General features: G+C 63.4%; 48 protein-coding genes, 1 other RNA gene and 4 pseudogenes (2 of these 53 cut by a window edge). 26 read left to right on the plus strand and 27 right to left on the minus strand.

Annotated features, from left to right (window positions below; all coding sequences use genetic code 11):
• Window positions 1-153, minus strand: partial view of an NAD(P)H-quinone oxidoreductase gene (locus IVB45_RS03995; protein WP_247807589.1) — the beginning only. 846 nt of this gene lie to the left of the window's left edge; 153 of the gene's 999 nt are visible here — the first part of the coding sequence; it begins with the start codon at window positions 151-153; its stop codon lies off the left edge, out of view.
• Window positions 154-264: 111 nt separating this feature from the next.
• On the opposite strand from IVB45_RS03995, the gene IVB45_RS04000 reads away from it, so the two are divergent.
• Both IVB45_RS04000 and IVB45_RS04005 read left to right on the plus strand, forming a co-directional pair.
• The gene (locus IVB45_RS04000) at window positions 265-456 is read left to right on the plus strand and encodes a DUF1192 domain-containing protein (RefSeq protein ID WP_027570253.1); all 192 of its coding nucleotides are present in this window, start codon (window positions 265-267) and stop codon (window positions 454-456) included.
• Between the two features lie 538 nt (window positions 457-994).
• Complete coding sequence (locus IVB45_RS04005) at window positions 995-1504, plus strand: DUF1465 family protein (RefSeq protein ID WP_007599893.1); 510 nt, start codon at window positions 995-997, stop codon at window positions 1502-1504.
• Window positions 1505-1594: 90 nt separating this feature from the next.
• On the opposite strand, the gene rpmE is transcribed toward IVB45_RS04005, so the two are convergent.
• A complete protein-coding gene (gene rpmE / locus IVB45_RS04010; protein ID WP_007599895.1) occupies window positions 1595-1822 on the minus strand; it encodes a 50S ribosomal protein L31 in 228 nt (75 codons plus the stop codon).
• A 218-nt stretch (window positions 1823-2040) separates the two neighbouring features.
• Between rpmE and IVB45_RS04015 the strand changes: the two genes are divergently transcribed.
• Window positions 2041-3867, plus strand: coding sequence for an ABC transporter ATP-binding protein/permease (locus tag IVB45_RS04015; protein ID WP_247359538.1), 1827 nt, complete (start codon window positions 2041-2043; stop codon window positions 3865-3867).
• A 489-nt stretch (window positions 3868-4356) separates the two neighbouring features.
• Here IVB45_RS04015 and IVB45_RS04020 read toward each other — a convergent pair whose 3' ends face one another.
• The 4 genes from IVB45_RS04020 to IVB45_RS04035 form a co-directional block, all read right to left on the minus strand.
• Window positions 4357-4578, minus strand: coding sequence for a hypothetical protein (locus IVB45_RS04020; RefSeq protein WP_247359539.1), 222 nt, complete (start codon window positions 4576-4578; stop codon window positions 4357-4359).
• A gap of 96 nt (window positions 4579-4674) precedes the next feature.
• The gene (locus tag IVB45_RS04025) at window positions 4675-5121 is read right to left on the minus strand and encodes a GNAT family N-acetyltransferase (RefSeq protein WP_247359540.1); all 447 of its coding nucleotides are present in this window, start codon (window positions 5119-5121) and stop codon (window positions 4675-4677) included.
• Window positions 5121-6149: a peptidoglycan -binding protein gene (locus IVB45_RS04030; protein WP_247359541.1), complete on the minus strand. Its 1029-nt coding sequence runs from the start codon at window positions 6147-6149 to the stop codon at window positions 5121-5123. Before IVB45_RS04030 ends, IVB45_RS04025 begins: the two co-directional genes overlap by 1 nt.
• Before the next feature lie 4 nt (window positions 6150-6153).
• On the minus strand, window positions 6154-7179 hold the full coding sequence (locus tag IVB45_RS04035; RefSeq protein WP_247359542.1) for a flagellar motor protein MotA: 1026 nt from the start codon (window positions 7177-7179) through the stop codon (window positions 6154-6156).
• Between the two features lie 219 nt (window positions 7180-7398).
• On the opposite strand from IVB45_RS04035, the gene IVB45_RS04040 reads away from it, so the two are divergent.
• The 5 genes from IVB45_RS04040 (at window position 7399) to IVB45_RS04060 (ending at window position 17345) form a co-directional block, all read left to right on the plus strand.
• Entirely contained in the window at window positions 7399-8418 is a 1020-nt protein-coding gene (locus IVB45_RS04040) for a cyclopropane-fatty-acyl-phospholipid synthase family protein (RefSeq protein ID WP_247359543.1), read from the plus strand.
• Between the two features lie 296 nt (window positions 8419-8714).
• The gene (locus IVB45_RS04045; RefSeq protein WP_247359544.1) at window positions 8715-11318 is read left to right on the plus strand and encodes an autotransporter outer membrane beta-barrel domain-containing protein; all 2604 of its coding nucleotides are present in this window, start codon (window positions 8715-8717) and stop codon (window positions 11316-11318) included.
• Between the two features lie 265 nt (window positions 11319-11583).
• The gene (locus IVB45_RS04050; RefSeq protein WP_247283864.1) at window positions 11584-12777 is read left to right on the plus strand and encodes an efflux RND transporter periplasmic adaptor subunit; all 1194 of its coding nucleotides are present in this window, start codon (window positions 11584-11586) and stop codon (window positions 12775-12777) included.
• Between the two features lie 6 nt (window positions 12778-12783).
• Window positions 12784-15927, plus strand: coding sequence for a multidrug efflux RND transporter permease subunit (locus IVB45_RS04055; protein WP_247359545.1), 3144 nt, complete (start codon window positions 12784-12786; stop codon window positions 15925-15927).
• A gap of 281 nt (window positions 15928-16208) precedes the next feature.
• Window positions 16209-17345 carry an AAA family ATPase gene (locus IVB45_RS04060; protein WP_247359546.1) on the plus strand — a complete coding sequence of 379 codons (1137 nt, stop codon included), beginning with the start codon at window positions 16209-16211 and terminating at the stop codon, window positions 17343-17345.
• Window positions 17346-17371: 26 nt separating this feature from the next.
• Here the strand turns inward: IVB45_RS04060 and IVB45_RS04065 are convergent, their stop codons facing one another.
• The 9 genes from IVB45_RS04065 to tkt all read right to left on the minus strand — a co-directional run bounded on the left by IVB45_RS04065 (window position 17372) and on the right by tkt (window position 26895).
• Window positions 17372-18163, minus strand: a complete 792-nt coding sequence (locus IVB45_RS04065; protein ID WP_247359547.1) for an inositol monophosphatase family protein — start codon at window positions 18161-18163, stop codon at window positions 17372-17374.
• 85 nt (window positions 18164-18248) lie between these two features.
• The gene (locus IVB45_RS04070) at window positions 18249-19343 is read right to left on the minus strand and encodes a tetratricopeptide repeat protein (RefSeq protein WP_027570266.1); all 1095 of its coding nucleotides are present in this window, start codon (window positions 19341-19343) and stop codon (window positions 18249-18251) included.
• An 8-nt stretch (window positions 19344-19351) separates the two neighbouring features.
• Complete coding sequence (locus IVB45_RS04075; RefSeq protein WP_027570267.1) at window positions 19352-20026, minus strand: thiamine phosphate synthase; 675 nt, start codon at window positions 20024-20026, stop codon at window positions 19352-19354.
• A gap of 3 nt (window positions 20027-20029) precedes the next feature.
• Entirely contained in the window at window positions 20030-21070 is a 1041-nt protein-coding gene (locus tag IVB45_RS04080; protein WP_247359548.1) for a class I fructose-bisphosphate aldolase, read from the minus strand.
• A 167-nt stretch (window positions 21071-21237) separates the two neighbouring features.
• Window positions 21238-22305 carry a class II fructose-bisphosphate aldolase gene (gene fba, locus IVB45_RS04085; RefSeq protein WP_027570269.1) on the minus strand — a complete coding sequence of 356 codons (1068 nt, stop codon included), beginning with the start codon at window positions 22303-22305 and terminating at the stop codon, window positions 21238-21240.
• 65 nt (window positions 22306-22370) lie between these two features.
• Complete coding sequence (locus tag IVB45_RS04090; RefSeq protein ID WP_247283905.1) at window positions 22371-23567, minus strand: phosphoglycerate kinase; 1197 nt, start codon at window positions 23565-23567, stop codon at window positions 22371-22373.
• Window positions 23564-23722, minus strand: a complete 159-nt coding sequence (locus IVB45_RS04095; RefSeq protein ID WP_247359550.1) for a hypothetical protein — start codon at window positions 23720-23722, stop codon at window positions 23564-23566. The genes IVB45_RS04090 and IVB45_RS04095 overlap by 4 nt, the downstream gene beginning before the upstream one ends.
• A gap of 33 nt (window positions 23723-23755) precedes the next feature.
• On the minus strand, window positions 23756-24763 hold the full coding sequence (gene gap, locus IVB45_RS04100; protein ID WP_247283909.1) for a type I glyceraldehyde-3-phosphate dehydrogenase: 1008 nt from the start codon (window positions 24761-24763) through the stop codon (window positions 23756-23758).
• A gap of 146 nt (window positions 24764-24909) precedes the next feature.
• The gene (gene tkt / locus IVB45_RS04105; RefSeq protein WP_247359551.1) at window positions 24910-26895 is read right to left on the minus strand and encodes a transketolase; all 1986 of its coding nucleotides are present in this window, start codon (window positions 26893-26895) and stop codon (window positions 24910-24912) included.
• A 454-nt stretch (window positions 26896-27349) separates the two neighbouring features.
• Here tkt and IVB45_RS04110 point away from each other — a divergent pair, with 454 nt between their 5' ends.
• The 5 genes from IVB45_RS04110 (at window position 27350) to IVB45_RS04130 (ending at window position 29838) form a co-directional block, all read left to right on the plus strand.
• Window positions 27350-27640: a DUF4164 domain-containing protein gene (locus IVB45_RS04110; protein WP_007599949.1), complete on the plus strand. Its 291-nt coding sequence runs from the start codon at window positions 27350-27352 to the stop codon at window positions 27638-27640.
• Entirely contained in the window at window positions 27637-28020 is a 384-nt protein-coding gene (locus tag IVB45_RS04115) for a cell division protein ZapA (RefSeq protein WP_007599950.1), read from the plus strand. The genes IVB45_RS04110 and IVB45_RS04115 overlap by 4 nt, the downstream gene beginning before the upstream one ends.
• Window positions 28021-28068: 48 nt before the next feature.
• Window positions 28069-28228: non-coding RNA, 6S RNA (gene ssrS, locus IVB45_RS04120), on the plus strand.
• Between the two features lie 211 nt (window positions 28229-28439).
• Window positions 28440-29036 (plus strand): 5-formyltetrahydrofolate cyclo-ligase, encoded by a 597-nt coding sequence (locus tag IVB45_RS04125; protein WP_247359552.1) that lies wholly within the window; start codon window positions 28440-28442, stop codon window positions 29034-29036.
• Window positions 29014-29838: a TIGR00282 family metallophosphoesterase gene (locus IVB45_RS04130; protein WP_247359553.1), complete on the plus strand. Its 825-nt coding sequence runs from the start codon at window positions 29014-29016 to the stop codon at window positions 29836-29838. The genes IVB45_RS04125 and IVB45_RS04130 overlap by 23 nt, the downstream gene beginning before the upstream one ends.
• Window positions 29839-30009: 171 nt before the next feature.
• On the opposite strand, the gene IVB45_RS04135 is transcribed toward IVB45_RS04130, so the two are convergent.
• The 5 genes from IVB45_RS04135 to IVB45_RS04155 all read right to left on the minus strand — a co-directional run bounded on the left by IVB45_RS04135 (window position 30010) and on the right by IVB45_RS04155 (window position 34987).
• Window positions 30010-31353 carry a cytochrome c gene (locus tag IVB45_RS04135; RefSeq protein ID WP_247359554.1) on the minus strand — a complete coding sequence of 448 codons (1344 nt, stop codon included), beginning with the start codon at window positions 31351-31353 and terminating at the stop codon, window positions 30010-30012.
• Window positions 31350-33527, minus strand: coding sequence for a molybdopterin cofactor-binding domain-containing protein (locus tag IVB45_RS04140; protein WP_247359555.1), 2178 nt, complete (start codon window positions 33525-33527; stop codon window positions 31350-31352). The genes IVB45_RS04135 and IVB45_RS04140 overlap by 4 nt, the downstream gene beginning before the upstream one ends.
• An 8-nt stretch (window positions 33528-33535) precedes the next feature.
• Window positions 33536-34000, minus strand: coding sequence for a (2Fe-2S)-binding protein (locus tag IVB45_RS04145; RefSeq protein WP_247359557.1), 465 nt, complete (start codon window positions 33998-34000; stop codon window positions 33536-33538).
• A gap of 448 nt (window positions 34001-34448) precedes the next feature.
• The gene (locus IVB45_RS04150) at window positions 34449-34607 is read right to left on the minus strand and encodes an ATP-binding protein (protein WP_256469500.1); all 159 of its coding nucleotides are present in this window, start codon (window positions 34605-34607) and stop codon (window positions 34449-34451) included.
• A 59-nt stretch (window positions 34608-34666) separates the two neighbouring features.
• Window positions 34667-34987, minus strand: coding sequence for a hypothetical protein (locus IVB45_RS04155; protein WP_247359558.1), 321 nt, complete (start codon window positions 34985-34987; stop codon window positions 34667-34669).
• 178 nt (window positions 34988-35165) lie between these two features.
• On the opposite strand from IVB45_RS04155, the gene IVB45_RS04160 reads away from it, so the two are divergent.
• Entirely contained in the window at window positions 35166-35429 is a 264-nt protein-coding gene (locus IVB45_RS04160) for a hypothetical protein (protein ID WP_007599963.1), read from the plus strand.
• Window positions 35430-35707: 278 nt separating this feature from the next.
• Here the strand turns inward: IVB45_RS04160 and IVB45_RS04165 are convergent, their stop codons facing one another.
• A complete protein-coding gene (locus IVB45_RS04165) occupies window positions 35708-37132 on the minus strand; it encodes a methyl-accepting chemotaxis protein (protein ID WP_247283958.1) in 1425 nt (474 codons plus the stop codon).
• A 109-nt stretch (window positions 37133-37241) separates the two neighbouring features.
• Complete coding sequence (locus tag IVB45_RS04170; protein ID WP_247359559.1) at window positions 37242-38990, minus strand: methyl-accepting chemotaxis protein; 1749 nt, start codon at window positions 38988-38990, stop codon at window positions 37242-37244.
• Window positions 38991-39196: 206 nt separating this feature from the next.
• Here IVB45_RS04170 and IVB45_RS04175 point away from each other — a divergent pair, with 206 nt between their 5' ends.
• From IVB45_RS04175 to IVB45_RS04200, 6 genes and pseudogenes are all read left to right on the plus strand, one after another.
• On the plus strand, window positions 39197-39943 hold the full coding sequence (locus IVB45_RS04175; RefSeq protein ID WP_027570279.1) for a YebC/PmpR family DNA-binding transcriptional regulator: 747 nt from the start codon (window positions 39197-39199) through the stop codon (window positions 39941-39943).
• 71 nt (window positions 39944-40014) lie between these two features.
• Entirely contained in the window at window positions 40015-40542 is a 528-nt protein-coding gene (ruvC, locus tag IVB45_RS04180) for a crossover junction endodeoxyribonuclease RuvC (RefSeq protein WP_007599969.1), read from the plus strand.
• Window positions 40539-41156 (plus strand): Holliday junction branch migration protein RuvA, encoded by a 618-nt coding sequence (ruvA, locus tag IVB45_RS04185; protein WP_027570280.1) that lies wholly within the window; start codon window positions 40539-40541, stop codon window positions 41154-41156. Before ruvC ends, ruvA begins: the two co-directional genes overlap by 4 nt.
• Window positions 41157-41311: 155 nt before the next feature.
• Window positions 41312-42346 carry a Holliday junction branch migration DNA helicase RuvB gene (gene ruvB, locus IVB45_RS04190; RefSeq protein WP_197031222.1) on the plus strand — a complete coding sequence of 345 codons (1035 nt, stop codon included), beginning with the start codon at window positions 41312-41314 and terminating at the stop codon, window positions 42344-42346.
• Window positions 42347-42474: 128 nt separating this feature from the next.
• On the plus strand, window positions 42475-43392 hold the full coding sequence (locus IVB45_RS04195) for a metallophosphoesterase (protein ID WP_247359560.1): 918 nt from the start codon (window positions 42475-42477) through the stop codon (window positions 43390-43392).
• 38 nt (window positions 43393-43430) lie between these two features.
• A pseudogene (locus tag IVB45_RS04200) lies at window positions 43431-43541 on the plus strand (acyl-CoA thioester hydrolase); the annotation flags it as partial.
• On the opposite strand, the gene IVB45_RS04205 reads toward IVB45_RS04200, so the two are convergent.
• From IVB45_RS04205 to queD, 3 genes are all read right to left on the minus strand, one after another.
• Window positions 43523-45226: a recombinase family protein gene (locus tag IVB45_RS04205; RefSeq protein ID WP_247359561.1), complete on the minus strand. Its 1704-nt coding sequence runs from the start codon at window positions 45224-45226 to the stop codon at window positions 43523-43525. The pseudogene IVB45_RS04200 and the gene IVB45_RS04205 sit on opposite strands and share 19 nt — an antisense overlap.
• Before the next feature lie 1164 nt (window positions 45227-46390).
• The gene (locus tag IVB45_RS04210) at window positions 46391-46534 is read right to left on the minus strand and encodes a hypothetical protein (protein WP_247359562.1); all 144 of its coding nucleotides are present in this window, start codon (window positions 46532-46534) and stop codon (window positions 46391-46393) included.
• 484 nt (window positions 46535-47018) lie between these two features.
• Window positions 47019-47381: a 6-carboxytetrahydropterin synthase QueD gene (queD, locus tag IVB45_RS04215; RefSeq protein ID WP_018454585.1), complete on the minus strand. Its 363-nt coding sequence runs from the start codon at window positions 47379-47381 to the stop codon at window positions 47019-47021.
• A 780-nt stretch (window positions 47382-48161) separates the two neighbouring features.
• On the opposite strand from queD, the gene IVB45_RS04220 reads away from it, so the two are divergent.
• Both IVB45_RS04220 and IVB45_RS04225 read left to right on the plus strand, forming a co-directional pair.
• Window positions 48162-49589, plus strand: coding sequence for an MATE family efflux transporter (locus tag IVB45_RS04220; protein ID WP_247359563.1), 1428 nt, complete (start codon window positions 48162-48164; stop codon window positions 49587-49589).
• A 722-nt stretch (window positions 49590-50311) separates the two neighbouring features.
• A pseudogene (locus IVB45_RS04225) lies at window positions 50312-50851 on the plus strand (glutamate dehydrogenase); the annotation flags it as partial.
• A gap of 446 nt (window positions 50852-51297) precedes the next feature.
• On the opposite strand, the gene IVB45_RS04230 reads toward IVB45_RS04225, so the two are convergent.
• The gene (locus IVB45_RS04230) at window positions 51298-53004 is read right to left on the minus strand and encodes an outer membrane beta-barrel protein (RefSeq protein ID WP_247359565.1); all 1707 of its coding nucleotides are present in this window, start codon (window positions 53002-53004) and stop codon (window positions 51298-51300) included.
• Between the two features lie 1320 nt (window positions 53005-54324).
• Between IVB45_RS04230 and IVB45_RS04235 the strand changes: the two are divergent.
• Window positions 54325-54676: pseudogene (locus IVB45_RS04235) on the plus strand (helix-turn-helix domain-containing protein); the annotation flags it as partial.
• Between the two features lie 54 nt (window positions 54677-54730).
• Window positions 54731-54990: pseudogene (locus tag IVB45_RS04240) on the plus strand (hypothetical protein); the annotation flags it as partial.
• Window positions 54991-55629: 639 nt separating this feature from the next.
• Here the strand turns inward: IVB45_RS04240 and IVB45_RS04245 are convergent.
• Window positions 55630-56319: an IclR family transcriptional regulator gene (locus tag IVB45_RS04245; RefSeq protein WP_026232770.1), complete on the minus strand. Its 690-nt coding sequence runs from the start codon at window positions 56317-56319 to the stop codon at window positions 55630-55632.
• A gap of 163 nt (window positions 56320-56482) precedes the next feature.
• Here IVB45_RS04245 and IVB45_RS04250 point away from each other — a divergent pair, with 163 nt between their 5' ends.
• Together IVB45_RS04250 and IVB45_RS04255 are read left to right on the plus strand one after the other, a co-directional pair.
• Window positions 56483-57271: an ABC transporter ATP-binding protein gene (locus IVB45_RS04250; protein ID WP_247299133.1), complete on the plus strand. Its 789-nt coding sequence runs from the start codon at window positions 56483-56485 to the stop codon at window positions 57269-57271.
• A protein-coding gene (locus IVB45_RS04255) for an ABC transporter permease (protein WP_247299131.1) crosses the window boundary here: on the plus strand, window positions 57255-57671 show its 5' portion. 357 nt of this gene lie beyond the right edge of the window; the window shows 417 of its 774 coding nt (coding positions 1-417); it begins with the start codon at window positions 57255-57257; its stop codon lies off the right edge, out of view. Before IVB45_RS04250 ends, IVB45_RS04255 begins: the two co-directional genes overlap by 17 nt.

Genomic DNA, 57671 nt, shown 5'->3' on the forward strand with positions numbered 1-57671 from the left:
GACGTCGGGCCGGTTGACGCCGGCGGCCTGCACCTTGACCAGGATCTCGTCGGGGCCGAGCTGCGGCAGCGCCCGTTGTTCCGGCACCAGCACTTCCGGTCCGCCGGGTTTCGAGATGGCGACCACGGTCATTTGCGCGGGCAGCTTGTCCATGATGTGTCCTTGAGCAAAGGTGCGGGATGGAACGAGGCCATTGCTTAGCCAGCGCGGTGCAGGCTGGCAACCGCCTCAGCCGCTTGTGATGCGAACGCAGGAGGAACCAGGATGGCGATGGAAGACGACGACCGCCCGCGCAAGAAGATCAGCCATGACATCGGACAGGATCTCTCACTCTTGTCGGTGGAGGAACTGACCGAGCGCATCGCGCTGCTCAAGGGCGAGATCACAAGGCTGGAAGAAGCCGCAACGAAGAAGCGCGCCTCGCGCGATGCGGCGAACAGCGTCTTCAAGAAGTAGGCTCGAAACAATAGCTGTCGTCCCGGCGGAGGCCGGGACCCATACGCCGTGCGAGCAGTTTTACGAAGATTCGGAGTTGCCTGTTCGCGCGACGACTTTTCCCTGTGGCTATTGGCCCCGGCCCCCGTGCGCAATTGCGCACTAGGCCGGGCCGACGGAGAGAATTCGTTCCGCGGGCGCACTCGGCCACCGACCGACATGGCTAACGAACCCTCAAAATATTCGCTCGTTTACTCCACATTAAGCTTTCGAGTTTATGACTGGGAACTGTCCTCGTTTGGACACCGAGTGGCTCCTGTCCACTCTGTTTGACGCCTCCCTGTTATCAACTTTCAAAGCCGCCGGTTTTCCGGCGGCTCTTTTTTTGCGCCCAGCTCCGCCTTTTTGCGTCTCGCACCGGTTGAATTCCGAGCAAAGACCCGCGGAAACCATATCCATGCTTGTCACTGGACTCGGCGTCCCGCCCGCGCAATGATTTGTTCATCATAAGCCGGCGCCAAGGCCGGGCAGTCAGACAGTTGCGTAAGGGGCGTTAACCATGGAACGTTTGCAAGCCGAAGGCGCTCTCGTTCAACTCAGCGAGCGGTTCACTAATTCTGCGGCGTTCGGCGTCCTGTTCCGCGAGGGCATGGACCTGGTCGAGGAGACCGCCGCCTATCTCGATGGCGCCGGCCGCACCGAGGCCAAGGCGCTCGATCGCGCCGTCAGCCTCACCTATGCGACCGAGAGCATGCGTCTGACCACCCGCCTGATGCAACTCGCCTCATGGCTGCTGCTGCACCGCGCCGTCAAGGAAGGCGAGATGACGTTGGGCCAGGCCAACCGCGAAAAAACCAAGGTCAAGCTCTCCGCCGCCGATCCCGGCTCCACCGACAGCATCGAGAAGCTGCCGTCGCAGCTCCAGGATCTGATCCATCGCTCGATGAGCCTCCAGACCCGCGTGCGCCGCCTGGACACCACCATCCACACCCCGCCGGTCGATCATTCCTCGATCGGCAACCCGCTGGTGCCGCATCTCAACGCACTGAAGGCGGCATTCGAGCGGTAAGCTCCCGTCATTGCGACGAGCGTCCCCCCAAAACAAAAAACGCCCCCGGCTCTCCGGGGGCGTTTTTCGTCTCCAGCCGCGAGGGCCGGATCAATCCTTTTTGAGAAAGCCCGAAAACTTCTTCTGGAAGCGCGAGACGCGGCCGCCGCGATCCATCAGCTGCGCGTTGCCGCCGGTCCAGGCCGGGTGCGACTTGGGGTCGATGTCGAGGTTCAGCGTGTCGCCTTCCTTGCCCCAGGTGGAGCGGGTCAGGTACTCGGTTCCGTCGGTCATCACGACCTTAATCGTATGATAGTTCGGGTGAATTTCGGCTTTCATGGCAATTCCTCGGCGCCCCGGCGCCTCACTTGAGTGGCTATCGAATGACGGATTTGGCGGGGTCTATACCCCACGGGCCCCTGTAAAACAAGCCATTGCAGAGCCTTTGGGGCCTTAGGGGACCGGGCGGCCCCCTAAGGGACATCCCGGATTTGCCACGCCTGCTCGCGCGGCCTATCTGGAGCAGACTACCTCTCTTTGTCTTTTGGTCGGATCTCATGAGCGCAGTAGAACGGCTTGAAACCGGGCCCGCGGAGGCCCCGTCGATCGAGGCCGACCTGGTCGAGGCGCCGGCGAAGAGCCGCGCGAAGCTGCGGCCGCTGCTGGCGCTTGCGCCCTATGTCGCGCGCTATCGCGGCCGGGCTGCGCTGGCCTTCGTGGCGCTGACGATCGCGGCGCTGACCACCCTGCTGGTGCCAGTCGCGGTGCGCAGGATGATCGACTTCGGCCTGACGCCTGAAGGCATCGAGCTGATCAACAGCTATTTCTCGGTGATGATCGCCGTCGTCGCCGTGCTCGCACTCGCGAGCGCCGCGCGCTACTACCTCGTGATGACGATCGGCGAGCGCATCGTTGCCGATCTCAGGCGCGACGTCTTCGCCCATCTGTTGTCGCTGTCGCCGGCCTTCTTCGATTCCGCGCGCAGCGGCGAGCTGGTGTCGCGCCTGACCGCCGACACCACCCAGATCAAATCCTCTGTCGGCGCCTCGGTCTCGATCGCACTGCGCAACCTGATGATGTTCTTCGGTGCCGCGGCGATGATGGTGATCACCAGCCCGCGGCTATCAGGCTTCGTGCTGCTCGCCATTCCCCTGATCGTGCTGCCGCTGGTCGCCTTCGGGCGCTGGGTGCGGCGGCTGTCGCGCAATGCGCAGGACACGCTGGCCGAGGCCTCCGCCTATGCGAGCGAACTCGTCGGTGCGATCCGTACCGTGCAGGCCTATACCAGCGAGAGCCTCGCCGAGAGGCGCTTCGGCGGCGAGGTCGAGCAGGCCTATGAGGCCGCGCGCACCTCCACGCAGGCGCGCGCCGTGCTCACGGCCATCATCATCTTCATCGTGTTCGCAAGCGTGGTCGCGATCCTCTGGATCGGCTCGCACGACGTGCTGACCGGCACCATCACGCCGGGCCGGCTCGGCCAGTTCGTGCTCTATGCGGCCTTCGCCGCGGCCGGCCTCGGCCAGCTCAGCGAGGTCTGGGGCGAGATATCGGCGGCATCAGGCGCTGCCGAGCGCCTGTTCGAGATCCTGCATGTGCAGCCCGACATCACCGCGCCCACCTCGCCGCGCGCGCTGCCGGTGCCGGCGCGCGGCGAAGTCGGCTTCGACCATGTCAGCTTCGCCTATCCGGCACGGCGCGACGTCAATGTGCTCGATGCCATCTCGTTCACCGTGCGCCCCGGCGAGAAGGTCGCCATCGTCGGTCCGTCCGGCGCCGGCAAGAGCACGATCTTTCATCTGCTGTTGCGCTTCTACGATCCGCGCAGCGGCGCGATCTCGCTCGACGGCGTGCCGGTCAAATCCGCAGATCCCCGCGATTTCCGCTCGCGCGTCGCCCTGGTGCCGCAGGAATCCAACGTGTTTGCCGCAAGCGCCCGCGACAACATCCGCTTCGGCCGGCCCGATGCTACCGACGCCGAGGTCGAGCGTGCCGCCGAGCTCGCGCACGCCGCCGAGTTCATTCGCCGCCTGCCCGAAGGTTTTGACACCCCGCTCGGCGAGCGCGGCGTGACGCTGTCCGGGGGCCAGCGCCAGCGCATCGCGATCGCGCGTGCGATCCTGCGCGATGCGCCGCTTCTCCTGCTCGATGAAGCCACCTCCGCGCTCGATGCCGAAAGCGAGACGCTGGTGCAGACCGCGCTGGAAGAACTGATGCGCCACCGCACCACGCTGGTGATCGCGCACCGCCTCGCCACCGTGCTGTCGTGCGATCGCATCCTGGTGATGGACCAGGGCAGGATCGTCGAGCAGGGCACGCATGCGGAGCTCGTGGCCGCGAACGGACTCTATGCCAGGCTGGCGCGGTTGCAGTTCGAGGGGGCGTGAGGCGAGGGCGGGTTCGGACTGCTGCCCCACTCACAGTGTCATCGCCCGCGAAGGCGGACGATCCAGTACTCCGAGACCGTCGTGATCAATCGAGAAGCCGCGGCGTACTGGATTCCCCGCCTTCGCGGGGAATGACAGCGGAGATTTTGGAAGGCGCGTCGCGCCACATCGTCTTCGTGAGTGCATGCTGCCTTGCAGTTCCCCCGGATGTGGCGCCTAATCAGGTATCGCCGGCCAAAGGCTCGTCCATAGGCGTCGGTGCCTGAGAGATGATTTGCGCTCCCGCCTCAACGGGAGTGCGCATCATGGCCCAGCCATACAGCGAAGAGACCCGCGAACTCCTGGAGCGGGCGCAGCGAACGATCAACGAGTCGATCGAGCTTCGCGAAGAAAGCCGCCACGCGATCCTCAAAGCCAAGAGCTGGCAGTTCGAGCTCGAACTCCGCCTGAGCCGAGAGCGCGTCACGGCGAGTTACGCGACAGCGCCGATCACCGACACTTCGGCGACAGCGCCGGCACATTCGGCCACGGCCAGTTCTTCCAGCTCCCGTCCTCATCAACGCAGGCCGATGGCCCAAGGCCGTTCGTCGGAGCACTCGACGTCTTGACCGGCGTGGCGAGGCGCTGGTCGACATAGCTCGTGGAGACATATCCGGCGACGATGACGCCGAGCAGGACCGAAGATCCCTTGGCCAAATCGCTCAGTTTCATCGGTCATCTCCATCCGCTTGCCGGCGCAACTTCCGGGCACAACGACTAGCTGACGTCCTGGGATCCCGACGTGACGGCCGTCACGCCCGCCAGAATCTAAGGTTGCCAAATCATCTTCAGCACCGGACGTCCCGAGGTCGGATTCACCTCGTCGCCGGCATGCGCGAAGCCGTTGCGCTCATAGAAGCGGATGGCGCGGCTGTTGTCCTTGTTGACGAGCAGTGTCACGCCGGTCGGTGACAGACGCTTGGCCTCGTCCACCAGCAGCCGCGCCGCATCCGAGCCCCAATGCGCGGGATCGACAACGAGCTGGTCGAGATAGCCGTAGCCGTCGATGGTGACGAAGCCCGTGAGTGCGCCGTCCTGCTCCGCCACCACGATCGAAGCCTTCGGCACCAGCTCCTTGCGCCAGCGTTCGCGCCACCAGTCCAGCCGTGCCGCGAAGTCGATCTGCGGATAGGCCTGCTGCCAGGTGCGATGCCAGAGATCGATTGAGGCGGCCTCGTCCGCGGGAAGGTAAGGACGAAGATGGGGGGCGCTCACTACCGCTCCGTCAGCTTCAGCTCGATGCGGCGGTTGCGCTTGTAGGCGTCCTCGGTGTTGGCGGTGTCGAGCGGCTGGAATTCGCCGAAGCCGGCGGCGACAAGGCGCTGGGCGGGCACGCCGAGCGAGATCAGGTACTGCACCACCGAGATCGAACGGGCGGCCGAGAGGTCCCAATTCGACTTGAAATTCGCACCGTTGACCGGACGCACGTCGGTGTGGCCGTCGACGCGCAGCACCCAGGGGATCTCGTTCGGGATCTTCTTGTCGAGATCGATCAGTGCGGCCGCGAGCGTGTCGAGCTCGGCGCGGCCTTCGGGCAGCAACACCGCCTGTCCGGTGTCGAAGAACACTTCGGACTGGAACACGAAGCGGTCGCCGACGATGCGGATGTCGGGGCGGTTACCAAGGATGGCGCGCAGGCGGCCGAAGAATTCCGAGCGGTAGCGCGACAATTCCTGCACCCGCTGCGCCAGGGCGACATTCAGGCGAGACCCCAGATCGGCAATTCGATTCTGCGATTCCTTGTCGCGCTTCTCACTGACGTCGAGCGCTTCTTCCAGCGCCGCTAGCTGCCGCCGCAGCGCGCTGATCTGCTGGTTCAGCACCTCGATCTGCGCCAGCGCACGGGCCGAAACCACCTTCTCGGAGTCCAGCGCCTTGCCGAGCTCGGAGGATTTGCCCTGCGCATCGTTGCCGGCGGCGGCGAGCCCGTCATAGAGGCCCTTGATGCGATCGCGTTCGCTCTCGGCCGAGGCGAGGCCGGCTTTCAGCGACGAAACCTGGTCGTCGAGCGTGAGCTTGCCGAGCTTCTCCAGCGACAGCAGTTCGTTGAGCTGCGCGATCTTGGCGTTGAGCTGCTCCAGCGCCTTGTCCTTGCCGGTGACCTCCTGCGACAGGAAGAACTGCACGACCAGGAACACCGACAGCAGGAACACGATCGACAGCACCAGCGTCGACAGCGCGTCGACGAAGCCGGGCCAGTAGTTGAAGGAGGTATCGCCGCGGCGGCCGCGCGCCAGTGCCATGTCGTTAACCCTTCTCGGGCTGACGCGCGATGCGCTCCAGCAGGCGCCGGATCTCGCGGTTCTGCTCGCCCTGGCCGTCGGCCCATTCACGGATCATCTGCTGTTCGGTCCGCATATGCGAGACCAGCGCCTGGATGGCTTCGGCGAGGCTCGCCATCGCTGCGGTGGTGCCGCGGCTGCCGCTGCCTTCCTCGAGCACCGTGCGCAAGCGCTCGACGACGGCCTGAAGCTCGCCGCTGGCAATGCCACCGCCGCCACCGCCGGAGGCGACCGCCACCTCGCCGTTGCCATATTCGCGCACGGTGGTGGCAAGCCAGTCTTCGAGATCGGTGTAGAAACGGTTCTGCGCCTGGCTCGATTGCAAATCGAGGAAGCCGAGGATGAGCGAGCCGGCAAGGCCGAACAGCGAGCTCGAGAACGAGATGCCCATGCCGCCGAGCGGGGCGGCCAGCCCCTCTTTCAGCGTGTCGAACAGGGCGCCGGAATCGCCCCCGACCTTGAGCCCGTCGATCACCTTGCCGACCGAGCCGACCGTTTCGATCAGGCCCCAGAAGGTGCCGAGGAGGCCGAGGAAGACCAGAAGCCCGGTCATGTAGCGGGAGATGTCGCGGGCCTCGTCGAGGCGGGTCGCGATCGAATCGAGCAGGTGCCGCATGGTGGTCTGGGTGATCGACATCCGCCCGGTGCGCTCGCCGCCGAGGATCATCGCCATCGGAGCCAGCAGCTTGGGGTGGCGGGCGGGCGCAAGGCCGGGATCGGCGATGCGGAAATTGTTGACCCAGGACACTTCGGGGTACAGCCGGATCACCTGGCGGAAGGCCAGGATGATACCGATGAACAGCACTCCGCCGATCAGGGCATTGAGCCCGGGATTGGCGAAGAAGGCCTGGATGATCTGCTTGTAGAGCACCACCCCGACCAGGGCGCAGAGCACCAGGAAGACCAGCATCCGCACCAGGAAGACGCTGGGCGAGGATAGCTTGGTGTATTCGATGTCGAGGGAGGAGCGGGGCGAGGCGCCTGGCGGCATGGCCGGTATCATCCGTTAACTTGCTTGCGGGGCGCACTATGGCACAGCGCCAGCCCAAAAAAAGCGCCGGATGCGCCGATTTCAGGGAGAGCTGGGGAACCCAAAGCTGAAACCGGGCTTTGGTAAGGACGTACTTTACAAATCGTCGGCATTCCACAGGTTCAAGTCGCACTTTTCCCCCTGGCGCCCAAAACCCGCCGCCCAAGACGGAGTCGTCGCATGAGCGTCGTGTCCGCGATCATCGGGACTGCCGAACGGGTGCCGCTGCCTGATGTCGTGATCCGCGCGGCGATCCAGCGCCTGTGCTCGCGCACGGTGACGCGCCTGTCCGCGCTGGGCGGGGCCGACGATGCCACCTTCGCCGGGCGGATGATGCTGCGGCCGATCGCCGAGGACGCGGAGGCCGGGCATGACAAGGTGCCCGCTTCGGTCTTTGCGAAGGTGCTCGGTCCCAACCGCAAATACTCCTGCTGCTTCTACAAGACGGACGCGACCACCTTGCAGGAGGCCGAGGAGGAGGCGTTGCGCCAGACCGCCGAGCATGCCGCTCTCGCCGACGGCCAGACCATCCTCGAGCTCGGCTGCGGCTGGGGCTCGCTGTCGCTGTGGATGGCGCGACAGTTTCCGCACGCCAAGGTGACGGCGGTGTCGAGCTCGCAGGCGCAGCGCGCCCATATCGAGGAAGAGGCACGGCTGCGCGGTCTCCTCAACCTGCGGGTGGTCACGGCGGACATCAACGTGTTCGCGCCTGACGGTCAATTCGACCGCATCGTCTCGGTCGAGATGTTCGAGCACGTGATGAACTGGCGCAAGCTGATGACGCGCCTGCGGTCATGGCTCGCGCCCGAGGGGCGCTTCTTCATGCACATCGTCGCCCATCGCTCCGGCTCTCATTTATTCGACCGGGCCGATCGCGAAGACTGGATCGCGCAGCACGTCTTCACGGGCGGGCTGATGCCGAGCCATCACCTCGTCAGGCAATTCGACGATATCTTCACGGTCGAGAAGGAATGGTGCTGGAGCGGCACGCATTATCAGCGCACCGCCAACGACTGGCTCGCCAATTTCGACGCGCATCGCTGTTCAATCGAAGCGGCCTTGCGCAACATCCATGGCGAGGAGACCGGCCTGCGGATGCGACGCTGGCGCTGGTTCTTTCTCGCGACCTCGGGCCTGTTCGGCTATGCCGATGGAACCGAGTGGGGCGTCAGCCACTACCGGATGAAGGCGGCGGGATAAGGCGCGGACACTCGAAAGAATTTGTTAAGCGTCTTTCGTTGCGCAAACGGCACACGCTGCGCGTTTTCTTTGCAGGAACATGTTGCGATTGTTGTCTGATCATTTCCGCTCGCCTATCGTCGTGGTTGTCCTTCGTGGACGACATAAATCCGCATCCCCGAACGGTGCGGACGCAATTGGAATGACGTATGCGCGAATGCATCGGTGCTGCCTCGATCCGACGACACCACGATGATCCGCTGCGGAGGAGTCTGAAACGGACGCAGCGCTCTCGATCCAGCGACACCCGGACGCGAATGCTTCGCTTGCTTCTGGCAAGCGCCTCGGCAGCGGCACTGATAGCCCTGTCCACAGCATCCGCCTCCGCCCAAAGCTGGACCGGTACGACCAGCAATGACTGGACGGTCGGCAGCAACTGGTCGGGCGGAGTGGTCCCAATCGCGGGCAACGGCGTCAACATCAATACGACCTCGCCAAACCCGACCGTGCTCGGCGCCAGTGGCGCGGCGGTCGGAGCGACCGGAAGCCTCTTCCTTGGCGGATCTTCCAGCAGTCTGACGATTCAGAACGGCAGCACGCTGACGAGCAACGGCGCGTCTCTCGCGATTGGAGTCGCAGGCGGGAACAACGGCACCGTGACTGTCAGCGGCGCCGGATCGCAATGGATCACATCCGGCGACCAGATCGAAATCGGCGCCAGTGGCAATGGCACACTAAACATCCAGAACGGCGCCAGAGTCGTCGCCCAATCAGGGGTTGCGCTCGGAACCTTCGCTGGCGGCGCGGGCACGCTCAATATCAATAGTGGCGGCACACTCGAGACGAACACTCTCGCACGCGTCGCTGTCGGAACCGGACAGGTCAATTTCGATAACGCCATCCTGCGCGCCCGGATAAATACCGCCTTCTTCATCGGTGGATTTTCGGCGGGAACACTCAACATCGCCACAGGCGGGCTGACCGTCGACACCCAGGCTTTCACCGTGAGCGCGAGCTCCGGTTTTTCCGGCGTCGGCGGATTGACCAAGACCGGCACAGGTACCTTCAATCTCCGCGCAGCCAATACCTATACCGGTGCGACGGTGATCCAGGCGGGCACGCTTGCCCTCGCCGTTACTGGCTCGCTAGCCGCGTCAAGCCGGGTCGTGGCAAACGGAACCTTCAGTATCTCGGGCATCACTGCCGCCGGCACGAGCATTCAAAGTCTGGCAGGAACCGGCACCGTCGCGCTGGGTGCGAAGAATCTCACCATCACCAACGCGAACGATCAGTTTGCCGGCGTGATCGGCGGCACCGGCGGCCTGACGCTCACTGGCGGCACCCAGACGCTGGCCGGCACCAATACCTACAACGGCGCGACCAATGTGAACGGCGGCACTTTGCGCGCCGGAGCCGCGAACACCTTCAGCGCGCCCTCGGCCTTTGCGGTAGCCTCCGGCGGCACGCTCGACCTTGCCGGCTTCAATCAAACGCTCGCTTCGCTCGACAATGCCGGCACGGTCACCCTCGGCGGCGCGCCGGGCACCACGCTGAGCGTTGCCGGCAATTATGTCGGCAGTGGCGGCACCGTGCAGCTCAACAGCCGGCTCGGCGGCGATGGCTCTCAGACCGATCTGTTGCGAGTGCAGGGAAGCACGTCCGGTTCGTCGTCGTTGCGCGTCACCAATGTCGGCGGCACCGGCGCGCAGACCGGCGAAGGCATCAAGGTGATCGATGTGGTCGGCGCGTCCAACGGCAGCTTTTCGCTTTTGGGCAGCTATGTCTTTCACGGCGAGCAGGCGGTGGTCGGCGGTGCCTATGCCTATACGTTGCAGAAGAACGGCATTGCCAGCCCGGGCGACGGCGATTGGTATCTGCGCTCAAGCCTGCTCAACCCGCCGCCCGCGACACCTGCCGGTCCACTCTATCAGCCGGGCGTTCCGCTGTACGAAAACTATGCGCAGGTGCTGCTCGGCATGAACGATCTGCCGACGCTGCAGCAGCGCGTCGGCAACCGCTATTGGGGTGGCAGCGATGCGATGGCGCGCGCCGGTGACGCGGCGACGGTGCCAGGCGCGGCGTCATCGGCGCCGACGGCGTTCTGGGGCCGCATCGAAGGCGGGCATTCGGATTTGCAGCCCTCCAACACTGCGGGTTCGACCTACAAGGCCGACCATCTGAAAGTGCAGACCGGGCTCGATGGCCTTGCGTTTGAGAACGAGCGGGGCCGGTTGTTCGTCGGGCTCACGGCACAATACGGCCTGACGACCGCCGATGTCGCGTCGTTCTTCGGCAACGGGCGCATCCGCGTCGAGGGGACGGGCGTCGGCAGCACGCTGACCTGGTATGGCGACAACGGCTTCTATGTCGACGGTCAGGCGCAGTCGATGTTCTATCGCAGCGATCTCAGTTCCGTGCTGGCCGGCAGCCTGATCCACGGCAATGAGGGGTTCGGCTATGCCTTCAGCGCCGAAACCGGCAAGCGGATCGGTTTGGGCAATGGCTGGCTGCTGACGCCGCAGGCGCAGCTTTCCTATGCGAAGGTCGCTTTCGACGGCTTTGCCGATCGGTTCGGCGCGCCGGTCGCGTTGCGTGATGGCGACAGCCTGCTCGGCCGCGCCGGGCTTGCACTCAACCATCAGAGGACCTGGAACGACGGCACGGGCATCGTGCGCTCCGACGTCTACGGCATCGCCAATCTGCGTTACGAGTTTCTCAACGGCAACACCGTCGATGTCGCGGGCACCAGCTTCGCCAATGCGCAAGACCGACTGTGGGGCAGCATCGGCGGCGGCGGCACCTATAGCTGGGCCAACGGGCGCTACGCTGTCTTCGGCGAAGTCTCCTACAATGCGAGCCTCAACAACAGTGCGGACAACCGCAATTACAAGGGCACCGGGGGCTTCCGTCTCACCTGGTGAGTCACGCGCCCGCAGCAGGGTGGGAACACCGCTCGTTGCGATCTTCTGTCGCAGCACGCGGCGGTGGAACCGGACTCACAATCGAGTGAGGCGTAAAAAGCGCCCTGAACTCAGCAGCATAGACCGTGTGACATTGGGCCGCCCGCAAGGTGCGTTGCGTCGCAGCACGTCCCCTCTATTTTGACGGCATCAGCCGCGTGCCATGGCCCAGAACGGGCGCCCGCGGCGCGTGATCAGTTTCAACAATATCGGGGCACTTAACTTCATGTCAGGACTTCGCGCGCGATCGGCATGCGTTGCAATGATGCTCGCGGCCTTTACGCCGCTGTTGGCAGGCTGCGACGAATCCAGCTCCGCCATTTCAGCCGCCCAGCCCAACGACCCCGATGTCAGCATCGTCATCGTCAAGCCGCAACCGCGCGCCGTGGTGCGCGAGCTGCCCGGCCGCATCGCGCCGACGCGCGTCTCGGACGTGCGGCCGCGCGTCTCCGGCATCGTGGTCGAGCGCCTGTTCCGACAGGGCAGCGAGGTGAAGGCTGGCGATCCGCTGTACCGGATCGATCCGCGTCCGTTCGAGGTCGAGGTGATGGCCAACGACGCCGCGGTCGCCAAGGCCGAGGCCGCGCTGATGCAGTCCCAGCAGCAGGCCCGCCGCATCGCCACGCTCACCGCCCAGCGCGCCGCGCCCGAAGCCGAGAACGAGAAGGCGATCGCGGCCGAGCGCCAGGCCCATGCCGAGGTCGAGGGCCGCAAGGCCGACCTCGCACGCGCCAAGCTCAATCTCGATTATGCCACCGTGCGCGCGCCGATCGACGGCGTCGTCGGTGCCGCCCTGGTCAGCGAGGGCGCGCTCGCGGTCCAGAACGAGACCAATCTGGCCACCATTCAGCAGCTCGATCCGATCTATGCGGACTTCACCCAGTCGGTGAACGAGCTCAACCAGCTCCGTCGCGCCTTCGAGAGCGGCGACCTCGAGCGCATCGCGCCCGATGCCGCCAAGGTGCATCTCGTGCTCGACGACAACACCCTCTACTCGCTCGACGGCAAACTATTGTTCTCCGACGCCAAGGTCGACGCCAATACCGGTCAGGTGACCTTGCGCGGAGAGTTCCGCAATCCCAAGCGCGAGTTGCTGCCGGGCATGTATGTCCGCGTCCGCATCGACCAGGGCCTCGATAGCGACGCGATCGCGGTGCCGCAGCAGGCGATCCAGCGCAATGGCGGCGGCGGCAGCGAGGTATTCGTCGTCAAGGACGACAACCACATCGCAGTACAGCCGGTGCGCACCGGTTCGGTGCAGGATGGAATCTGGTTCGTCACCGAGGGCCTGAAGGCCGGCGACAAGGTCGTGGTCGAAGGCTTCCAGAAGTTCGCCGCCGGCGACAAGGTCAAGCCGCAATCCTGGTCGGAAGCGGATGCGACCGCCGACAATCGGCACGCCCAGAAGCTGACGCGGTAACGCGCCATGGCGAGCTTCTTCATCGACAGGCCGATCTTCGCCTGGGTTGTCGCGCTGTTCATCTGCCTGGTCGGCGCAATTTCGATTCCGCTGTTGCCGATCGCGCAATATCCGATCATCGCGCCGCCCTCGATCTCGATCTCGACCAGCTATCCCGGCGCCTCGCCCGAAAACCTCTACAACAGCGTCACGCGGCTGATCGAGGAGGAGCTCAACGGCGCCTCCGGCATCCTCAATTTCGAATCGACCAGCGACTCGCTCGGCCAGGTCGAGATCATCGCCAATTTCGTGCCGGGCACCGACACCAGCGCCGCCTCGGTCGAGGTGCAGAACCGCATCAAGCGCGTCGAGGCGCGGCTGCCGCGCGCGGTGATCCAGCAGGGCATCCTGATCGAGGAAGCCTCCAGCGCGGTGCTCCAGATCATCACGCTGAATTCGACCGACGGCAGCCTCGACGAGGTCGGCCTCGGCGATTTCATGATCCGCAACGTGCTCGGCGAAATCCGCCGCATCCCCGGCGTCGGCCGCGCCACGCTGTATTCGACGGAACGCAGCCTGCGCGTCTGGGTCGATCCGGCAAAGCTGGTCGGCTATGGCCTGACCGCCGACGACGTCAACAAGGCCATTGCCGCGCAGAACGCGCAGGTCGCTTCGGGCAGCATCGGCGCCGAGCCGTCGACCGCGACCCAGCGCACCTCCGCGCTGGTGCTGGTCAAGGGCCAGCTCTCGTCCCCGGACGAATTCGGCACCATCATCCTGCGCGCCAATGCCGACGGCTCGACCGTGCGGCTGCGCGACGTCGCGCGCATCGAGGTCGGCGGCCTCAGCTACCAGTTCAACACCCGTCTCGACGGCAAGCCGACCGCCGGCCTCTCCGTGCTGATGTCGCCGACCGGCAATGCGCTGGCGACCGCGAGCGCCGTCGAAGCGAAGATGAAGGAGCTGTCGCGCTTCTTCCCGGCCAATATCGGCTACGAGATTCCCTACAACATCACGCCCGTGGTCGAGGCTTCGATCAAGAAGGTGCTGACAACGCTGGTCGAAGCCATCGTGCTGGTGTTCGTGGTGATGTTCGTGTTCCTGCAGAACATCCGCTACACCATCATTCCGACCATCGTGGTGCCGGTAGCGCTGCTGGGCGCCTGTACCACGCTGCTGCTCGCCGGCTACTCCATCAACATGCTCTCGATGTTCGGCATGGTGCTCGCGGTCGGCATCCTCGTCGACGATGCCATCGTCGTGGTCGAGAACGTCGAGCGCATCATGGCGGAGGAGGGGCTGCCGCCGAAGGAAGCGACGCGGAAAGCGATGTCGCAGATCACCGGCGCCATTATCGGCATCACGCTGGTCTTGATGGCCGTGTTCGTGCCGATGGCGTTCTTCCCGGGCTCGGTCGGCATCATCTACCGCCAGTTCTCCGTGACCATGGTCGCCGCGATCGGCTTCTCCGCCTTCCTCGCACTGTCGCTGACGCCGGCGCTGTGTGCGACCTTGCTCAAGCCCGTCGCTGCCGGCCACGGTCATGCCAAGAAGGGCGTGTTCGGCTGGTTCAACCGCATGCTCGACGGCAGCAAGGAGGGCTATTCCCGCACCGTCGGCTTCTCGCTGAAGCGCACCGGCCGCTTGATGCTGGTCTATGTCGCGCTGCTCGCCGGCCTGTCCTGGGCCTTCGTCAACCTGCCCGGCGGCTTCCTGCCCGTCGACGACCAGGGCTTCGTCACCACCGACGTGCAGACGCCGTCGGATTCGTCCTATGGCCGGACCGAGGCGGTGATCGAGAAAGTGGAAAAATACCTGGCGCAGCGCCCGGGCGTCGACAACGTCACCTTCCTCACCGGCTTCAGCTTCTCCGGCCAGGGCATGAACACCGCGCAGGCCTTCATCACCCTCAAGGACTGGTCGGAGCGCGGGCCGAAGGATTCGGCGGCCGCGATCGTCACTGACATCAACCGCGATCTGTCGTCATCGATCCGCGACGCCAAGATCTCCGCGCTGCAGCCGCCGCCGATCGACAATCTCGGCAACTCCTCGGGCTTCTCGTTCCGCCTGCAGGACCGCGGCCAGAAGGGTTATCCGGCCTTGATGCGCGCCGCCGACCAGTTGATCGCGGAGGCCAATGCGAGCGCTGTGCTTCAGAAGGTCTATGTCGAAGGCCTGCCCGAGGCCGGCGTGGTCAATCTCGTCATCGACCGGGAAAAGGCCGGCGCCTTCGGCGTGACCTTCGAGGACATCAACAATACGATCTCGACCAATCTCGGCTCGAACTACATCAACGACTTCCCGAACCGCGGCCGCATGCAGCGCGTCGTGGTGCAGGCCGATGCCCGCGACCGCATGCGGACCGAGGACATCCTCAACTACAACGTCAAGAACAGCCGCGGCCAGCTCGTGCCGTTCTCGTCCTTTGCCACCGTGGAATGGGCGCGCGGACCGACGCAGATTACCGGCTTCAACTACTATCCGGCGGTGCGCATCTCGGGCGAGGCGAAACCCGGCTTCACCTCGGGCGATGCCATCGCCGAGATGGAACGGCTCGCCGGCAAGCTGCCGCGCGGGTTCGGCTATGAATGGACCGGACAGTCGCTCCAGGAGAAGCTGTCGGGTTCGCAGGCGCCGTTCCTGCTCGGACTCTCGGTGTTCGTGGTGTTCCTGTGCCTGGCCGCGCTTTACGAGAGCTGGACCATTCCGCTCGCGGTGCTGCTCACCGTGCCGCTCGGCATCGTCGGCGCGGTGGTGGCCGCCATGCTGCGCGGCCTGCCCAACGACGTCTATTTCACCGTCGGCCTGATCACTATCATCGGGCTTGCGGCCAAGGACGCGATCCTGATCATCGAGTTCGCCAAGGATCTGCGGAAAGAAGGCAAGCCGCTGGTGGATGCCACCATCGAGGCCTGCCGCCTGCGCTTCCGTCCGATCCTGATGACGGGCCTCGCCTTCATCTGCGGTGTGCTGCCGATGGCCATCGCCCATGGCGCCGGCGGCGCTAGCCAGCAGGCGCTCGGCAGCATCGTGATGGGCGGCATGATCGCGGTGGTGATCTTGGCGCTGCTGATGGTGCCGGTGTTCTTCGTCTCGGTGCAACGCGTGCTGGGTGGGGATCGGGAGAAGGTGGCCGAGATGTACGGGCCGCCCGCGCCGGCCAAGCCGTAAGGTGAGGTGTCATGCCCCGCCTAGTGCGCAATTGCGCACGGGGGGCGGGGCATCCAGTACGCCGTGGCCTTTCCGTACCCAACAGACGCTCTGGAATACTGGATCATCCGCCTTCGCGGATGATGACCGTCGGGTTTGCGCTGGTGAGAGTCGGCCACTGAACGCCGGATCGGTCGGCTTGATTTCTCGGAGGCCTCAATCCAGACTGCATCCCTGGATTGAAACAACTTATTCGCACCGTGCGCGCGAATGCCCAGTCACCCGCCGATCGAGAGCATGTGATGCGTCCGTCCGACATTGCGATCTCGAACTATCGCTCCATTCGGCGGCTCTCCATACCCATCCATCCCTTGTCCGTGTTCGTTGGCGAGAATGGAGTCGGCAAATCCAATCTCTACAAGTCCTTGTCGCTGTTGCGCGACGCGGCGACCGGTCAGATTACCCGCACGATCGCCGATGAAGGCGGATTGAATTCGGTCTGCTGGTCCGGCATTCGCAAGCGAGGCGAAGACGGCCGGCTGCGGCTCTCGGCCACATTCGACAGCATGAGCTATTCCATCGAGCTGGGGTTTCCGAGCCCGCTTCAGGCCGCGTTTTCCGGCGAGCCGATGATCAAGACCGAAATTATCGAGGCGACACACGGCAAACGAAGGATCAAGCTGATGGAGCGTATCAATTCGCTCATCAGCGTCCGTGGCGAGAGCGGCGCCTGGAACGCTCACAAGGACGCGGTGCTGCCGTCAGAGACTGCGCTAGCGGCTTTTTCCGACGGCAAGCAATGCCCGGAAATCGACCTGATCAGAAATGCAATGCTGGGCTGGCGATTCTATCATGACTTTCGCACCGATCCTGCGTCGCCGATACGAAAGCCGTGTCTCGCGATCGCAACGCCCTCGCTCAGCGCCGATGGAATCGATCTGGCTGCCACCCTGGCGACCCTCTATGTCATTCGGGAAGACGCCAGCGACCTGCAGGACGCAATCCAGGATGCATTCCCGGGCGCCGAACTCCGCGCATGGGAAGAAAATGGCAGGTGCGAATTCGCTCTGCAATTGCCGGATATGCCGCGGCCGTTCAGGGCTCATGAACTGTCCGACGGGACGCTGAAATACATCTGCCTGCTCGCGGTGTTCATGGGTTACCGGCTGCCGCCGTTCATCGCGCTGAACGAACCCGAGACCAGCCTGCATCCGTCGCTGCTGGCGCCGCTGGCCCGGCTCATCGCCAAGGCGTCGCGCCGCGCCGACATCTGGATCGTCACCCATTCGGAACAGCTGATGGACGCACTGCGAAGCGAGAGCTCGGTCCCGCTTCGCCGGGTCATCAAGTCGAAAGGCGCCACAGCGATCGAGGGCCTGACCATCGGCGGTGAATATCGCGAGGACGAGGACGATTCCGACGAGGACGACGATTCTTGAGCGTCGTAGATCGAGCCGTCGAGCTGTTACGCCGGCTTCCGCAAAATCTTCACCAGCTCCCCGTGCACGAACTCATTCCCGCACACGACATTGCCCGTCACCAGGACATCGCCCGACGTGTCGATGTCGGTGATTGTTCCGCCGGCCTCACGCAGCATGATCATGCCCGCCGCGATGTCCCAGGATTGCAGATTGCGCTCCCAGTAGCCGTCGAGGCGGCCGGCGGCGACGAAGGCGAGGTCGAGCGAGGCGGCGCCGAAGCGGCGCAGGCCGGCAACGCGCTCCTGCATCGCGGTCATCTCGCGGCGGAATTCCTCGTGGTCGCCGCGGCCGATATGGGGCAGGCCGCAGGCCACCACGCATTCGTTGAGCTGGCGGCGGCCGGCCACGCGGAGGCGCTGGTCGTTGAGGAAGGCGCCCTTGCCGCGCTCGGCGATGTAGAGCTCGTCATTGGCGGGGTTGTAGATCACGCCGGCGATGATCGTACCTTCGCGCGACAGCCCGATCGAGATCGCGAATTGCGGGATGCCGTGCAGGAAGTTGGTGGTGCCGTCGAGCGGATCGACGATCCAGGTGTGGCTTTTGTCGGAGCCCTCGCGCGTGCCGCCTTCCTCGCCGATGAAGCCGTAACCGGGCCGCGCCTTCGCGAGGTCCTGGTAGAGGATCTCCTCGGCGCGCTTGTCGGCCAGCGAGACGAAATTCGCCGGCCCCTTCAGCGAGACCTGGAGATGCTCGATCTCGCCGAGATCGCGCTTGAGGCTGCGGCCGGCGCGGCGCGCGGCCTTGACCATGACGTTGATAGTTGCGGAATACAGCATGAGCTTCCGGTCTTGATCGGGGGAAATGGCGCGAAATCGCGCCTGTTTGAGGGATGGGGTGCCCTGCGGGGGCCTCAACGTCAAGTCATTTGGCCCCGAGCCATTTCCTGGCGGCGGCCTCGGCCTTGGCCCGGTCCTCGGCCGGCAAATCGGACAATTGCTTGTCCAGCTCCGGATCGCCCTTGCCGGCGGTCTTGGCCACCAGATGCCATTTGAAGCCCTCGACCTTGTCCACGGCCGTGCCCATGCCGTTGATCAGCACCCAGGCCAGCCGGTTCTGCGCGATCGCGCTGCCCTGGCGGGACGCCTTGCGGAGCAGGGCGACGGCCGCCGGCTGGTTCTTCGGCGTGCCGGTGCCGTTGAACAGCGCGATGGCGTATTCGACCTCGGCATCGACATTGTCGGTCAGCGTGGCGACCTGGAGCAGACGCACCGCCCGCTCCAAATCCTTCGGCACGCCAGTGCCTTCCTTGTAGAAGGTCGCAAGCGCGTATTGCGCCTCGGGCAGACCGGCATCGGCCGCCTGGCGCAGCAGCTCGGCGGAGCGCTTGACGTCCTGCGGCAGGGTCTGTCCGTCGAGATAGAGCAGCGCGAGGTTATAGGCCGCCTTGGGCTCGCCGAGCTTGGCGGCGGACGCCATCAGCTTGACCGCCTCGTTCTTGTCGACCGGGCCGCCACGGCCGGACATCCTGAGCATGGCGAGCGCGAACATCGCCTCGCGGTCGCCGGCGTCGGAAGCGCGCTTGTACCATTGCAGCGCCTTGGCATAGTCGCGCCGGATGCCCATGGCGTTGGAATAGAGCTCACCCAGCATGGTCATTGCCTTGGCATCGCCGGTCTCGGCACGAGCGGTGGCGAGTTCGAAGGCGGTCTTGTATTGACCGCGCTGATAGGCGCCGAACACCAGATCGACGTTGGGATTGTCGGCCGGAGGCGCCGGGATCACGGTCGCAGCCGGAGCAGGCTTTGGAGAGGCTGAAGGCTTGGGGGAAGCTGAAGGCTTTGGTGCCGGCGCCGCTTCCTTCTTCTTGGTGATGGTGTGCGGCGTGGCCTTCGGCTTGTCCTTGCTTTTCTCGGCCGGAGGGTTCGGCGTTGCCACGGGCGGCGTGATCTGGAGCTGCGCGGCCGCGGGCACTGTGAGCAGCAGCGTGGCCAGGATGGTGATGCGCGGGAGCTTCATGACGGGCGCTAGCCGTGCTCCTGTTCTGCAAGCGCAGCCGCATGAGCCTTCTTGATCGCAGCGTCGGCCTCGATCAGCGCCGCCTTGGGTCCGCGCGGATCGGCCCAGATGAAGTCGCCCACCAGCACGAAATCGGCACCGCTGGCGGCGAATTCGTGGGCCTCCTCCAGCGAGATGGCAAAGCCGACGCAGGGCGGTTCGAACAGCTCGGCCCACCAGTCCAGCCGCTCGGCGATCGCTTGAGACGACGGCCGCTGGCCCTTTGCGTCGGGCTCGCCGAACAGCACGTAATCCGCGCCGATCTCGCCCGCATCCATGGAATGGTGCCGCGTCGTCAGCCCGCCGACGCCGGCGATGCGGTCGGGCTTGAGCGATGGCAGCGCCTCTTTCAGCGCGGCGATGCCGGGCAGGTGCGCGCCGTCGGCGCCGCCGCGTGCGACGAGCTCAGGATGGCCGTCGACGAGCAGGGCTGCCCCCGCTTTCTGAACCGGCGGCGCCAAAACCTTGATCCGCGAGATCATGGTGCGCTGATCGGTCACCTTCAGACGCAACAGCACGGCCGCGACGTCGGCGGCGGCGAGCAGGCCGGGCAGCTCGGCCAGAAGCGAAGCGGGATCGTCGACAACGGGCGTCGCGAGATAAAGGCGCGGCGCCGGGCGCGGCGGAGGAGATTTGTTCGACAAGATCTAGGCTGCTTTCTGTTCCAGGCCGCTTTGCCATTCGCCCCTAGAGGCGAGGCCATTCATGCGCGCGCGATGACTGAATGCGTTTTGTCCGGCTGCGACGTTCTCGGCCTTACCCGACCAGGCCTTCTGCGGCGCGGCCTGGAGGGCGCGACCGTAGGAGAAGGTCAGGCCCCAGGGCAGCGGGCCGAACTTGTGCATGGCGTTGAGGTGCGCCGTTGCCTCTTCGTCCGACTGGCCGCCGGAGAGGAAGGCGATGCCGGGCACCGCCGCGGGCACGCACGCTCTGAGCAGCCGTATCGTCTTCTCCGCGACCTCCTCGGCGGCAGCCTGCTTCGCAGACTTCTTGCCGGGGACTACCATATTCGGCTTCAGCACCATGCCCTCGAGCGCGACGCGCTGCACGCGCAATTCCTGAAACGTCTTGTTGAGTACACGGCTCGTCACCTCATAGCAGCGATCGATGTCGTGATCGCCGTCCATCAGCACTTCGGGCTCGACGATCGGCACGATCTGCGCGGCCTGGCACAGCGCTGCATAACGCGCCAGCGCGTGGGCGTTGACGCTGATCGCGGTCATCGAGGGGATGCCCCGGCCGTCAGTGCCACTGCCGATGTCGATCACCGCGCGCCATTTGGCGAAGCGCGCGCCGCGCTCATAATACTTCTTCAGCCGTTCGGCGAGCTTGTCGAGCCCGACGGTGACGAGCTCTCCGGGGCACATCGGCAGGGGTTGCGTGCCTTCGTCGACCTTGATGCCGGGAATGGCGCCGCTCTGTTCGATCAGCTTGACCAGCGGCGTGCCATCCTTTGCGTTCTGCCAGATCGTCTCGTCATAGAGGATGACGCCGGAGATATAGCGGCTCATGGCTTCGTTCGAGCGGAACAGCATCTCGCGATAGTCGCGGCGGTTCTCTTCGGTGGATTCCACGCCGATCGCGTCGAAACGCTTCTTGATGGTGCCTGAGGATTCGTCGGCGGCGAGGATGCCCTTGCCGGGCGCGACCAGAGCGGTCGCGATCCTGTTCAGCTCAGTCAGATTCATCGAGATGTCCTCCCAAAACGATTCTGCCCTTGCCGGCGAAAATAGACCGTTCTCGGGCAAATGCCGAGTTAACGTTCGTCGCAGGGTAGGGGGGAGGGGCTTTGGTGCCGGCAACAAGGCGTCATCCCGGGCTTACCGCCCGGAATGACGGAGAAAGTGGGGCTGGCTTACGCCACCTTCGGGGCGAGCTCGCCCTTGGCGTAGCGCTTGGCCATCTCGGCCGTGGTCAGCACCTTCTTGATCTTGGAGGCTTGGCCAGCGGTATTGAATTCCTGGAGCCGCTGCTTGCACAGCTTGGTCATCGCTTCCATCGCGGGCTTCAGGTATTTGCGCGGGTCGAACTCTTCCGGATTGTCCTTGAGCACTTTCCGGATCTGGCCGGTCATCGCCATGCGGTTGTCGGTGTCGATGTTGATCTTGCGCACGCCGTTCTTGATGCCGCGCTGGATCTCGGCCACCGGCACGCCCCAGGTCGGCTTCATCTTGCCGCCATAGGCGTTGATGATGTCCTGGAGGTCCTGGGGCACCGACGAGGAGCCGTGCATGACGAGATGCATGTTCGGCAGCTTGCGGTGGATCTCCTCGATCACGTTCATGGCGAGGATGTCGCCGTCGGGCTTGCGGGTGAATTTGTAGGCGCCGTGAGACGTCCCCATCGCGATCGCGAGCGCGTCGACCTGGGTCTCCTGGACGAACTTCACGGCTTCATCCGGATTGGTCAGGAGCTGGTCGTGGCTGAGCTTGCCCTCGGCGCCGTGGCCGTCTTCCTTGTCGCCCATGCCGGTCTCGAGCGAGCCGAGTACGCCGAGCTCGCCCTCGACCGAGATGCCCCCGAGATGCGCCATCTCGGTCACGGTCTTGGTGACGCCGACATTGTAGCCCCAGTCGCCAGGGGTCTTGCCGTCCGCCTTGAGCGAGCCGTCCATCATGACCGAGGTGAAGCCGGCCTGGATCGCGGTCATGCAGGTTGCCGGCTCGTTGCCGTGGTCGAGATGCACGCAGACCGGGATGTGCGGGTAGATCTCGGTCACCGCGTCCATCATGTGCTTGAGCATGACGTCGTTGGCGTAGGAGCGCGCACCGCGCGAGGCCTGGATGATGACGGGCGCGTCGACTTGGTTGGCCGCGTCCATGATCGCCAGTGCCTGCTCCATGTTGTTGATGTTGAAGGCCGGGACGCCGTAATCGTTCTCCGCCGCATGGTCGAGCAATTGACGCAACGTGATCCGAGCCATCTGTGTTTTTCTCCCGTTTGGGCCTGCAAGGCCACTGCTGAAGGCGGCTACGACTTGCCGACCGATTACTTGGTGCGCAGAACTTCGACGCCGGGCAGGGGCTTGCCTTCCATCCATTCAAGAAATGCGCCACCGGCGGTCGAGACATAGGTGAACTGACCGGCCACATGGGCCTGGTTGAGGGCCGCGACGGTGTCGCCGCCGCCCGCGATCGAGACCAGCTTCTTGGCCTTGGTGCGCTCTGCGGCATGCTTGGCGGCGGACATCGTGCCGCGGTCGAACGGCTGCATCTCGAAGGCACCGAGCGGTCCGTTCCAGACCAGCGTCGCCGCATCGTCGATCGCGGCATGGACACGCGCGATCGACTGCGGACCGACGTCGAGGATCATGCCGTCGGCCGGGATCGCGTCGAGGCCATAGGCATGCGACGGCGCGTTGGCCGCGAAATGATAGGCGACGGTGGCGTCGACCGGCAGGATGATGGCGCAGTTGGCGGCTTCCGCCTTTTCCATGATGCGCAACGCGGTCGCGGCGAGATCCTTCTCGGCGAGCGACTTGCCGATGCCGACGCCCTGGGCGTGCAGGAAGGTGTTGGCCATGCCGCCGCCGATCACGAGCGCGTCGACCTTGGTCACGAGGTTTTCGAGCAGGTCGATCTTGGTCGAGACCTTGGCGCCGCCGATGATCGCGATGACGGGCTTGGTCGGTGAGCCCAGCGCCTTCTCCAGCGCGACCAATTCGGCCTGCATGGTGCGGCCGGCATAGGCGGGCAGCTTGTGGCCGAGGCCTTCGGTCGAGGCATGGGCGCGGTGCGCGGCCGAGAACGCGTCATTGACCCAGATGTCGCCGAGTTTTGCGAGCTCCGCGACAAAGGCCGGATCGTTCTTCTCTTCCTCTTTGTGGAAGCGGGTGTTTTCCAGACAGAGGATGTCGCCGTCCTTCAGCGCCGCCACGGCCTTGGCTGCGGGCTCGCCGATACAGTCGTCGGCGAAGCCTACGGGCTTCTTCACGACCTTCGACAGCGCCTCGGCGACGGGCTTGAGCGAGTCCTTGGCATCGCGTCCTTTCGGCCGACCGAAATGCGCGAGCAGGATGACCTTGCCGCCCTTGTCGGAGATTTCGGTGATGGTCGGCGCGACGCGCTCGAGCCGGGTCGCGTCGCTGACGCGCCCGTTCTCCATGGGCACGTTGAGATCGACGCGCAGCAGCACGCGCTTGCCCTTCACGTCGACGTCGTCGAGGGTGCGGAATTTGTTGGTCACGAGGGATCCCCTGAACCGCCTTGGGTAATGTTGGGCCAGTCCTCGATCTTCCGATCCGGATCGGGCTTGATCTTCGAGCCCGATCGCAAGAACAGGAACAACAGGCCGCCGATCAACGCCAAGAGGAGCGCGAGGGCGACGAGTTGCGAGGTCATGGCGTTCTCCGGCTGTGCCGTGACGCGTGTTGGTTAGATCACCTTCGCCATCGCCACGGCAGTGTCCGCCATGCGATTGGAGAAGCCCCACTCATTGTCGTACCAGGACATCACGCGCACCAGCGTGCCGTTCTGCACCTTGGTCTGGTCCTCGTGGAACGTCGAGGAGTGCGGGTCGTGGTTGAAGTCGATCGAGACGTTCGGCGCGCTGGTGTAGCCGAGGATGCCCTTGAGCTGCTGCTCGGAGGCGCGCTTCATCGCCGCGTTGATTTCCTTGACGTCGGTGGCGCGCTTGGCGACGATCTTGAGGTCGACCACCGAGACATTCGGGGTCGGCACGCGGATCGCGACGCCGTCGAGCTTGCCCTTTAGTTCCGGCAGCACGAGGCCGATCGCCTTGGCGGCGCCGGTCGAGGTCGGGATCATCGACATCGCAGCGGCGCGGCCGCGATAGAGATCCTTGTGCATGGTGTCGAGCGTCGGCTGGTCGCCGGTATAGGCGTGGATCGTGGTCATGAAGCCGGTCTCGATGCCGACGAGGTCGTTCAGCACCTTGGCGATCGGCGCGAGACAGTTGGTGGTGCAGGAGCCGTTGGAGACGACCAGATGTTCCCGGGTCAGCGTGTCGTGGTTGACGCCGTAGACGATGGTGGCGTCGGCGCCGTCGGCGGGCGCAGAAACGAGAACGCGCTTGGCGCCGGCGGTCAGATGCGCGGAGGCCTTGTCCTTCGAGGTGAAGATGCCGGTGCATTCCATCGCGATGTCGATGCCGAGATCCTTCCAGGGCAGCTTGGAGGGATCGCGCTCGGCGGTCACCTTGATCTTGTTGCCGCCGAGGCTGATCGTGTCGCCATCGACGGTCACGGTGCCGGGGAAACGGCCATGGACGCTGTCGAAGCGAAGCAGATGCGCGTTGGTCTCGACCGGGCCGAGGTCGTTGATGCCGACGACCTCGATGTCCTTGCGGCCGGACTCGGCAATGGCCCGCAGGATGTTACGGCCGATGCGGCCAAAACCGTTGATTCCGACGCGGACTGCCATGTTTCGTCTCCTTCAATGACCGTTGTCATCCCGCACAACGCGCTAGCGCGCCTGCGAGGGTTTTTTTAGGGCGGACGCCCGGTTCGGCCGGGCGGGGCTTGATCATATGAGAGTTAGGTAGTCCTTTTTTTCGGCAATCTCAACTCTCAGGAAACGCGTTTCAGAACGGCGTTAACCGCGGCCTCGGCGGTAATGCCAAAGTGCTGGAATACCTTGTTGAGAGGGGCGCTGGCGCCGAAGGAGTGCATGCCGATAAACTCGCCATCCTGGCCGATCACGGCGTCCCAGCCCCAGCGTACGGCGGCCTCGATCGCGACCTTGACCGGGGCGTTGCCGATGATCTCGTCGCGGCGCTCCTTTGGTTGCGCTAGCAGGAGCTCGAGCGAGGGAACCGAAACCACCCGGGTCGGAATGCCGCGCTCGGCGAGCTGCTTCTGGGCGGCCACGGCCATCTCCACTTCGGAGCCGGAAGCAAACAGTGTCGCCTTGGCTTCGCCCTGGGCGGCCACCAGCTCGTAGGCACCGAACCGGCAGGGGCTCTCGTTCGGCGCGGCGGTGCGCAGTTGCGGCAGGTTCTGCCGGGTCAGCGCCAGGACTGTCGGGCCGTCGATGCGGTTGAGCGCGAGCTCCCAGCACTCGGCAACCTCGATGGAATCGCACGGGCGGAACACGCGCATGTTGGGAATGGCGCGAAGTGCTGAGAGATGCTCGACCGGCTGGTGGGTCGGGCCGTCTTCGCCGAGGCCAATGGAATCATGGGTCATGACATAAACGACGCCGGTCCCCATCAACGCGGCGAGCCGCATCGCGGGCCGGGCATAATCCGTGAACACCAGGAACGTCGCGCCGTTCGGCGCAAAGCCGCCGTGCAGGAAGATGCCGTTCATCGCCGCGCACATGCCGTGCTCGCGGATGCCGTAATGGATGAAGCGGCCCTTCGGCGTCTTGGCCGAGAACGCAGTCGCCGACTTCGCCTTGTTGTTGTTGGAGCCGGTGAGATCGGCCGAGCCCGCCAGAAACTCCATCGGCATCGCGCCGGCAATCACTTCGATCACGGCTTCGGAAGATTTGCGGGTCGCCGCATTCATCGGCTTTTCCAAGAGCTCCTTCTTGTAGCCCTTGAACGCCTTTGCCAGCGCGGCCGGGCGCTCGTGGCGCAGCCGACGCTCGAACTCGGCGCGCTTGCGGCTGCCGAGTTCACCGAGCCTTGCTTCCCATTCCTGGCGTGCCGCCGCGCCACGGCTGCCGGCCGCGCGCCAGGCCTTGAGCACGTCGTCGGGCACCGAGAACGGCTCCAGCGAAATGCCGAGATTTTCCTTGGCGGCCTTGAGTTCGTCGGCACCGAGCGCTTCGCCGTGCACTTTGTTGGTGCCGGCCTTGTGCGGCGCGCCGAAGCCGATGGTGGTGCGGCACGCAATCAGCGTCGGCTTGTTTGATTTCTGCGCGCGCGTGATCGCGGCCGATATCGCGGCCTGGTCGTGGCCGTCGATCTTTTCGGCTGCCCAACCCGCCGATTTGAACCGCTTCACCTGGTCCACGGAATCGGAGATCGAGGTCGGGCCATCGATCGAGATGCCGTTGTCGTCATACAGCACGATCAGCTTGTTGAGCTTCCAGTGCCCGGCCATCGCGATCGCTTCCTGCGACACGCCTTCCATCAAATCGCCGTCGGAAGCGATCACATAGGTGTGGTGATCGACGATCTTCTTGCCGAACTCGGCCGCGAGCATCTTCTCGGCGAGCGCCATGCCGACGGCGGTGGAAATGCCCTGGCCGAGCGGACCGGTGGTGGTCTCGATGCCCTTGGTGTGGCCGTGCTCGGGATGTCCCGGAGTCAGTGATCCCAACTGGCGAAAGTCCTTGAGCTGGTCGATCGTCATCTCGGGGCTGCCGATCAGATACAGCAGCGAATAGATCAGCATCGAGCCGTGCCCGGCCGAGAGCACGAAGCGGTCCCGGTCCGGCCAGTCCAGCGCGGCGACGTCGAATTTCAGGAATTGCGTGAACAGCACGGTCGCCATGTCGGCGGCGCCCATCGGCAGGCCGGGGTGACCCGATTTCGCCTTCTCGACGCCGTCCATGGCAAGGCCGCGGATCGCATTGGCCATACGGTTGTGATCGACCTGCGTCATGTCTGAAAATCCGTCTGAAATGAGGCGCTTGTGGCTGGATTTGGCCGCGCCGGAAGGAGCCTTTCGGCCGCTGGGGTCGCGGCTGGGATAGCATCTCGGTTCCGGCAGGCCAAGGCAATCAAACGCCGGTTTGGCCGTAAAAGTTGCTTACGGCATGATCCGGACCCGCAGGGCCGCGTTAGCGCAAAGTGGAGGCCGGTTTTCCGGCCAGGTCATGCCCGGCAGGAACTGATAGATCGGGATGAATCCCATCCCGATCTATCAGTGCATAGTTTCGTGGCGGCGTTGCGCTCCGCTAGCTTGCCACGTAAATTTCTGCTTCTAACCGCTTGCCGAACCGAGTCTTTTGCCGGACGGCAAGCTCCAAGGTAAATGCCCAAAGGAAAAGCCCAAGGGCAAGGCCACAGGTTCCGCCGCTGACTGCATGAACGATCGCGTATCCAACAGCTCTGCCATGACCGAGTCCTCGGCCGTCGAGATCGAGATCGCGACCCGCAGGCTCATGGCGGCGCTCGACTCGCTCGAAAGCGCCGTGGAGCGGCGGCGCGATGCCGATCGCGACGAGAACGAGCTCGCGGCGCGAATCCAGGCGCTCGGCGCGGACCGCTCGCGGCTTGCCGACGAACTCGACGGTGCGCTGGTGAAGGCGCGCAAGCTCGAGCGCTCCAGCCGCGAGATCTCCGATCGGCTGGATTCCGCGATCGTCACGATTCGCTCGGTGCTCGATACCGGAGAGGACGGATGAGCCACATCAACGTCACCATCAACGGCCGGCAATACCGCATGGCCTGCGAGGAAGGCCAGGAGGTGCGGCTGCTCAAGCTCGCCGAAAGCCTGGAGACGCGGATTCAGTCGCTGCGCGGAAAGTTCGGCGAGATCGGTGATGCCAGGCTCACCGTAATGGCGGCGCTGACCGTCTGCGACGAATTGGTCGACGCCGGCAATCGCATCCGGACCATGGAGCAGGAACTGACCGAGCTACGGGATTTCCGCAACGCCGCCGTCGAGCGCGCCCGGCTGACCCAGACCGCGGTCGTGAACGCACTGAACTCTGCGGCCGAGCGCATCGAGAAGTCGACCCAGGTCCTGAACCGCACCGTCGGCAACGGGATCGCCATCGGCTGACCGTTCACCGGGCTGGCGATTCGTCAGCATCGTTGTTACATTGCCCGAGCGGGGCTGCGACGCGCGTCAGGAGCCATTATCCCCGGGGCCTTATCGATCCTTTAGGGAACTGTCCCTGGCCGGGCCCGTGGGCTCGGACATATGGTGCCCACCTACTTTCGTAGGGAACTCCGGGATCGAGTGCTTCAACGGCGTTCGCGGCTTCGCACTGTTTTCTTCTGGCAATGCGTCCTCATCGAATTGCGTCCACGACAAACCGGCAGTGTCATGCCCCGCGAAAGCGGGGCATCCAGTACGCCGCGGCGTCGATGTTTGATCACTGGCGTCTCTGGAATACTGGATCACCCGCCCCAGTGCGCAAGGGCGCACAAGGCGGGTGATGACGGCGGAGCAAGGCTCAGCCTTCGGAGCAAGCGCGCATGACCAACACCAAAGCCGAACTCCGCGCCAAGGCCCTCGCGGCGCGCGATGCGCTGAGCGACAAGAAACGCACCGCCGCCGCCGCCAAGCTCGCCAAGCGCGGGCTGCCATTCTCGCTGCTGCCGGGCAGCATCGTGTCAGGCTATTCGCCGATCCGCAGCGAGATCGATCCGATGCCGCTGCTGAAGAAGCTGGCCGAGCAGGGCGCCAGGCTCGCGCTGCCTTGCGTCACCGCGCGCGGCCAGGCGCTGATCTTCCGCATCTTCCATCCCAACGATCGCCTGATGCTCGGCCCGCTCGGCATTCCCGAGCCGTCGCCTGGGGCCGCTGAAGTCATTCCGGACATCATGCTGACGCCGCTCGCTGCCTTCGATCGTCTCGGCCATCGCATCGGCTATGGCGCGGGGCACTACGACCACACCTTCGCGCATCTGCGAAAAGCCAAGACCATCGTCGGCATCGGGCTCGCTTTCGCAGCGCAGGAGATCAAGGCGGTTCCGGCACTAGCCCACGACGTGGCGCTGGATTATGTGCTAACGGAATCCGACGTATTCGATTTCCGGAGTTCTGAAGTTGCGCATTCTCTTCGTGGGTGATGTCGTCGGCCGTGCCGGGCGCAATGCCATCGCCGAATATCTGCCTGGCATGGTCAAGGACTGGTCGCTCGATTTCGTCGTCGTCAACGGCGAGAATTCCGCCGGCGGCTTCGGCATCACGGAAGCGATCTATCAGGAGTTTCTCGACGCCGGCGCCGACGCGGTGACGCTCGGCAATCACTCCTGGGACCAGCGCGAAGCCCTGGTGTTCATCGAGCGCGCCGAGCGCCTGGTGCGGCCGGCGAATTATCCGCGCGGCACGCCCGGCCGCGGCGCCGCGTTGGTCGAGACCAAGAACGGCAAGCATGCGCTGGTCGTCAACGCGCTCGGCCGTGTCTTCATGACCCCGTTCGACGATCCCTTCGCAGCGCTGGAGCGCGAGCTCGGCGCCTGCCCGCTCGGCATTGCCGCGGATGCCATCGTCGTCGACTTCCATTGCGAGGCGACCAGCGAGAAGCAGGGCATCGGCTTTTTCTGCGACGGCCGCGCCAGCCTCGTCGTCGGCACCCACACCCATGTGCCGACCGCCGACCACCAGATCCTGTCGGGCGGCACCGCCTACATGACCGATGCCGGCATGACCGGCGACTACGATTCCATCATCGGCATGCAGAAGGAAGAGCCGCTGCGGAGGTTCACCTCCGGGATCCCCTCGGGCCGCTTCGAGCCGGCGGCAGGCGCCGCGACGCTCAGCGGCGTTGCCGTGGAGACGGATGACGCGACCGGACTCGCACTGCGCATCGCACCGGTGCGCGCCGGCGGCCGGCTGGAGCCGGCGACGCCGAAATTCTGGTTGAGCTGAACGGCGCCACATATTCAGTGTCGTCCCGGCGAAGGCCGGGACCCATACCGCGTGATCTATCCATTGCACGCAGCCGGAGTACCGAACGACGAATCTTTGCCAAACAAATCGGGGCGGCTATGGGTCCCGGCCTTCGCCGGGACGACGCCGAGAGTGATGCGCTCACCGCACCTACTCCGCCGTCTGCTCCCTCAACTCCGCCACATCCTTCGCCGTCAGCCTCGACCCCTTCGCACCGAACCGCGCCGTGACGTAGTTCGCGACCGCCGCGATCTCGTCGTCGTTATAGGCGTTGCCGAATGCTGGCATCGACAGCGCCCCGTCGGGCGTATTCCGCTTGGTGCCTGACAGCACGATCTGCGCGACGTTGGTGGCGGCGGGGTCGTTGACGGCCCAGGTGCCGGTCAGCGTCGCCATCGGCGAGACCGGGCTCTCGCCGCTCCAGCCATGGCAGCTGGCGCAGGCGCTGGCGAACATTTTCTTGCCGCGCGCGTCCGCAGTGACGCCGTCCTTGTGCGAGGCGGGCGCAACGGGCGCGGTGGTTGCGGGCAGGTCGGGCGAGGGCTGCGGCGGTACGTTGCGCAGATAAGCGACGATGCTTCGGATGTCCTCAGGCGCGAACTGGCTGAAACTGTGGTCGACCGCTTCACCCATCGGACCCGACGCCGAGCCGTGGCCGGGCGCATGGCCGAGCGACAGATAGGAGATCAGGTCCTCGTCACGCCAATTGCCGAGGCCGGTGGCCTTGTCGGAGGAGATGTTGAAGGCGCGCCACCCCGCCGTGATCGCGCCTGCGAACTTCTTGCGGTTGTCCAGCGCAAAGCCGAGATTGCGCGGCGTGTGGCATTCGCCGCAATGCGCCAACGCTTCAACAAGATACGCGCCGCGATTCCACTCCGGGCTCTTCGACGTATCAGGCGCAAAGCGTGTGTCGGGATTGAACACGGCCGACCAGACAATCATCGCCCAGCGCTGGTTGAACGGGAAGGACAGCGTGTTCTCCGGCGGCTTCGCGCGTACCGCCGGCAGGCTGAACAGATAGGCCTTCACCGTCAGCACGTCGTCATCCGTCATATAGGTATAGGACGTGTACGGCATCGCCGGATAGAGCCGGGCGCCGTCATGGCGTTTGCCGCGCTGGACCGCGTTGAGAAAATCCTGGTCGCTGTAATTGCCGATGCCGGTGTCCTTGTCCGGCGTGATGTTGGTGGAATAGAGCGTGCCGAACGGCAGCTTGAAGCCGAGCCCGCCGGAATAGTCCGTCTCGCCGGGCTTGGTGTGGCAGACCATGCAGTCGGCCGCCTTCGCGAGGTATTCGCCGCGTTCGACCAGGCTCGCCTTTTCGAGCTTGGCCGGCACGCCGGTCGGTTTGCCGGCACGGTAATCCGCCAGCGCTACCTTGGGGCCGCCGCCGAAGTCGAGCGGGCCGGGCCCGCGGATGATCCAGACGCCGAGCGCCACCACGACAATGGCGATCACGACGATGCCGGTGAAGATACGCATCTTGCCGCTCATGCCTTTTTCCCCGCAGCCAGCAGTTTCCGATCGATCGGCAGGCGCCGCAGCGCGACGCCGGTTGCCGCGTAAATGGCGTTGCGCAGCGCCGGCGGTCCAGCATTGACGCCGGCCTCACCGATGCCGCCGGGCGCCTCGCCGCTCTTGACGACGACGACCTCGATCTTCGGCATCTCGTTGATGCGCATCATGCGGTAGTCGTGGAAATTCGACTGCTGCACGCGGCCCTTCTCGATGGTGATCTCGCCATAGAGCGCGGCGGTGAGGCCGAACACCAGGCCACCCTCGATCTGCGCCTTCACTGTATCGGGGTTGACCGCGATGCCGGTGTCCACCACCGATGTGATGCGGCGGAGCGTGATCTCGCCGATATCGTCGATCTCCGCTTCCACCACGGTGGCGAGGAAGCTCGCGAAAGACGGCTGCACGCAGACGCCACGACCGACGCGCGGTGGCAGCGGTTGGCCCCAGCCGGATTTCTCGGCGGCGAGATTGAGCACCGCGAGCATGCGCGGATTCTTGGTCAGCATGGAGCGGCGGAATTCGACGGGGTCCTTGCCGGCTTTGCGCGCCAGCTCGTCCATCGCGCATTCGACCGCGAACACGTTGTTGTTCGGACCGACGCCGCGCCAGAAGCCGGTCGGCACCGCCGGCGGTTCGGCGCGGACATATTCGACATGGAAATTGGCGAAGTCGTAGGGCGCATCGACAGCGGCATCGACCGCATCGATATCGATACCCTTCTGGAACGCCGGTGGCAGCCAGCGCGCCAGCACGGCGGAGCCGGCGACCTTGTACTTCCAAGCCGCGACCTTGCCGTCGACCAGCGATGCCGTGACCTGGTCGCGATAGACCGGGCGGTAGACGTCGTGCTGGATGTCCTCCTCACGGGTCCATATCACCTTGACGGGATAGTCGACCTGTTTTGCAATCTTCACGGCCGCCACCACCATGTCCGGCTCGAGCTTGCGGCCGAAGCCGCCGCCGAGCAGATGCTGGTTGACGATCACCTTGTCGACCGGGAGGCCGGCGGCCTTCGCCGCCTCCGATTGCACGCGTGTCATGATCTGCGTGCCGGTCCAAATCTCGCAGGCATCAGGCCTGACGTGAACGGTGGCGTTGATCGGCTCCATCGAGGCATGCGCAAGGAACGGCAGTTCGAAGCTCGCCTCGAACCTGTCGCCGCTTGCGAGCCCCTTGGCGATGTCGCCGACCGATTTCGCGACCACGCCGTCTTTCTCGCTGGCGGCGCGCAGATGCCGCCATATATCCTCCGTGCTGAGCTTGGCGTTCGGTCCCTCGTCCCACTCGATCTTGAGCGCATCGAGGCCTTTCTTGGCGGCCCACATGTGGTCGCCGATCACGGCGATTGTATCCTCGAGCACCACGATTTTGCGCACGCCCGGGATTTTTGTCGCCGCGCTGTCGTCGACCTTGCCGACCTTGCCGCCAAAGACCGGGCAATTGGCGATCGCTGCGATCTTCATGCCGGGTAGGATCGCGTCGATGCCGTAGACGACCTTGCCATTGACCTTGTCCGGCGTGTCGAGCCGCTTCAGCGGCTGGCCGATGATGACGAAGTCCTTGGGGTCCTTGACCGAAACATCCTTCGGCGGCGTCTGGCCCTGTGCGGCCAGTGCCAGTTCGCCATAGCCGAGCCTGCGGCCGCTTGCGGCGTGCACGACCTCGCCTTTCGACGCGGTGCAGCTTGCAGGCTCGACCTGCCATTGCACTGCTGCGGCCTGCACCAGCATCGCCCGCGCGCTGGCGCCGGCTGCCCGCAACGGTTTCCACCAGGCACGGATCGAGGTCGAACCACCCGTGGCCTGCAAGCCGAAGGCGGGATTGGCGTAGTGCTTGTCGTTGGGCGGCGCATGCAGCACGGCGACCTTTGCCCAATCGGCGTCCAACTCTTCGGCCAGGATCATCGCAATCGAAGTATAGACCCCCTGGCCCATCTCGACCTGCGGCATCATCAGGGCGGTGCGGCCGGTCTCGTCGATGCGGATGAAGGCGTTGGGCGCGAACTTGCCGTCGGTCGTGTCCTTCGGCTGCTCCGGCTCGTTGACGGCGGCGCGCAGCGGCAGGTGGAAGGCGAGCAGGAAGCCGGTGGCGAGACCGCCGGTCAGAAGCGCACGGCGGGAGACGTCAGGAAGAGTCTTGTCGGTGATCATGGCGGACCTCACGACTGACGACCGGAGGCGGCCTGCTTGATGGCCTCGCGGATGCGCACATAGGTGCCGCAGCGGCAGATGTTGCCAGCCATCGCGGCGTCGATGTCGGAATCGTCAGGGCTGGGCGTTGCCGCCAGCAGTGCCGCGGCCGCCATGATCTGGCCGGATTGGCAGTAGCCGCACTGGACCACTTCGGCATCGAGCCAGGCCTTCTGCACCTTCGCGCCCGCAGGCGTGCTGCCGACATGCTCGATCGTCGTGATGGCGCGGTTCGCGACCGTGCTGACCGGCAAGACACAGGAGCGGACGGCCTTGCCATCGACGTGCACCGTGCAGGCGCCGCACTGCGCGATGCCGCAGCCGAACTTGGTGCCGGTCATCCCGAGGACGTCGCGCAGGACCCACAGCAGCGGCATTTCAGGTGGCGCGTCGAACGATTTCGTTTCGCCGTTGATGGTGAGAACAGTTGCCATATGCATCCCCTTGCTCGCTCGATCGCTTACGGCGATCTAGTCAGCGAATTTGCGCGCACAATAATCATATCGATGCGAAACGATGAAGCGTCGACATTTCCGGCAATGCATATTTGCGTAGCGAGCGCGTCAGGCCATGACGTTCACGAATTTGTGCGGCGATCGCTGCGGTGATTTTGGGCTAATTGATATGATAATCGTCATTTTCTGACGCTTTTTCTTCACATGCGCCGTTGCTCGCCGCAGATGATCGTGCGAATGCGCAAAATCATGCGATGACGAAACTCGTGCGATTATGGAAGTCGATCGACGGCGCGGACTTCTTACGCGATCAATTGCGGCGACTCATTGATGTGCCCTCTCACCTTGTGGGAGAGGGCAGCGACGCCCGTAGACGCAGGCTCACTCGGGTGAGGGGTCCGTCTCCGCGTACGGGCACCGTTGTGCATCAACCGGCAAAGGGAAGCCTGATCGTGAACGAGGCACCGCCGTGCTCCCGATTACTCGCTGATATGAACCCGTTGCGCGCTTCGATAATGGTACGCGCAATGGACAAGCCCATGCCCATGCCTTCCGCTTTGCTGGTGTAAACGGCTCGAACGGTCACCGCCGGCGCTTGCTTGTGCGCACAGAAGGCCTAGCCGCGCTATCGGGCGTCGCCACGGATCAATAGGCGCAAATGTAGTTTCCGTAAGCATCGTAGCAACTGCGGCGGTACGCAGCAGTGCCAACGGCAGCCGCGCCGACCGCTGCCGCTCCTACACCGTAGCGCCGATAGCCGTAGCCGCGATAGCCGCCCCGATAGCCTGCGCCGCGCACTGCAACAGCGCCGCCGCCCCGCGGTCCTCGAACTGCGACCGCACCGCCGCGGTAAGCGCCGCCACCCCGATAGGCACCTCCGCCGCGCCGGGCCTCGGCATCATCGGGGATCAAGCAGGCGGTGAGCAAAACGAAAGCGGCAAGAGAAGCAAGAATGAAGCGGAGCATGACAGAAACCCTTCCATGAATTCCTTAAGCCCCGCTCGCGAGATTGCGGCTCACTCCGCGCGTGAGCTTGATGTAGATCAATCGAACCCGCGCATTGCGACGCCTACGCCATGTTCAGCCGCACCTGAGGCGCTTCCGTCACCTTTCGGTGACGCAAGTGCGAAGAGGGAGGTCCGCCATGCATCCGAGGAAGCTTCTTTCGATCAAGTCAGCGACGGTCGCGGGCATCGCCGCCAGCGGCCTGCTTGGGCTTGCAACCCTGTCGCTCAGTCCAACCCCAGCCAAGGCGGTGATTTACTGCCAGTACGTAGAATATCCGGCGGGTTGCGTTGCTCGTGCAGGCGTCGTGCTCAGGCCGCGCCCGGTGGCGCGCGCCGCAGTCCGTCATAACGCCGGTGGCAATGCGAATGGTGGCGTCAATCGCGTTGGAGCCGGGCGGTAAAGGCGGGTTTCGCAAGCCAGGAGGAAGCCGTCATCGTTTCGTTCCGGTGGCGGCTTTTCTTTGTCTGGCGGGGATGGCTTCGACAAGGAGAGAAGGGAGGAATGGAAATTTCGGAATAATAGCACTCTACGCCTGTTTTGCCCGACGCCGCAAGCGCTTCAGAGACGCCTGGATCGACGGATTCATCGGGCGCTTAAGCCATTGATTCTGCTCGCCCCGGCTACTGTGCATGGGGTTGTTTTCGAGGTTTTTTGATTCAAGGTCCGCAGGAGTGACCGTCAGCTCTGCCGAAAGCCCATCCGGAAGGCGCCCCAGTGCTTGCCGCGGATCATGATCGGCGAGGACAGGTCCTTCATCAGCACGAACTGCCCGCCGCCCATGTCGCGGCGATAGGTCTGGAGCAGGAACGGCTTGGTGTTGGCCGCGACCTTCTGCACCGCTCGATCGGTGAACAGGCGGCGGTTGCGGCAATTGGCGTTATTCCAGACCGGGTCCTTGCCCTGGGGCAGTCGGTAGTTCGGGTTGTGCGTCGGCAGATAGCCGCCCTTGGCCCAGGCGACGCAGAACACGATGCGGGGATCGGACTTCTGGATCGGATCCTGGATCGCGGGCAGCACGCGGTCGGTGAAGTCGACATAGTTAGTGTTGTACTGCTTGGGATCGGTGCCGGGGATTTCCCGATAGTTCTCGTCCATGAACTGGTCGAGCGTGATCTCGCCGCGGCCGATGGCGGCTTCGAACTCGTCGGAGATCCGCTTGGCGGTCTCGACGACGGTGCGGATCAGCGGCGCATCGGATGTCTCCACGCCGCTGTCGGCGATCAGCGCGATCAGGCCTTCGGACGTGTCGAGCAGTTTGGTCACGCGCTGATCCGCGTTCTTGAGATCGCGCGAGGAGAGGTCGACGCCCTTGGCGAGCTCGTTGAGCTCGCTGATGACGCTGTCGCAATGTCCGAGATTGGAAGTCGCCGCGCGCGTGACGCTGCCGATCTCCGCTTCCACGGAGGCGAAGCCCTGCTGGACCCGCGAGATGATGCCGGAGATCCGCTGGGCGCCTTCGCCGGCCGTCTTCGCGCGCTGCGAAGCATCGCTGCTCTCGCCGATCAGGCCTTCGATCTGGCCGTCGAGATCGCGCACGGTGTCGGAGATCTGGTGTGTGGCTTGGCGGGTGGCTTCCGCGAGGTTCTTGACCTCGCTTGCCACCACCGCGAAGCCGCGGCCGGCATTGCCGGCGCGTGCCGCCTCGATGGTGGCGTTGAGCGCGAGCAGGTTGGTCTGCTTCGCGATCGCCTCGATCGAGCCGGACACTTTTGCCACTTGCGCCAGCGCGGAGCCGACGGCGCTGAGCCGCGCCTCGATGCGTTCGACGGCTGCGACGAGTTCGGAGATGTGGCTCACTGCGGCATCGACTGCGCCGCGCGACTGCGCGATCTCGCCGACCGCCGCCGACGTGGTCGTTTGAACCGCCTGCGACGCATTGGCGATGTCGTGGTTGGCCGACACCATCGTCTCGGCGGTTTCCTGGAGATGATGAAACCGTTCCGACTGGTTCGCGACGCGGCTTGCGACTTCCTGGACGTTGCCGGCGATGTCGGCGAGTTCCACGCCGAGGCCGCCGATGCGGTCGGCGAGCTGATCGATCAGCCGCTCGGCAAGCGTTCGGTTGGAGCCGGTGTCCAGTACTGCAAGTTGTACGACGGACATGTCTTGAGAGTCCTCCAGTCAGAGCCGTTCGCCGGCTCTCCGCGGCATTCCCATTCCAATTCCGGTCTTAAGAGGTGATTCGCGCGTTGGCGTCTTGCCTGAGCGCGCACTAGAGCTTGTAGGCCGTCCGAAATCCGCCCCAGTGCCGGCCCTGCACGCGGATCGGAACGTCGATCTCGCGCATCATCACAGTATTTCCGTTGCCCATGTCGCGCGCATAGCTCTGCACCAGATACGAGCGCAGGTTGCGCGCGGCAGCCAACCCCGCCGGATCGTTGAACATCCGCCGGTTGCGGCTGTTGGCTGTGTTCCACGCGGCATCGCCCGGCCGCTGCGGATGCGAATAGATCTTGTTGTGCACCGGCAGGAAGCCGTTGCGATCGACCATGGCGCAGAACGCCAAGCGCAGGTCCTTTGCCAGAAACGCTTCCTGGAACGACGGCAGCGCGCGGTCGGCCCAGTCCAGATATCGGGTGCGGTACTGCTGCGGATTGGTTCCGGCGATTTCGGCATAATCGGCGTCGAAGAGGTCCTCGATCTTCACCTCGCCGCGAGCAACCGCCTGCTCGAAGATTCCGGTCAGCGCGTTGCCCGCCTCCATGGCACGGGTGACGAACTCCGTGTTCTCTTCATGGATCGACCAGAGCCTGTCCTCGATCTTCTCGCGGAGCGCGGCATCGGGATTGACGAATTGCGCGCGCGCGCCGGCCTTGGACTGCTTGACCACGCGCAGGCGGCAGGCGCCGACGCCTTCGAGGGTGCCTTCGATCATGGCTTGCGATGCAAGGCGGCCCGCGTCGGCGCCGCCGATCAGCACGCCGTCCATCGCTATCTCGTAGACCGGCAGCACGCCGCGGGCGGTTTCGAGCTTGAGATGGCAGGGCAGCCGTTCGGTCTTGCGGCGATCGTCGTGCTCGCTCTGGCGCAGCAGCACGGCACAGCGCGATTTCAGTTTCTGTGCGAAGGCGGTCACGGCCTTGCCGGCGCTCGCGACGTTCTCGCCGTGGCTCTCGGCCGCCTTGGTCGCAGCATCGATCTCGGCCGCGCTTTCGCCGACCGAGATGATGAACTGCGACGCGCTTGTCGCGTTGCCGGAGACTTCGCTGGTCGTGGCGTTCTGTTCGGCGACCGCGCCGTTGACGGTCTCGAAGACCGGGCGGATGGCCTCGATCGCCTGCGAGATGCGGTGCACCGCATCCGCGGAGCCAGCGGCGTCGCGCTGCAGCGCGTCGATCTTTTTGGTGATCTCCTCCGTCGCGCCCTGGGTCTGCACCGCGAGTGCCTTGACCTCGGTGGCGACGACCGCAAAGCCTCTTCCCGCAGCGCCCGCGCGCGCGGCCTCGATGGTCGAGTTGAGCGCGAGCAGCGTCGTCTGCCGCGCGATCTGCGCGATCAGATTGACGACGTTGCCGATGGCGGCCGAGGATTCGCGCAGGCGATCGACGTTGGCGCGGGCTTCCTGTGCCGCGGCGCTGGCCTCGTCGGCGAGCTTGCCGGCCTCGCGAACCTGCGCCCCGATGCCCAGCGCCGACTGGGTGAACTTGTCGGCGGCATGGGCGAAGGTGGAGGCGTTCGATTGCGCGGCGTTGGTCCGGCCGGTCAGGGCGTCGGTGCGGTCGCGGATGGCGGCAAGCGTCGTCGCGGTCGCCTCGGCGCCGCCGGCCACCGAATTGGCGGCGCGCTCGAGCTGGCGAATCATGGCGCCCAGCTCGAGTTCCAGCAGTTCCAGGATTTCCTTGGCCGAATCGCTTTCGACGGCCGCGGCAGGCTCGGAATGGGCCGCCGGCTGTGCAGCCTGCGGGGCAGCCGCAGTTGCAGTCATGTCCGGCAGACGCTTCCGAAATAGTCCGAATGCCATCAGGTCTCTCTTGTCGGGGGACGGTCGGACGCTATTTTCGCAGGCTGGAATGAAATCAGGGTTAACGATGCCTGACATCTAGGCACGGGCCCATACGGTGTTACCTTAAAGTCGTAGAGCCTCTTTCTTTCCAGGGGGGTGGCGGCCTATAAGGCCGCGCTTCCCACGCTCACCTTGGCGCACGATTCCCCTAGAGAAGATCACGCATGGCCGGACATTCCCAATTCAAGAACATCATGCACCGCAAGGGGCGGCAGGATGCCCAGAAGTCGAAACTGTTCGGCAAACTGGCGCGGGAAATCACCGTCGCGGCCAAGCTGGGGACGCCCGACCCCAACATGAACCCGCGCCTGCGTGCGGCCATCACGGCGGCGCGCCAGGAGAACATGCCGAAGGACAATATCGAGCGCGCCGTCAAGAAGGCGCTCGGTAATGACGGCGAGAACTATGACGAGATCCGCTACGAGGGTTACGGACCCGGCGGCGTTGCCGTCATCGTCGAGGCGCTGACCGACAACCGCAACCGCGCGGCTTCCGACATCCGCTCCTTCTTCACCAAGTCCGGCGGCAATCTCGGCGAAACCGGCTCGGTGTCCTTCATGTTCGACCGCACCGGCATCGTCGAATACGACCGCAGCGTCGCCTCCGACGATGCGGTGCTGGATGCCGCGATCGAGGCCGGCGCCGACGACGTGATCTCGAGCGAAGCCGGCCACGAGATCTATGCTTCGACGGAAGGCTATCGCGACGTCGCCAAGGCGCTGGAAGCCAAGTTCGGCGAGCCGCGCAAGGCCGCGCTGATCTGGAAACCGCAGAACACGGTCGCGGTCGACGACGAGACCGGCGAGAAGCTGCTCAAGCTGATGGACCTGCTCAACGAGCACGACGACGTCCAGCACGTCTACGCCAATTTCGAGGTGTCGGACGCGCTGCTGGCGAAGATGGGCGGGTAGGGGGCCACTTCCCCTGTTACTTCCGTTCTGTTTCTGTTTCCCCCACGGCGGCCAGCCGCTATCACTGGCCCATGACGACGCTCCCGATTCGTGGCCCCGTTCGCATCATCGGCATCGACCCTGGCCTGCGCCGCACCGGCTGGGGCGTGATCGAGGCCGAGGGCAATCGCCTGATCTACGTCGCCTGCGGCTCGGTGGAGCCGCCGGACGATTTGCCGCTGGCGAGCCGGCTGCTCGCGATCCATGAGGGGCTGGCCGCTGTCCTGTCCGGTCACAAGCCGATGGAAGCCGCGGTCGAGCAGACTTTCGTCAACAAGGACGGCGTCGCGACGCTGAAGCTCGGCCAGGCCCGCGGCGTCGCCATGCTCGCGCCCGCGATGTTCGGCATCAGCGTTGCCGAATACGCGCCGAACCAGGTGAAAAAGACGGTGGTCGGCGCCGGCCACGCCGACAAGCAGCAGATCGCGATGATGCTCAAGATCTTGCTGCCCAAGGCCGATCCGCCGTCCGCGGACGCCGCCGACGCGCTCGCCATCGCCATCACCCACGCCCATCATCGCCAGAGCACCGCGCTGCGGCTGAAGGTGGCAGGCCTATGATCGGCAAGCTCAAGGGCCTGATCGATTCCTACGGCGAGGATTTCGTCATCCTCGACGTCGGCGGTGTCGGTTATCAGGTGCATTGCTCGACGCGCACGCTTCAGCATCTGCCCTCGCCGGGCGAGGCCGCCGTGCTGTCGATCGAGACCTATGTTCGTGAGGATCAGATCAAACTGTTCGGCTTCCGCAGCGACCAGGAACGCGAATGGTTTCGCCTGCTCCAGACCGTGCAGGGCGTCGGCGCCAAGGTCGCGCTCGCCGTGCTCGGTACGCTGCAGCCGTCCGACCTCGCCAACGCGATCGCGTTGCGCGACAAGGCCGCGGTGGCGCGCACGCCCGGTGTCGGCCCCAAGGTCGCGGAGCGCATCGTCACCGAACTGAAGGACAAGGCGCCGGCCTTCGCCAATGTCGATCCGGCGGTCGTGCACCTCGCCGGTGCCGTCGACGACCAGCGCGCGCCGCGACCCGTGGCGGATGCGATCTCAGCGCTGGTCAATCTCGGCTACGGCCAGCCGCAGGCGGCGGCGGCGATCGCATCGGCCGCGCGCAGCGCGGGCGAGAGCGCCGGGACCGCGCAGCTCATCCGGCTGGGCCTGAAGGAGCTGTCGAAGTGAGCGCGGAAATGGTCAATCTCGTAGGGTGGGCAAAGCGAAGCGTGCCCACCATCTATAGAGCGATCAGCGACATGGTGGGCACGGCGCGAAGAGCGCCTTTGCCCACCCTACGATTTTCGGGAGTCCGCTGAGTGAGCGATCCCAAGGCCAACCGCATGGTCACGCCCGAGCGCCGCAGCGACGATGTCGGCGACACCGCGCTGCGCCCGCAATCGCTGTCCGATTTCGTCGGCCAGCAGCAGGCGCGCAAGAATCTGTCCATCTTCATCGAGGCGGCGCGCAAGCGCGGCGAGGCGCTGGATCACGTGTTGTTCGTCGGTCCCCCCGGCCTCGGCAAGACCACGCTGGCGCAGATCGTGGCCAAGGAGCTCGGCGTCGGCTTTCGTGCCACGTCGGGCCCGGTGATCGCCAAGGCCGGCGATCTCGCAGCACTCCTCACCAATCTCGAAGAGCGCGATGTGCTCTTCATCGACGAGATCCATCGCCTCAGCCCTGCGGTGGAAGAAGTGCTCTATCCCGCGATGGAGGATTTCCAGCTCGACCTCATCATCGGCGAGGGCCCGGCGGCGCGCTCGGTGAAGATCGAGCTGTCGAAATTCACCCTCGTCGGCGCCACCACGCGCGCCGGCCTGCTCACCAATCCCTTGCGCGACCGCTTCGGCATTCCGATCCGGTTGAATTTCTACACGATCGAAGAGCTTGAGAGCATCGTCACCCGTGGCGCACGCGTGCTCAACGTCGGCATGAGCGCGGATGGCGCCAACGAGATCGCGCGACGCGCGCGCGGCACGCCACGCATCGCCGGCCGGCTGCTCCGCCGCGTGCGCGATTTTGCCTCGGCGGCCGATGCCGACAGGATCGATCGCAAGATTGCCGATCACGCGCTGAGCGCGCTCGAGGTCGATGCCGCCGGCCTTGATGCGATGGACCGCCGTTACCTCACGACCATCGCACAGAACTATGGCGGCGGCCCGGTCGGCGTCGAGACGATGGCCGCCGCCTTGTCCGAGCCGCGCGACGCGATCGAAGACATCATCGAGCCCTATCTGATCCAGTGTGGCTATCTGCAGCGGACCCCGCGCGGCCGCCTGCTCACCTCGCACGCCTTCCGCCATCTCGGGATAGCCGAGCCCTCGCGCGATGCGGCGGCACAGTTCGGCCTGTTCGGCACCGACGAGAGCGACGACTGATCTGGGCAAGTGCAGCCTACTCGGGCCGTCATGATTTCCGGTCATCTCGTGCAGAGGGTCTGCACAAACGCACCCCATTTCCGCTCCAATAGGGCCGCATCAACAAACTGCATCACGATCGGACTGCCATGATCACGCGCCGTCATTTCTTCCGTTCCATCGGCGGCCTGTCCGCCCTCGGTGTATCGACCGCGGCCTATGGCGTCGGCGTCGAGCCGATGCTGCGGCTTCGGGTCACCCGCTATCATCCAACCCCGCGGCAATGGCCGGCGGATTTTCCGCTGAAGATCGCCGTGATCGCCGACATCCACGCCTGCGATCCCTGGATGTCGCTGGAGCGAATCGAAGCCATCGTCGATCGCACCAATGCGCTCAACGCGGATATCATCGTGCTGCTCGGCGACTATGTCGCCGGTCTGCACCAGGTCACGCGCATCATTCCGGCGAACGAATGGGCCAAGGTGCTGGCCGGCCTGAAAGCGCCGCTCGGCGTCCATGCCGTCATGGGCAATCATGATTATTGGGCGGACAGGACCGTGCAGCAGGCCGGCCACGGGCCGACGGTCGCGCATCGCGCGCTGGAGGCGGCCGGTATTCCCGTCTACGAGAACGACGTCATTCGGCTCACCAAGGATGGTCGCGCGTTCTGGCTCGCCGGCCTCGGCGATCAGCTCGCCTTTCTGCCGGCGCGACGCTTCCGGAGCACGGGGCGCTTCGGCGCCGACGATCTCGACGCGACGCTTGCCAAGGTCACCGATGATGCGCCGATCATCCTGCTCGCGCATGAGCCCAATATCGCGCCGCGCGTGCCCGCCCGCGTCGCGTTGCAGCTGTCCGGCCACACCCATGGCGGTCAGGTCCGCCTGCTCGGCTGGTCGCCGGCGGTTCCGCCGCAGCACGGCCTCCGGCTCGCCTACGGTCATGTCCGGCTGAAATGCGACGTCATCATCTCCGGCGGCCTCGGTTGCAGCATCATGCCGCTCCGCGTCGGCGTGCCGCCGGAGATCGTCGAGGTGACGCTGGGTCGGGGGCCTTTGATCGTCTAGCCGCGCTTGCGCAGCCGGCCGTTTTTGCGCAAAACGGACTGGTTACCGAAAGCGAAGAGGCTCGTGACGTGACAGCTCATCTCGACGGCGAGATCCGCGACGGCCGCCACCACATGCAGGTCCGCGTCTACTACGAGGACACGGATTTCCCTGACTTGCCATTGTCGTAGTAGGCAAACGTGCTGATTTCTCGCGCCTTGCTGCGGTTTTCTGGGAAAAGGTTCTTGCCGTAAAGCGCGGAGCTGTTCAGGTAGGGCGTATATTCGTAGGGCATCCGCTTGCGAACCGGATGCACTACTATGCATTCGATCAAGTTGCGGAAGGCTACGCGAGTTTCGATCGCCTTCGGATTGGCCTTGAGCGCGGTGACCAGTCTTCTAACCTCCGAACGGTATCGGTCACCGAATTTCGGGTGATCGAAGCCAATGACATTTTCGCCGCCAGCGCCCAGCAGCCGCAAGCGCTCTTCAACGCTTTCCCGCTCCAGGTCGCACTCATCGATGCGCTTGAGCAACTCGTCCGGCTTCCGGCGGCTATTTGCGATGGCATATGACAGGCGTTCCATCTCGGTAGTCAACACGCGGCGTCGACGCTCTAGCTTAGAGTGTTCGCTGCCCTTGTTCCGATCATTTTTGCGCTCCTCCTTCCAGGCACACATCGCCTCTTCAATGGCTTTCGGCGAAAGCAATTTCAGTTGGATTTGGTCGGAGGCATCCTCGAGCAGAACGTCCATGTCGAAGCTACGGGTGTGCTCGCACGTGCCCCGCTGATGCGCGCTCGCGCATGCCGCGCGCGGTGCACCGTTACGCGAGGATTGAGCGATTCGCATGTGGCCATTGCAGACGCCGCACCGGAGCACACCGGCAAGCGGGTGCTCGTTGTTGCGCGGGATCACGGCGCGACGCCGCGGCTTGCCAGTCGGTCCGAACATAGATACGGCGCGCGCGCTACGAACCTCATGCGCTCGATTCCAGAGCGCTTGCGGCACGATCCGTAGCTCCGGCTTCTTAACTATGATGTGGCGCTCTTCTGGATTGCGGCGCTTCTGTTTCTTCTGGGTCTCCGGGTTGAGAATTGTCGAGCGAATGTTCCAATGTATCTCGCCTATATATAGATCGTTGCCGATAATACCGCGACCATGCCGGCCGCCTGTAATGCACTGGTGATTCCAGGTGGTACGATCAGCCTTGTTCTTGTGACGAGTTGCCCCTGGTGAGGGCACGCCTTCGCGGGTGAGATCAGCGGCGATAGTTCGGGTCGAGCGGCCCGCTGCATATTCGCTGAAGATGCGGAGCACAATCTTTGCTTCGTTGTCATCGATCACGCGTTCGCCCGGCGCGCCCGGCCTCGGTCGATAACCATAGGCGCATGAGCCAGGAATTCTTCCGTTGGCAACAGCGTTGTCATGGCCGCGCCGAACCTTTTCGGCGAGCTGCGGCTTGTAAATCGTGTTGTAGAGACTTGCGATGCTGATGTCAGTGGCGGTCGCATAGACCCCCTTCTGATCCATCAGCTCAACGCCGTTGAACTCGAAAACCTGCTTGAGACGCTGGATGGTTGCGGGATCGCGCGACAAGCGGTCGAAATGCTCAACCACGACTACGTCAAAGTCCCGGTTTCTCACACCGTTGAGTAAACGCTGATAGCCGTCCCGCGCACCTTCGGTAAGACCAGATTTTGCGGCATCGACAAACTCGCCGATGACATCGAGGTCGTTGCGCAATGCGACCTTCCGGCAGAGCAATAGCTGACCATCAATCGAGGTCGCCTTTTGCATGTCGCTGGAATAACGGGCGTATAGTACGGCCGTTTTCTTCGATGACGCTGTCGTCATGTCGGTCCTTTATCGGCTGCCCCGAGCCGTGATTTTCATCCCGTGCGACCTGACGTCCGATAGCGCGCGCCAACTCAAACCAGATTTCCTCATTGTCCGGATTATCCCAGCTCTGAGGATGTGAGGGGGCGAGCGGTCGAATGATCGCTCGTTGTCTTCGGAGAGATCGGGTGCGGGTACGCATTTGCAAACTCGCGAGCAGAAGCTAGCCTAAATTTCTGCGCTGCGCTACAGCCAAGCCGCAGCGATTACTCGCAACGCTTCTCGCATGCTGACTTCGGCAGCGTCGAATGAAAATGAAATTGTTGAAGTGCCGCGGCGCGCGTGAGGGCATTCCTAGCGATGAGGCGCGTAGTCGAGAGCAGATACGCTAAGCAAAGCGGAGTAAAAATACTTGCGGGTGACGGCGACGAAGTCCGTGGCTGCGTGAGCTGTGCCTAGCGGACCCGTTCTCGGTCATGAGGCTTCTCGTACAGATGTGTAGTGGCCGGCGCGGAGCGCCGGCTCGTCCATCAACCGCTGGCGGACGGATTGTCGCGCACAGCCCAGACGCCGTGGTTCGACCCAAGGAACCGTCGCTGGTTGGGGCTTTCTTATTCCGTTGGTTTGATGACCCTTGCGTCGAGCGTCCAAGAGCAAGCAATCGCGTGTGGGTGAGCTCCGCAAGCGCGCGTCGAAAAAGCACTGTCAGAAAAACGCTTACTTCTGACAGAGTCCTCCCGTTCCGGCATCCAAGCAGTTCAAAACTGAACTCGCTTCAGCTCCCGTCCGGCGTCTGGATCCCCGCGGATTTCCTCCCTGTCGGCTGGCGAGACACCGTCGATGATGCCCCGTGGCGCCTCACCAGCGCTGGCGATATACGCGACCCGCTGGCCTGTGGTGGGAAGAGCACGCCGAGTCTGCCGTCTCGGCCAAGATCGGGTTGGACAGGATACCTTCGCCGTTTTCCACGAGGAATCAGCCAGCCCGCAACGGGAATCGCGGCTCCGTCGAGGCATTAGGATGGCCGCCTCGGTGCGTCGGAGTGGTGTAATTATGTTTTGTCCTATTTTATTGAACGTCTTCGCGTTTATGCGTCCATGTTTTGTGGGAACGGAGACCACGATGCCAAAGCATCAGACCTCGCTTGAAAAGATCGAGCGCAAGAAGGATGACGCTGTCTTCCTAGTGTGTGAGTTCACCAAGCTCGGCGGTGAAGATCAGGCCTTGCGCGCGCTTCGCACCGCTCTGGGCAAGGGCCGTCTTGTACGGCTCGGCCACGCCCCATGGCCGTGCCAGTCCCTCGAGGCTGACGCCGGATGGCTTCACCGGCGCGGCGCGTCAAGCGCTCGACGAGCGTGGCGTGGAAGGAGAACCTACCGAAGCCGAAAGTGCCCTATGATGAGGGCCTTCTCGACTCAGATTCCCGTCAAACCCGGTCGTCCCTCAAGGCCGCCTCTCGCGTAAAGGTCCTGATCATCATCCATGCAGGCACATACACCAGGTCGTCGCGGGAGGCATAAATCGGCTCAACCCGGGCAATTGGTCCGGCGGGCTTCGGAGGCTTACGGCTGCCGCATTTGCTGATGAAGGCGGCGGCTCATGGCGCTGTCGATGGCTGCCTCGCGCTCCTTGAGATCCTAGCTTGCAGGGCGCCGTCGTCTGACCTCCCGCGAGATCCAAAGGGCCTCCCGTGAGCGAGGGAATCTGCCCGCGGATCGGGCCGATGAGGAGCCGAAGCGCAGATCGTCGGTTTCGGAGCCGAAGAAGGACAGGCGCGCCGCATCAATACAGCCCAAAATGAGCGCGGAATTCAGCGATCGGGCCCCTCATATTCGGCCCAACAATCTGTCGTCTCGTACACCCTCACGCTCGAGAGTTGCGCAAGGCGCGGTTTCGCGTGCTGCCAGATCCAGATGGCGATATTTTCCGCCGTCGGATTTTCGAGTCCCGGGACTTCGTTCAGGCAATGGTGATCGAGCTTCTTTAGAAGAAGACCGAACGCTTCTTCCATGCTGAAGAAATCCATTACGAACCCGGTGTGCGGATCGACGGGCCCGTTCAGCACGACCTCGACGCGATAGGAATGACCGTGCGTCCGATGACAGCGATGTGTCTGCGGGACGGTTGGAAGTCGGTGCGCTGCCTCGAACTTAAATACCTGGGATATCTTCATCTGATGCCGGGATGTTTGTGACATTGCACGCTGATTCGCCATTTCCGATGAGTCAGGCGTTGCGCGACGGCCTGCCGCATGTGGTCGACGGCGCCAGGGCCGTCTGTGGGCCGAAGCAGAAATCGTCCGAGCCCTCTCATCGAACCGCCGGCACACGGCTGCGGCTACACGAATTTTGAGTTCGTGTCCGCGAGCGATGGCCAGTGCGGCGCGATTTGCTGCCGCAAACCCAGTTACCACGCCGGCCGGGACCAGCAGCCTGCCGTTCGTCTCGATCGCGACAAGGAACCCGAGATCATGGAGCGCTTGCACGACATCGTCGCCGAACCTAACACTGGCTCTGGGCACGTTCATTGCGTGTGCCATGCAGACGATGGAGCGTCTACTACAAGATCCGGTAGATGCCAAAGCCAAGTTGAGGCTCTAGGGTCCGGCCGCGTTCCCCCGCCGATCATCATCGAGGAAAAACGCAACGGATGAGAAGTCAACAAAGGGCAGAACGGCAGAATATGACTGGCAGAACCTAGGTGGCTACGCACGGACACCTCAATCAGGATCCTTGTTCTACTTAAGAGCCGCAGAAGCCTGCGATTGGCGGGAGGCGTATGCCTAGGGAAAATCGACCAAGGCAAAAATCAGCTTGTGCCGTCAAACGGGTCCACGCGATCACGACGATCGATCGGCGCAGATAAACTTATGTACCGCTGTGCAAGAGCGGATCGGAAAAGCTTGCGCTGAGTGCGCGATCAGCGAATTTGGAAAATCGCGACACGTTCATGCATGAATGAGCCGGATACGGAATTCGCGCTCGAGAGCGAGCGAAGTTTGATGCCACAGAAGAAACAGCACATCGATCTATCGGACCCGAATCTCTCGAGCCTTATCCTGCGGCTCGCCATTCCATCTGTTGTTGGTTTGTCGATCCATGCTTTACAGCAGGTCGTCAATGCGATCTTTGTTGGCGCACTTGGCGCGCAGGCGACCGCAGCTGTGAGCATGACCTTGCCGATCATGGTCCTGCTCGCGGCAGCCGCACAGGGAATCGGTGTTGGAACGGCGTCCTTCATATCTCGTCATCTGGGCGCTCGTGAGTACCTAGAGGCGAGTCGAGGCGCAAGCACAGCTCTCGCGCTCACCGCTCCGATTGGCATCATAGTTACCGTCGCTCTGCTTCCAAGTCTGCCAGCGATATTCGCAATCCTCGGAGCGACTCCAACCATCATGCCCGTGGCGCTCGACTACGCGGGAACGCTTTTGTTCGGGAACACCCTGATGCTTCTAAACATCGTTAGCGGGTTCATTGTCAGAGCCGAAGGCGATACGCGATTCAGCATGTGGGCGATGCTTACCTCGTTTCTACTGAACGCTGTGCTTGACCCTGTCTTCATATTCTTGTTTGACCTTGGCGTGCGTGGCGCAGCCCTCGCAACGCTGGTATCGCAGATCGCCGCTATTGGACTGTATATTGCGTATTTTGCGAAGCTTGGCGGGACAGTTCTCGTCAGGATATCTCACATATCATTGCGAGCAGATCGCATCAGACAGCTCGCGTTGGTGGGCGCGCCAGCGACAATGACGAGTATCTTATCGGCTCTTGCGGTTATGCTCTTGTACGGAGCTGCCGCACCGTTCGGCGATGATTCCATCGCTGCAGTTGGAATAGCTGTGCGAATCTTGATGGTCGGCGCACTGCCTATCACCGGGTTCTGCATAGGCGCTCAAGCTATCCTGGGTTTCAGTTGGGGCGCACGCGACTATGTTCGTATTCTGAAGGCTGCGAAGTTCATGCTCTTCGTGACGGTCGCATTCTCCATCGCGTATTCTGCGGCCGTTGTTGTTTTTGCAAGGCCTTTGGTGAGTCTATTTAGCGATAACGAGAATGTCACGGAAATAGCCGTCTCGTCCTGCATCGTGTTCCATCTCTTCTTTGGACTGTTTGGGGTTCAGAGTTTCGTGACGGCAATGCTTCAGGCGTTTGGGAGAGCACGCCTCAGTGCAATTGTGGCCCTGGCGAGGCAGGGCTATCTCTTCATACCGGCCGTACTGTTATTCCCGGTGGTTGCGGGTTTCGATGGGCTGTTAGCCAGTCAAGCAATCGCTGAGCTGGGCGCCGGAATGATCGCTCTGTTCGTCATGTTCCATCAGTTCGGTGAGCTCAGACGAGCGCTCCGGCACCGTGGCTCAAGAGCGATCGGGATAGCGGGTTGACCTTAGAATGGATGTCATCGAACCCAGAGCATTGGGCGCAAGCCTCCCGAGAAGCTCGCGGCAAGACGGGCTGCCAGTGGGCACGGATTTTGCGGGCTCGCGGGCGTGCGATCCGCGCGGTCCTTCCTCCAGCCGTGCTCCTCGCACTCGCGGATCGCACCGGCTCGCCTAGCGGACGGATCGGGCAGTTCGGCGAGCGATAGCCGATGTGCTCCCGCTCGCCAGGCGGGGTGGCAAGGGCTCTACGCGCGGTCGAAAGGCTCGGCTTTAGCAGAGTGGGTGGTTTCTGCGCTTATGCAGGTTTGTCTCTTAACCCGCGTCTTTGGAGCTGACTTGAATGCCGCCGCTTTGGGTCGACACTTCGCAGGACGCTCTTGAATTTTCGCCTGCCACGATTTGCTGTTGGGCCGTCGTGGCCGCCTCGGTCAATCTCGCTTTCATCGCATTGGTGATATTTCTGGCGTGACCGCGAGACGCAATCTTGCTGATTGGACTAGTTGTCTCACCCGCGTCTGAAACGCGCAACACGCACCAGGGAGCTCGGTGCTCTGAAGCACAAGCATTCCGACGTTTCATATCCAGGCTCAGGAGCTATCGTGACTGTCTGCACTGGGCAAGTGTTTGAGATGGCCGTAAAGCAATTCGAACTGATCGCGAATTATCCCGACGATACCAGACGACCTAAGAACCCGCCTGCTGATGCCGAAGGAATCTGTCACGGTATTGTTCAAGGCTTTGGAGATGTCGGTTCGATCACCGCACTCGAGCTACACAATATGCGAGCGAAAGTGATCGGAGTCAGAGATCACACGGGCGCGCTTTATCGACCTCGGCGCTCGATATACCACAGCTGGTCGGACATGCTGCCTCCTAGGTAGCCTGGATGGCCACTCCAGCGAGCTTGCTCTAGACCCAGGCGAGCTGCTGACGATCCCGTGTGACGTGCTTGTTCCGGCTGCCCGGAACGGGCATCGACCCCGAAATAGCCAGTAGGAAGGCCATCAGGAGCAGATCTTTCTCATCCCCATATTCTCCGCAACTCGGGCGGTGTCGTGGTCAGCTACTTTGAATGGGGTGCAGGGCTTCCAACGACTATTCTGGGAGGAGGAGGAAGTCACGAGTAGGGAGTATCAACTTTGGATCGTGCTTTCGAGCGCGTCTTGGCGCGAAGCAAACGTGAAAACAATCGCACGGCAGCCATCGCGATAGGTGTCGAGCGCGTTCGTGGAGCAAAAGAAACACGCGGACGGTTTCCCCATTAGTGTGATCTCGCTGCAAGTTCGATAGTCGGGCCGATGACGGACCGGAGTTTCTGCACCGTAGGCCTAGGTGGGTCACCGCCGAAGTTCACGGCGGCGGCCCTTTCTTTACTAGTGAATGAGTCCGTACGTCTTACGAATGCCCGTCGATCAGAATTGAACCTTGTTTTCACCCGTCACACTTACAAAGGCAAATCTTTGTGGGGCTTGTTGAAGGTGCCGATTCCAGCCTGGCGCCGCTCCCACGATTCCATCAGCTGCTCGACAGTATCTCACTACTATTTCGGCGGCGGACTCCACCGTAAATCCGGGCGGGCCACGCCGGTAATGACTTCCAGCTTCGAAAACGTCTCGGACGGTTCAAGGTACTTCTGCCAGGGAAACGCGTACGGCTTCAGGATGCTCGTCCAGGAAGGCTGGAGTCTGGAGCTTGACTACGGTGGGCCTTTTCAATTGACCTTGTAAGAGGCCTGAAAGAACGTACCCCAGCGCTCTATGCTGAACTTCGAAAACTGAGCCGCAGTGGTTCCCGGATAACAGCCTGTGCATATCGCTTCGCTGTCCTTTTGGGTCCACATTGCCCAATAGCGCCCGCCGACGCCGAGGCTGAGATTATCGGTGATGAAGTAGGACAACACGCCTTCGACCTGTACACCCCCGCCTCCATTCCCGCGATGATCAATAAAGGTAGTCCTCGGGCGCAACAAATGGTGGTCGCGACCAGCGAAATCGGTCCAAGGCAGGTAAGCGACATCCGTGCTTAAACGCCAACGCTCGGTAAGCATGGTTTCGGCGCTCAGGCCGACGCGAGGTGCATTCCACTGCGTATCCTGGCTGCCAATGATTTGATCAGCCGACGCCGGGCATGGTGTCATGGGGTTGGCAATCTGCATGCATCCCATCGTATCGGAGTTCTGGGCGTAATAGGCCCAGCCGATAAATCCGCCGAGCTTGTAGTTGGCGCCGCGCAAAAAATCGTAACCCGCGTCGACCGTATAATAGGTGAACCTTCCGTTTGCCTGGCCCGATATCGTGTTGCTATAAGAGACCCCGCGAGGGAGGCTCCAATCTTCATCGTTCATCTTTCCTTTATCGAAGCGCCCGATGCCGACGTTGCTCTTCAGGAACACTCCCCACGGGCTGTCAAGACGGCCAAATAATTCGCCGGAAAGTCCGTCGAGGCCGTGGTAGGTGAGCCTTGATACAAGAATGTTAGGATCTCCAGTAGGGATCCCATGGGGAACAGCGCTGGCGTCCCATTGGAATCGTCCCCGGCTGAGCCAGAGCCGCGATCCGCCTTCGAACGACCAACCGGCCGTGTAAGCAATCGGCGGCGCGCCGGCAGGTGCTTTCGCATACAGCGGCGCATCGGCCCATTGCGCCGCCCATGGATCGGCGCCAAAATGGTAGTTCAACCCGATCTTTCCGATGTGATAGCTGCTGGACAGGCTCGTTGTGTTCGCCGGAAGAATTGCGAACGGCGGAAGCTGCACCGTCGTAGGCGTTGCGACGCTTAGCCCACCGAAATGCAGATAGACATACTCTACGTTGACCGACCATGCAGGCGTAAGCGCTTGTTCGACGCCCAGCCCGATGACGCCACCGACCTGACCATAGTCGAAATGAGTTTTCTTCTGCAGCCCGAGGTCATTGAATTCGTAGTTATTGAGGACGTTGCCCTGATTGTATTGCCAAGCCACGCCTCCCTTGAGATAGGCCAGCGTATGGCCGAGAGCGTCCAACACGTAACCGACGCGACCGGTCCCGGTGGTAAAGAGGTTTGGACCAGCCGTGCAGTTTGCGCTCACAACAAAGCCGGAGGCGGCCAGACAAGTATTTGTGCCATCGGAGACAGCGCCGCTGGCATCTAGTTCGACGCCAAAGACCCAGCCGTTCTTCTGCCAATTGTAGCCGATCTGGCCTCCTGCGAGGAACACTGGGGTATCGACGACGCCGCCATAGATTGACGGACCGTAGGGATTACCGAAGGAGGTTCGGCCGTACCCACCGCCGACGTGCCCGCCAATATAGCCTCCGGACCAGCTCCACACCGCTGGTGGCAGTTTCACTTCTGGCTCAAGGTCCGCCGCATTGGCTGCACCGGTTGCGATGAGCGCAATTGTTGTGGCTCCCGAAAGAAAAACTCCAGATCGCACCAATACTTCCTTCCCTGCATTTTCTCGGTCGACAACCGAGCGCCCTTAAGTTATCGCCGCAGCAAAACGTCGGGGCGGACCAGACGCTAACGACGATGCGCCGAGCCCGTCCCGAAGACCATCGCACTGCGTGGTGATGATGATGACTGAGTAAAGCAAACCTCGTGCCGAAGAGAGTTCGAAGCTCTGCAGGCACTCCGTGAGGTGTGTAGCGTCAAGTTGCTGACATTTGTCTCAAGACTGACAGTCTGCGCTGCTATCGTCCGACAGGGCGTCGCGCTTCGAACAGTTGTCCCATCGCCCGTCAATACGCCGGTGTAGGGCATGCAACTCCGCATCGTTCAGCGCGGTGATCGAGGAAGCGCCGCTTGGTGTCGTCGGCCGGGGCGATCGCCGCTGCAACCGCGGCCGGCAAGAGAGCTAAAGAACGGCGGCATCAGTTGCGTGATGCTCTCCGCCGACACCATCCAACCGCGCGCCGACTGGTGCTGATCGCCAGCGACGATCTCATTGCCGCCCCCTCAATCGCAATGGCCTCAAGACCGGCAACGGCAATCGCGTACCCCGAGCGCGTCACATCAATGCGCTCGAACTACCATATCCCGGTGTTTAAGCCTGCCGATGGCGGAGTAGTGTGGTCGCCGCCGGGCCGTGTCCCCGTTGGTCTGCTTCACCGGGATCGAGATTGGACCCGTGGCGCCAGCAACGCGCCTGTCGCGATCCGCCCAGTTCCTCGACCTGGTCGAACACCATCTTGATCCTGGACACGCCGATCCGTCTTTCTCATAACGGCCGCCGGGCTTCATGAAGCCGACGGGCGCTGCCATAACCAACTCGCCCCGGAGCGCCTTCTCACAGCGTGCCGAGAGCGAGCGCTGGCGCAACAGATCCGGTTCGTACTCGTTGAGGCTGCCCCTTACCCGGAGCAGCAGGCGGTCGTTGCCAGGCCTCAGCGCTTAGATGGTCTCCTGATCGACCAGAGCCGGTATCGGCCACGCGGCACATCTCGATGAGTTGCTGCCAATCCCGACTGTTGCGAGCGAAGCGCGAGACCTCGCCGGCGCAAACCGCACCAACCCTACCAAGGCAAACCTCCGCTAGCATTCGCTCGAAGCCGGCGTGTGTAAGCCGCCGGCGGCTGAACGACCGAGATCATCATCGATCACTTCGATCTCTGAATAAGCTGGGTGATGACGGACTGAGATAGGCGGCGTATCAGGCGGATGTCGAGCCTGCCAGAAGCTCTCAAGGAGAGCGATACGCCATGAACGGGACCAGTACCCACTTTTCTTAGTCGCGAGTCGTGCTTCAGGAATATGGATGATCCTTGAAGCAAGAGAACTCCACCTTTTCGAGGAAAGATCGCAATGCGCTTGAGGCGTGTTGTCGCTCGCCATTTGGCGCCATCGCTATGCCGACTATGGCTTGAAGGGCTGCAAGACGAGCCGCGGTCTGGCAAGCAGCCGATTTACACGAGGACGGCCGAGGAGCGGATTCTGAAGCTGCTAGATGAGCTGCCCGTGCAAGGGTTTGCGCACTGGACAAGGCCCTCTGCCGGCCGAGGCGGCGGGCGACGTTGACGTCCAATATGTCGGGCGGTTCTTGCGCAGCCACAGTAGACCTCGCGGCTCGCAAGTCCTGGTGTGAGAGCACCGACGCGAACTTCACGGCCGCGCTCGTGCGCCCACTAGTTGATTGTTCGCGTTGAAGGTCTTACTGCACTTCTCTGCAGCGCCATGCCGCCCGCGACTTTCTGTTCGGCCCCCAATCGGAATGTCGGCCGAGCGTGCAAAGGAGCGCAAGCAAGCCGACAAGCTGGCTTGCGAGGCGTGGAAGGGACCGACCCCGCCGTCACCTACGATTAGCGACGCGATCAATGTCGGTTATTCTTACTTGGAAGTTCGGTGCCTGGGGTGCGACACCAATCAGACCGTGGCGCTCGACATCATCAGGCGTGTGAGGACCACGCCGGTGCATGAGCTAGATGTAAACTTTCAGGAGGTTGTCCATCTGGTCCGAACCCAGGAAGCTGAAGTTGCGAAGCTTCAGCGTTCCACGGAATGCCCAGATGAGCAGCCACAAGAATGCTCCCCTGACGCCGAAAGGTCGAGAGGCCATGGTGCGGTGTGTGGAAACGGCACTGAGCAATGCACGCCGCCGCGCGCCAGTTCAACACCACGCCGAAGATGGTGGCCAAATGGGTCGAGCGGCCGCACAACTGCGCAACGTTCTGGCCGCGCTTGCATCGATGTCAGCGCGCCGCAGCTTGGCCCTCAGCAGATGCCGGCTCCAGAACACCAGCACATATATCCAGCAGCGTAGCCTTTGAAGAAGCCTCCCTCCTTATGCCCGTGTACAGGTAGGTGGCGTCGAGCTCGAGGTTGATCTGCGGCGGGATCACTTGGAACGACTCCAGGAACGGCTTCAGGGGCGTCACCACTGCACCACGCTCTGTCGTTTGTCAGGGCATTCCTTCCACCACCAAATTCTTGTCGCAAAAGAACGCCTCGCCGATTCGCGTCCCGATGCTCCTCAACAATGTGAAAAATGCACGCTGCGCTCAGGAGAGGCCCTTGCGGCACCCGCTGAGCTGTGCGTCATAAAACGGAACGCTGCCATTGTAGCTCAGCGCTCGCTTGCGGGCAGCAGACCGATCAGCGCTTTAGCCTCGGACTTCAGAACTAGAATCGCAGCCTTCCGAGCATCTGCATCAAAGCGCCTCCGAATGGCGGACACCGAGAGAGCGCCGCGCAATTGGCCATGAACGTCGATCACAGGCACAGCTGCAGCCGCGACCTCAGGATCCCGCTCGCCGATCGAGACGTAGAAGCCACGATCTCTGACCTTCTTTCCATCGGTTGATGCAGAATCGCGGTAGGCGGTAAGAACACGGCCGGCAGCGCCGCGGTCAATCGGCAATCGGTGACCCTCTTCGAGGTGATGCCGGACCGAACGCGGAGAATTGACGCGATAAAGGCAGATGCGCTCGTCGCCCTCCGCGATGTAGAAGGATGCGGTCTCTCCGGTAGCCTCGACCAGACGATGGAGCGAGGGTCTGATCAGGTCACCAAGGTCGAGCCCGCGCTGATAGAGCGCCCCAAGGCGCCATAGCTCCGGTCCGGGTCGAAATAGCCGGTTCGTACCCCGCACCAGGAACCCACCCGCCTCCAGAGATGCGGCAAGGCGAAGGACTGTGCTCTTGTAGAGATCAGTCGCATCCGCAATCTGCGTCAGCGTCATCGCGGCGCGCTCCGGGTCGAACGCCTTAAGGATTGCCAGTGCCCGCGTGACCGCATCAACGCCTGTTCTTACCATCAATACCTCTGGTTCTGCTGTGCAGAACCAATAGTCAAACTGACGCCAGGAGTCCACCAAGCTAGCGCGAGCACAATCCCGCACGTCAGAATACGATTGACTCCTCGTGAGAACGCGAGCTACTCGGTTCCAGGTTTCAGAACAAGTTCTATGGAGCGAAACAATGGGGCGGCCGGGACTTGCCGTGGACTTGCACGACGTCATGATTCGCTTCGGCGACTTCACGGCAGTCAAAAGCATGAACCTCCAGGTGGCCGAGACGGAATTCGTTGCAGTGGTGGGTCCGACCGGCTGCGGAAAATCGACCATTCTCAACACTGTCACCGGACTGCTGAAGCCCGCCGCCGGCGACGTTCGCATTTTCGGCAAGTCTCTTACGGGCCTGAACGGTCAGTCCGGCTACATGCTTCAACAGGAAGGGCTGCTGCCCTGGAAGACCGCCCAGGACAATGTCGGCCTCGGGCTCGTCTTTCAGGGCAGGTCGGTCGCGAAAGCGCGCGAGCAGGCACGGCCCTGGCTCGCCAAGGTTGGATTGAAGGGATTCGAGGAGCGCTATCTGCATCAATTGTCCGGCGGCCAACGCAAGCGCGTTGCGATGGCACAAACCCTGATCATGGAGCCCAAAATCGTTCTCATGGATGAGCCGTTCTCCGCGCTGGACGTTCACACACGCCGACTCATGCACCGCATCCTGCTCGACCTCTGGCAGGCGGACCGGCGCTCGCTCATCTTCATCACCCATGATCTCGATGAGGCGATCACGCTGGCGGACCGCGTCGTTGTGATGTCTGCCGGTCCCGCCAGCCGCATGGTTGCCGACGTCAGGATCACGCTCCCTCGTCCGCGCGATGTTTCTGCGCTGCAGACCACCGACGAATTCGTCGCGCTCTATCGTGAAATTTGGTCGCTGCTCGGCGCCGAAGTGGAGAAAAGCTATGTCACGCAGGGGTAGGGTCGCTCTCACGCAGTTCGCCATCCTGCTTGGCATGATCCTGATCTGGGAATTGGGCGTCTGGGCCGGACTGATCGATCCCTTCTTCTTTCCGGCACCGTCGACACTTGTCGTAAGGATCGGGGAGTGGATGTCGACGGCGGACTTTTGGGGCGATATTGGCATAACATTGCTGGAGACGGTCCTGTCGTTCCTGGCTGGCATCGGGATCGGCACAGCACTTGGCATCTGGCTGGGTTTAAGCCCATTTGCTGCCGAAGTCGTTCAGCCCTTTATCAAGATGTTCAATGCAATCCCGCGGATCTTGCTTGGACCCATTTTCGTCATCTGGTTCGGATTGGGCCTCACCTCCAAGGTTGCGCTCGGCGTCACGCTGGTTCTATTCGTCGCATTCTTCAAT

It is taken from the genome of Bradyrhizobium sp. 4, from assembly GCF_023100905.1.
Classification (GTDB): Bacteria; Pseudomonadota; Alphaproteobacteria; order Rhizobiales; family Xanthobacteraceae; genus Bradyrhizobium.

Excerpts from the sequence above, each read along its gene's own strand:
- IVB45_RS04045 (WP_247359544.1), top strand. The coding sequence starts at position 8,715 with ATGCTTCGCTTGCTTCTGGCAAGCGCCTCGGCAGCGGCACTGATAGCC.
- IVB45_RS04040 (WP_247359543.1), top strand. The coding sequence starts at position 7,399 with ATGAGCGTCGTGTCCGCGATCATCGGGACTGCCGAACGGGTGCCGCTG.
- IVB45_RS04070 (WP_027570266.1), bottom strand. The coding sequence starts at position 19,343 with ATGAAGCTCCCGCGCATCACCATCCTGGCCACGCTGCTGCTCACAGTG.
- IVB45_RS04035 (WP_247359542.1), bottom strand. The coding sequence starts at position 7,179 with ATGCCGCCAGGCGCCTCGCCCCGCTCCTCCCTCGACATCGAATACACC.
- gap (WP_247283909.1), bottom strand. The coding sequence starts at position 24,763 with ATGGCAGTCCGCGTCGGAATCAACGGTTTTGGCCGCATCGGCCGTAAC.
- IVB45_RS04135 (WP_247359554.1), bottom strand. The coding sequence starts at position 31,353 with ATGAGCGGCAAGATGCGTATCTTCACCGGCATCGTCGTGATCGCCATT.
- ruvC (WP_007599969.1), top strand. The coding sequence starts at position 40,015 with ATGACGACGCTCCCGATTCGTGGCCCCGTTCGCATCATCGGCATCGAC.
- IVB45_RS04250 (WP_247299133.1), top strand. The coding sequence starts at position 56,483 with ATGGGGCGGCCGGGACTTGCCGTGGACTTGCACGACGTCATGATTCGC.
- IVB45_RS04160 (WP_007599963.1), top strand. The coding sequence starts at position 35,166 with ATGCATCCGAGGAAGCTTCTTTCGATCAAGTCAGCGACGGTCGCGGGC.
- IVB45_RS04155 (WP_247359558.1), bottom strand. The coding sequence starts at position 34,987 with ATGCTCCGCTTCATTCTTGCTTCTCTTGCCGCTTTCGTTTTGCTCACC.
- IVB45_RS04065 (WP_247359547.1), bottom strand. The coding sequence starts at position 18,163 with ATGCTGTATTCCGCAACTATCAACGTCATGGTCAAGGCCGCGCGCCGC.
- IVB45_RS04080 (WP_247359548.1), bottom strand. The coding sequence starts at position 21,070 with ATGAATCTGACTGAGCTGAACAGGATCGCGACCGCTCTGGTCGCGCCC.
- tkt (WP_247359551.1), bottom strand. The coding sequence starts at position 26,895 with ATGACGCAGGTCGATCACAACCGTATGGCCAATGCGATCCGCGGCCTT.
- IVB45_RS04125 (WP_247359552.1), top strand. The coding sequence starts at position 28,440 with ATGACCAACACCAAAGCCGAACTCCGCGCCAAGGCCCTCGCGGCGCGC.
- IVB45_RS04000 (WP_027570253.1), top strand. The coding sequence starts at position 265 with ATGGCGATGGAAGACGACGACCGCCCGCGCAAGAAGATCAGCCATGAC.
- IVB45_RS04055 (WP_247359545.1), top strand. The coding sequence starts at position 12,784 with ATGGCGAGCTTCTTCATCGACAGGCCGATCTTCGCCTGGGTTGTCGCG.
- IVB45_RS04145 (WP_247359557.1), bottom strand. The coding sequence starts at position 34,000 with ATGGCAACTGTTCTCACCATCAACGGCGAAACGAAATCGTTCGACGCG.
- ruvA (WP_027570280.1), top strand. The coding sequence starts at position 40,539 with ATGATCGGCAAGCTCAAGGGCCTGATCGATTCCTACGGCGAGGATTTC.
- IVB45_RS04175 (WP_027570279.1), top strand. The coding sequence starts at position 39,197 with ATGGCCGGACATTCCCAATTCAAGAACATCATGCACCGCAAGGGGCGG.
- IVB45_RS04050 (WP_247283864.1), top strand. The coding sequence starts at position 11,584 with ATGTCAGGACTTCGCGCGCGATCGGCATGCGTTGCAATGATGCTCGCG.
- queD (WP_018454585.1), bottom strand. The coding sequence starts at position 47,381 with ATGAAGATATCCCAGGTATTTAAGTTCGAGGCAGCGCACCGACTTCCA.
- IVB45_RS04095 (WP_247359550.1), bottom strand. The coding sequence starts at position 23,722 with ATGACCTCGCAACTCGTCGCCCTCGCGCTCCTCTTGGCGTTGATCGGC.
- ruvB (WP_197031222.1), top strand. The coding sequence starts at position 41,312 with ATGGTCACGCCCGAGCGCCGCAGCGACGATGTCGGCGACACCGCGCTG.
- IVB45_RS04015 (WP_247359538.1), top strand. The coding sequence starts at position 2,041 with ATGAGCGCAGTAGAACGGCTTGAAACCGGGCCCGCGGAGGCCCCGTCG.
- IVB45_RS04170 (WP_247359559.1), bottom strand. The coding sequence starts at position 38,990 with ATGGCATTCGGACTATTTCGGAAGCGTCTGCCGGACATGACTGCAACT.
- IVB45_RS04220 (WP_247359563.1), top strand. The coding sequence starts at position 48,162 with ATGAATGAGCCGGATACGGAATTCGCGCTCGAGAGCGAGCGAAGTTTG.
- IVB45_RS04195 (WP_247359560.1), top strand. The coding sequence starts at position 42,475 with ATGATCACGCGCCGTCATTTCTTCCGTTCCATCGGCGGCCTGTCCGCC.
- IVB45_RS04030 (WP_247359541.1), bottom strand. The coding sequence starts at position 6,149 with ATGGCACTGGCGCGCGGCCGCCGCGGCGATACCTCCTTCAACTACTGG.
- IVB45_RS04115 (WP_007599950.1), top strand. The coding sequence starts at position 27,637 with ATGAGCCACATCAACGTCACCATCAACGGCCGGCAATACCGCATGGCC.
- IVB45_RS04110 (WP_007599949.1), top strand. The coding sequence starts at position 27,350 with ATGACCGAGTCCTCGGCCGTCGAGATCGAGATCGCGACCCGCAGGCTC.
- IVB45_RS04020 (WP_247359539.1), bottom strand. The coding sequence starts at position 4,578 with ATGAAACTGAGCGATTTGGCCAAGGGATCTTCGGTCCTGCTCGGCGTC.
- IVB45_RS04205 (WP_247359561.1), bottom strand. The coding sequence starts at position 45,226 with ATGACGACAGCGTCATCGAAGAAAACGGCCGTACTATACGCCCGTTAT.
- IVB45_RS04140 (WP_247359555.1), bottom strand. The coding sequence starts at position 33,527 with ATGATCACCGACAAGACTCTTCCTGACGTCTCCCGCCGTGCGCTTCTG.
- IVB45_RS04165 (WP_247283958.1), bottom strand. The coding sequence starts at position 37,132 with ATGTCCGTCGTACAACTTGCAGTACTGGACACCGGCTCCAACCGAACG.
- IVB45_RS04245 (WP_026232770.1), bottom strand. The coding sequence starts at position 56,319 with ATGGTAAGAACAGGCGTTGATGCGGTCACGCGGGCACTGGCAATCCTT.
- rpmE (WP_007599895.1), bottom strand. The coding sequence starts at position 1,822 with ATGAAAGCCGAAATTCACCCGAACTATCATACGATTAAGGTCGTGATG.
- fba (WP_027570269.1), bottom strand. The coding sequence starts at position 22,305 with ATGGCTCGGATCACGTTGCGTCAATTGCTCGACCATGCGGCGGAGAAC.
- IVB45_RS04005 (WP_007599893.1), top strand. The coding sequence starts at position 995 with ATGGAACGTTTGCAAGCCGAAGGCGCTCTCGTTCAACTCAGCGAGCGG.
- IVB45_RS04060 (WP_247359546.1), top strand. The coding sequence starts at position 16,209 with ATGCGTCCGTCCGACATTGCGATCTCGAACTATCGCTCCATTCGGCGG.